The sequence below is a fragment of the Thiomonas sp. genome, from assembly GCF_034007205.1.
In the GTDB taxonomy this organism is placed as follows: domain Bacteria; phylum Pseudomonadota; class Gammaproteobacteria; order Burkholderiales; family Burkholderiaceae_C; genus Thiomonas.
Genome location: NZ_JAVERI010000004.1, coordinates 167,869 through 210,699 on the forward strand (window position 1 = coordinate 167,869; position 42,831 = coordinate 210,699).

At 66.0% G+C, this 42,831-nt stretch carries 45 protein-coding genes and 1 riboswitch (1 of these 46 only partly in view); of the genes, 25 read left to right on the forward strand and 20 right to left on the reverse strand.

Annotated features, from left to right (window positions below):
• Both RBR52_RS05135 and RBR52_RS05140 read left to right on the forward strand, forming a co-directional pair.
• Nucleotides 1-738 carry the 3' portion of an adenosine deaminase gene (locus RBR52_RS05135; protein ID WP_320376113.1) on the forward strand. It extends 318 nt beyond the left edge of the window, so 738 of the gene's 1,056 nt are visible here — the last part of the coding sequence; the start codon falls outside the window, past its left edge; its stop codon occupies nucleotides 736-738.
• A gap of 263 nt (nucleotides 739-1,001) precedes the next feature.
• Nucleotides 1,002-1,919: a dienelactone hydrolase family protein gene (locus RBR52_RS05140; protein WP_320376114.1), complete on the forward strand. Its 918-nt coding sequence runs from the start codon at nucleotides 1,002-1,004 to the stop codon at nucleotides 1,917-1,919.
• A gap of 143 nt (nucleotides 1,920-2,062) precedes the next feature.
• Here RBR52_RS05140 and RBR52_RS05145 read toward each other — a convergent pair whose 3' ends face one another.
• The 4 genes from RBR52_RS05145 to RBR52_RS05160 form a co-directional block, all read right to left on the reverse strand.
• Entirely contained in the window at nucleotides 2,063-2,497 is a 435-nt protein-coding gene (locus RBR52_RS05145; RefSeq protein ID WP_320376115.1) for a universal stress protein, read from the reverse strand.
• A gap of 75 nt (nucleotides 2,498-2,572) precedes the next feature.
• Nucleotides 2,573-3,007 carry a universal stress protein gene (locus tag RBR52_RS05150; RefSeq protein WP_320376116.1) on the reverse strand — a complete coding sequence of 145 codons (435 nt, stop codon included), beginning with the start codon at nucleotides 3,005-3,007 and terminating at the stop codon, nucleotides 2,573-2,575.
• Nucleotides 3,008-3,121: 114 nt separating this feature from the next.
• A complete protein-coding gene (locus RBR52_RS05155; protein WP_320376117.1) occupies nucleotides 3,122-3,985 on the reverse strand; it encodes a sulfurtransferase in 864 nt (287 codons plus the stop codon).
• A 99-nt stretch (nucleotides 3,986-4,084) separates the two neighbouring features.
• Nucleotides 4,085-5,191: an aromatic ring-hydroxylating dioxygenase subunit alpha gene (locus RBR52_RS05160; protein ID WP_320376118.1), complete on the reverse strand. Its 1,107-nt coding sequence runs from the start codon at nucleotides 5,189-5,191 to the stop codon at nucleotides 4,085-4,087.
• Nucleotides 5,192-5,326: 135 nt separating this feature from the next.
• On the opposite strand from RBR52_RS05160, the gene RBR52_RS05165 reads away from it, so the two are divergent.
• From RBR52_RS05165 to dxs, 4 genes are read left to right on the forward strand one after another with little or no spacing between them, the layout of a single operon-like run.
• Entirely contained in the window at nucleotides 5,327-5,593 is a 267-nt protein-coding gene (locus RBR52_RS05165) for an exodeoxyribonuclease VII small subunit (RefSeq protein WP_320376164.1), read from the forward strand.
• A complete protein-coding gene (locus RBR52_RS05170) occupies nucleotides 5,580-6,551 on the forward strand; it encodes a farnesyl diphosphate synthase (RefSeq protein ID WP_320376119.1) in 972 nt (323 codons plus the stop codon). Before RBR52_RS05165 ends, RBR52_RS05170 begins: the two co-directional genes overlap by 14 nt.
• A 56-nt stretch (nucleotides 6,552-6,607) precedes the next feature.
• The gene (locus RBR52_RS05175; protein WP_320376120.1) at nucleotides 6,608-7,120 is read left to right on the forward strand and encodes a disulfide bond formation protein B; all 513 of its coding nucleotides are present in this window, start codon (nucleotides 6,608-6,610) and stop codon (nucleotides 7,118-7,120) included.
• 15 nt (nucleotides 7,121-7,135) lie between these two features.
• Complete coding sequence (gene dxs, locus RBR52_RS05180; RefSeq protein ID WP_320376165.1) at nucleotides 7,136-9,052, forward strand: 1-deoxy-D-xylulose-5-phosphate synthase; 1,917 nt, start codon at nucleotides 7,136-7,138, stop codon at nucleotides 9,050-9,052.
• A gap of 4 nt (nucleotides 9,053-9,056) precedes the next feature.
• Here dxs and RBR52_RS05185 read toward each other — a convergent pair whose 3' ends face one another.
• Entirely contained in the window at nucleotides 9,057-10,022 is a 966-nt protein-coding gene (locus tag RBR52_RS05185; RefSeq protein WP_320376121.1) for a zinc ABC transporter substrate-binding protein, read from the reverse strand.
• A gap of 43 nt (nucleotides 10,023-10,065) precedes the next feature.
• Between RBR52_RS05185 and RBR52_RS05190 the strand changes: the two genes are divergently transcribed.
• The 3 genes from RBR52_RS05190 to folE2 all read left to right on the forward strand — a co-directional run bounded on the left by RBR52_RS05190 (nucleotide 10,066) and on the right by folE2 (nucleotide 12,557).
• Nucleotides 10,066-10,848, forward strand: coding sequence for an ATP-binding cassette domain-containing protein (locus RBR52_RS05190; protein ID WP_320376122.1), 783 nt, complete (start codon nucleotides 10,066-10,068; stop codon nucleotides 10,846-10,848).
• Complete coding sequence (locus RBR52_RS05195; protein WP_320376123.1) at nucleotides 10,845-11,645, forward strand: metal ABC transporter permease; 801 nt, start codon at nucleotides 10,845-10,847, stop codon at nucleotides 11,643-11,645. The genes RBR52_RS05190 and RBR52_RS05195 overlap by 4 nt, the downstream gene beginning before the upstream one ends.
• A 123-nt stretch (nucleotides 11,646-11,768) precedes the next feature.
• Nucleotides 11,769-12,557 (forward strand): GTP cyclohydrolase FolE2, encoded by a 789-nt coding sequence (gene folE2 / locus RBR52_RS05200; RefSeq protein WP_320376124.1) that lies wholly within the window; start codon nucleotides 11,769-11,771, stop codon nucleotides 12,555-12,557.
• A gap of 6 nt (nucleotides 12,558-12,563) precedes the next feature.
• Here folE2 and mutS read toward each other — a convergent pair whose 3' ends face one another.
• Complete coding sequence (gene mutS, locus RBR52_RS05205) at nucleotides 12,564-15,185, reverse strand: DNA mismatch repair protein MutS (RefSeq protein WP_413818292.1); 2,622 nt, start codon at nucleotides 15,183-15,185, stop codon at nucleotides 12,564-12,566.
• Between the two features lie 95 nt (nucleotides 15,186-15,280).
• On the reverse strand, nucleotides 15,281-15,472 hold the full coding sequence (locus tag RBR52_RS05210) for a hypothetical protein (RefSeq protein ID WP_320376126.1): 192 nt from the start codon (nucleotides 15,470-15,472) through the stop codon (nucleotides 15,281-15,283).
• Between RBR52_RS05210 and RBR52_RS05215 the strand changes: the two genes are divergently transcribed.
• From RBR52_RS05215 to RBR52_RS05230, 4 genes are read left to right on the forward strand one after another with little or no spacing between them, the layout of a single operon-like run.
• Nucleotides 15,471-16,325: a DUF6662 family protein gene (locus tag RBR52_RS05215; protein WP_320376127.1), complete on the forward strand. Its 855-nt coding sequence runs from the start codon at nucleotides 15,471-15,473 to the stop codon at nucleotides 16,323-16,325. The genes RBR52_RS05210 and RBR52_RS05215 overlap by 2 nt on opposite strands.
• A gap of 10 nt (nucleotides 16,326-16,335) precedes the next feature.
• Nucleotides 16,336-16,878, forward strand: a complete 543-nt coding sequence (locus RBR52_RS05220; RefSeq protein WP_320376128.1) for an FMN-binding protein — start codon at nucleotides 16,336-16,338, stop codon at nucleotides 16,876-16,878.
• Nucleotides 16,879-16,913: 35 nt separating this feature from the next.
• On the forward strand, nucleotides 16,914-17,762 hold the full coding sequence (locus RBR52_RS05225) for an FAD:protein FMN transferase (RefSeq protein ID WP_320376129.1): 849 nt from the start codon (nucleotides 16,914-16,916) through the stop codon (nucleotides 17,760-17,762).
• Nucleotides 17,759-18,289, forward strand: a complete 531-nt coding sequence (locus RBR52_RS05230) for a hypothetical protein (protein WP_320376130.1) — start codon at nucleotides 17,759-17,761, stop codon at nucleotides 18,287-18,289. Before RBR52_RS05225 ends, RBR52_RS05230 begins: the two co-directional genes overlap by 4 nt.
• Here RBR52_RS05230 and prmC read toward each other — a convergent pair.
• Genes prmC through RBR52_RS05250 form a run of 4 tightly spaced genes read right to left on the reverse strand, consistent with a single transcriptional unit; the run spans nucleotide 18,214 to nucleotide 22,020 of the window.
• The gene (prmC, locus tag RBR52_RS05235; protein ID WP_320376131.1) at nucleotides 18,214-19,179 is read right to left on the reverse strand and encodes a peptide chain release factor N(5)-glutamine methyltransferase; all 966 of its coding nucleotides are present in this window, start codon (nucleotides 19,177-19,179) and stop codon (nucleotides 18,214-18,216) included. The genes RBR52_RS05230 and prmC overlap by 76 nt on opposite strands.
• Complete coding sequence (gene nadE, locus RBR52_RS05240) at nucleotides 19,176-20,174, reverse strand: NAD(+) synthase (protein ID WP_320376132.1); 999 nt, start codon at nucleotides 20,172-20,174, stop codon at nucleotides 19,176-19,178. The genes prmC and nadE overlap by 4 nt, the downstream gene beginning before the upstream one ends.
• Nucleotides 20,175-20,177: 3 nt before the next feature.
• Nucleotides 20,178-20,429 (reverse strand): acyl carrier protein, encoded by a 252-nt coding sequence (locus RBR52_RS05245; RefSeq protein WP_320376133.1) that lies wholly within the window; start codon nucleotides 20,427-20,429, stop codon nucleotides 20,178-20,180.
• 43 nt (nucleotides 20,430-20,472) lie between these two features.
• On the reverse strand, nucleotides 20,473-22,020 hold the full coding sequence (locus RBR52_RS05250; protein WP_320376134.1) for a class I adenylate-forming enzyme family protein: 1,548 nt from the start codon (nucleotides 22,018-22,020) through the stop codon (nucleotides 20,473-20,475).
• A gap of 165 nt (nucleotides 22,021-22,185) precedes the next feature.
• On the opposite strand from RBR52_RS05250, the gene RBR52_RS05255 reads away from it, so the two are divergent.
• The 5 genes from RBR52_RS05255 (at nucleotide 22,186) to ntrC (ending at nucleotide 27,916) form a co-directional block, all read left to right on the forward strand.
• Nucleotides 22,186-22,956 (forward strand): competence/damage-inducible protein A, encoded by a 771-nt coding sequence (locus RBR52_RS05255; protein ID WP_320376135.1) that lies wholly within the window; start codon nucleotides 22,186-22,188, stop codon nucleotides 22,954-22,956.
• Nucleotides 22,957-23,191: 235 nt separating this feature from the next.
• A complete protein-coding gene (glnA, locus tag RBR52_RS05260; RefSeq protein ID WP_320376136.1) occupies nucleotides 23,192-24,607 on the forward strand; it encodes a type I glutamate--ammonia ligase in 1,416 nt (471 codons plus the stop codon).
• Between the two features lie 201 nt (nucleotides 24,608-24,808).
• Nucleotides 24,809-25,318 (forward strand): hypothetical protein, encoded by a 510-nt coding sequence (locus tag RBR52_RS05265; RefSeq protein ID WP_320376137.1) that lies wholly within the window; start codon nucleotides 24,809-24,811, stop codon nucleotides 25,316-25,318.
• Nucleotides 25,315-26,397, forward strand: coding sequence for a nitrogen regulation protein NR(II) (glnL, locus tag RBR52_RS05270; RefSeq protein WP_320376138.1), 1,083 nt, complete (start codon nucleotides 25,315-25,317; stop codon nucleotides 26,395-26,397). The genes RBR52_RS05265 and glnL overlap by 4 nt, the downstream gene beginning before the upstream one ends.
• A gap of 31 nt (nucleotides 26,398-26,428) precedes the next feature.
• Nucleotides 26,429-27,916 (forward strand): nitrogen regulation protein NR(I), encoded by a 1,488-nt coding sequence (gene ntrC / locus RBR52_RS05275; protein WP_320376139.1) that lies wholly within the window; start codon nucleotides 26,429-26,431, stop codon nucleotides 27,914-27,916.
• Between the two features lie 7 nt (nucleotides 27,917-27,923).
• On the opposite strand, the gene xth is transcribed toward ntrC, so the two are convergent.
• Nucleotides 27,924-28,691, reverse strand: a complete 768-nt coding sequence (gene xth / locus RBR52_RS05280; RefSeq protein ID WP_320376140.1) for an exodeoxyribonuclease III — start codon at nucleotides 28,689-28,691, stop codon at nucleotides 27,924-27,926.
• A gap of 122 nt (nucleotides 28,692-28,813) precedes the next feature.
• Here xth and RBR52_RS05285 point away from each other — a divergent pair, with 122 nt between their 5' ends.
• From RBR52_RS05285 to lgt, 4 genes are read left to right on the forward strand one after another with little or no spacing between them, the layout of a single operon-like run.
• On the forward strand, nucleotides 28,814-29,695 hold the full coding sequence (locus RBR52_RS05285) for a metal ABC transporter solute-binding protein, Zn/Mn family (RefSeq protein ID WP_320376141.1): 882 nt from the start codon (nucleotides 28,814-28,816) through the stop codon (nucleotides 29,693-29,695).
• Nucleotides 29,696-29,697: 2 nt separating this feature from the next.
• Nucleotides 29,698-30,564: a metal ABC transporter ATP-binding protein gene (locus tag RBR52_RS05290; RefSeq protein ID WP_320376142.1), complete on the forward strand. Its 867-nt coding sequence runs from the start codon at nucleotides 29,698-29,700 to the stop codon at nucleotides 30,562-30,564.
• Nucleotides 30,561-31,373, forward strand: a complete 813-nt coding sequence (locus tag RBR52_RS05295; protein ID WP_320376143.1) for a metal ABC transporter permease — start codon at nucleotides 30,561-30,563, stop codon at nucleotides 31,371-31,373. The genes RBR52_RS05290 and RBR52_RS05295 overlap by 4 nt, the downstream gene beginning before the upstream one ends.
• A gap of 57 nt (nucleotides 31,374-31,430) precedes the next feature.
• Nucleotides 31,431-32,258 (forward strand): prolipoprotein diacylglyceryl transferase, encoded by an 828-nt coding sequence (lgt, locus tag RBR52_RS05300; protein WP_320376144.1) that lies wholly within the window; start codon nucleotides 31,431-31,433, stop codon nucleotides 32,256-32,258.
• 8 nt (nucleotides 32,259-32,266) lie between these two features.
• Here the strand turns inward: lgt and RBR52_RS05305 are convergent, their stop codons facing one another.
• From RBR52_RS05305 to RBR52_RS05315, 3 genes are all read right to left on the reverse strand, one after another.
• Nucleotides 32,267-32,710 (reverse strand): PIN domain-containing protein, encoded by a 444-nt coding sequence (locus tag RBR52_RS05305; protein ID WP_320376145.1) that lies wholly within the window; start codon nucleotides 32,708-32,710, stop codon nucleotides 32,267-32,269.
• Nucleotides 32,711-32,936: 226 nt separating this feature from the next.
• A complete protein-coding gene (locus RBR52_RS05310) occupies nucleotides 32,937-33,269 on the reverse strand; it encodes a cell division protein ZapA (RefSeq protein WP_320376146.1) in 333 nt (110 codons plus the stop codon).
• A complete protein-coding gene (locus RBR52_RS05315) occupies nucleotides 33,266-33,508 on the reverse strand; it encodes a hypothetical protein (RefSeq protein ID WP_320376147.1) in 243 nt (80 codons plus the stop codon). Before RBR52_RS05315 ends, RBR52_RS05310 begins: the two co-directional genes overlap by 4 nt.
• Nucleotides 33,509-33,762: 254 nt before the next feature.
• Nucleotides 33,763-33,996, forward strand: a riboswitch (cobalamin riboswitch).
• 165 nt (nucleotides 33,997-34,161) lie between these two features.
• On the opposite strand from RBR52_RS05315, the gene RBR52_RS05320 reads away from it, so the two are divergent.
• From RBR52_RS05320 to RBR52_RS05330, 3 genes are read left to right on the forward strand one after another with little or no spacing between them, the layout of a single operon-like run.
• A complete protein-coding gene (locus tag RBR52_RS05320) occupies nucleotides 34,162-36,096 on the forward strand; it encodes a TonB-dependent receptor domain-containing protein (protein ID WP_320376148.1) in 1,935 nt (644 codons plus the stop codon).
• Nucleotides 36,097-36,120: 24 nt separating this feature from the next.
• Complete coding sequence (locus tag RBR52_RS05325; RefSeq protein ID WP_320376149.1) at nucleotides 36,121-37,074, forward strand: iron ABC transporter permease; 954 nt, start codon at nucleotides 36,121-36,123, stop codon at nucleotides 37,072-37,074.
• Entirely contained in the window at nucleotides 37,071-37,832 is a 762-nt protein-coding gene (locus RBR52_RS05330) for an ABC transporter ATP-binding protein (protein WP_320376150.1), read from the forward strand. Before RBR52_RS05325 ends, RBR52_RS05330 begins: the two co-directional genes overlap by 4 nt.
• Nucleotides 37,833-38,159: 327 nt before the next feature.
• Here RBR52_RS05330 and RBR52_RS05335 read toward each other — a convergent pair whose 3' ends face one another.
• The 5 genes from RBR52_RS05335 to RBR52_RS05355 are packed head-to-tail and all read right to left on the reverse strand — an operon-like array spanning nucleotide 38,160 to nucleotide 42,450.
• Entirely contained in the window at nucleotides 38,160-38,870 is a 711-nt protein-coding gene (locus RBR52_RS05335) for an ABC transporter ATP-binding protein (protein WP_320376166.1), read from the reverse strand.
• Between the two features lie 2 nt (nucleotides 38,871-38,872).
• The gene (locus RBR52_RS05340; protein WP_320376151.1) at nucleotides 38,873-39,694 is read right to left on the reverse strand and encodes an ABC transporter ATP-binding protein; all 822 of its coding nucleotides are present in this window, start codon (nucleotides 39,692-39,694) and stop codon (nucleotides 38,873-38,875) included.
• Complete coding sequence (locus tag RBR52_RS05345) at nucleotides 39,691-40,641, reverse strand: branched-chain amino acid ABC transporter permease (RefSeq protein WP_320376152.1); 951 nt, start codon at nucleotides 40,639-40,641, stop codon at nucleotides 39,691-39,693. Before RBR52_RS05345 ends, RBR52_RS05340 begins: the two co-directional genes overlap by 4 nt.
• The gene (locus tag RBR52_RS05350) at nucleotides 40,638-41,543 is read right to left on the reverse strand and encodes a branched-chain amino acid ABC transporter permease (protein ID WP_320376153.1); all 906 of its coding nucleotides are present in this window, start codon (nucleotides 41,541-41,543) and stop codon (nucleotides 40,638-40,640) included. Before RBR52_RS05350 ends, RBR52_RS05345 begins: the two co-directional genes overlap by 4 nt.
• 55 nt (nucleotides 41,544-41,598) lie before the next feature.
• The gene (locus RBR52_RS05355; protein ID WP_320376154.1) at nucleotides 41,599-42,450 is read right to left on the reverse strand and encodes a branched-chain amino acid ABC transporter substrate-binding protein; all 852 of its coding nucleotides are present in this window, start codon (nucleotides 42,448-42,450) and stop codon (nucleotides 41,599-41,601) included.
• Between the last annotated feature and the right edge of the window lie 381 nt (nucleotides 42,451-42,831).

A 42,831-nucleotide genomic window follows, 5' to 3' on the forward strand; every position in this document is an offset into this window, starting at 1 on the left:
CGCGTGGAGCCGTTTTTCGATCCGCAGAGCCACACGGCGCGCGGCGTCGGTTTCGAGGTGTTCATGCCGGCCTTCATCCAGGCGGCGCGGCGGGCACAGGAGGAACTCGGGCTGAGCGTCGGCTGGATTTTGAGCGTGCTGCGCCATCTGTCCGAAGAGGACGCCTTGCAGACGCTTGATGCTGCGCAGCCCTGGCTCGATCATCTGATCGGCATCGGGCTCGATTCATCCGAGCGCGGCAATCCGCCGGAGAAGTTTGCGCGGGTGTTCGCCAGCGCCCGCCAGCTCGGGCTGCACGCGGTGGCGCATGCGGGCGAGGAGGGGCCGCCCGCCTACATAGAGGGCGCGCTCGATGTGCTGAAGGTCGAACGCATCGACCACGGCGTGCGCGCCAGCGAAGATCCGGCCCTGATGCGGCGCCTGGCGCGCGAGCAGGTGCCGCTCACGGTCTGCCCGCTGTCGAATGTGCGGCTGTGCGTCATGCCAGATCTGGCGCAGCACAACCTGCCGCAATTGCTCGATGCCGGATTGAGGGTCACGGTCAACTCAGACGACCCGGCGTATTTCGGCGGCTATGTGAACGACAACCTCACCCGGTTGTTTGCCGCCCAGCCCGCGCTGGGGGCGCCGCAGGCTTACACCCTGTTGCGCAACAGCCTGGAGGCCAGCTTCGCCGCCGACGGCGACAAGGCGCTGTGGATCGCCCGGCTCGATGCGCAGTGGAGACAAGCCGCATGATGGACGGGATGAACCGCTTGCAGCGACTGGAGGAAGCCGTCAGCCGTGGCGCAGATCCGCTCCTGCGCTCCTGTACGGAACGCAGGAGGATGGGCTTGAATCCGCGTTCTTTCCGCGCCCCAAGCCCGACAGTCTCCTAAGCAAGCAGGAAGGCGCCTGGGCTGCCCATGCCGGGCAGCCCGACTGTGCAATATCCCCCACGCCAATCGAAAAATTGTGCCGCGCTGTAGCATCTGCTCACATTTTCCAGCAGGGAGACGGCGATGTGGAATGAGAATCTGAAAGCGCAATTCCAGAGTCTTGCCCCGGGTTGTCCGGAAGGCGAGCTGTCCAGGCGTGATTTCGTGCGCACCGCCCTTGGGGTGGGTTTCGCCGTCGCCGCGGGGCCGGTGACGGCACAGACCGTGGTGCAGACCCCGGCAGACGGCCTGCACGCGGCCGAGGTGCAGATCGACTCCGGCGGCCAGAAGATCCCGGTCTATCGTGCGCAGCCCAAGGGCAGGAGCGACCTGCCTGTGGTACTGGTGGTGTCGGAGATTTTCGGCGTGCACGAATACATCGCGGATGTCGCGCGGCGCTTCGCGCATCAGGGCTATCTCGCCTTGGCGCCCGATCTGTTCGTGCGGCAGGGCGATCCGATGGCCTATGGCAGCATTGCCGAAGTGATGAGCAAGGTCATCTCCAAGGTGCCCGACGCCCAGGTGCTGCAGGACCTGGACGCCTGCCGCAACTGGGCGCTGGCGAACGGCGGCAGGGTGGGGCATGTGGGCATCACCGGATTCTGCTGGGGCGGGCGCTTCGTCTGGCTTTACTGCGCTCACGCCCCGGTGCAGGCGGGCGTGGCCTGGTATGGCCGACTGGTCGGCACGCCATCGGAGCTGTCGCCCAGGAACCCGGTGGACATCGCCAAGGAACTCAAGGCTCCAGTACTCGGACTTTACGGTGGCAAGGACCAGGGCATCACGCAGGAATCGGTGCAGCAGATGCGCAAGGCGCTTGCCATCGGCAGCGCCGCGGCCAGGGCATCCGAAATCGTGGTATATCCCGATGCCGGCCACGGCTTTCACGCCGACTACCGGCCCAGCTACAACGCCAAGGACGCCCAAGACGGCTGGAACCGTGCACTGGCCTGGCTGCATCGCCACCAGGTGGCCGCCGCCGACGCGCCGCCACGGACCTGACAGGGAAGGGTCTTGCGCAGCTCTTCCCGTTGGGCGATCTGCTCAGGGGTTGAGCCGCTTCGTTCCTGCGAGCCGGCAAAAACGCCGTAATGGCGCAGGCGCCCTTGCCGGCGTTTTACGCTCTCGTTTGCGCTCGCGCCTTTTCAGCGCACCACCAGCACCGGCAGTTTGGAATGCGACAGCACGCGGGCGGTCTGGCTGCCGAGCATGGCCGAACTCACCCCGCCACGGCCGTGCGATGCCATCACGATGGTGTCGCAACCCTGTTTCTGCGCGGCGGCAAGCAGGCCGCGCCAGGCCTGGGCGTCTTCTTCCACCACGGTGTCGCAGCTCAGTCCGGCAGCGTTGATGCGCTCGCTCAAGTGTTGCAGCGCATCATTGGCTTGTTTGCGCACCTCCTCCTGCCATTGATCCATGCCCACGGGCATGACTTCGATCGCGCCGATATAGGGGTAAAGATCGATGACCGAGCAGACGGTGATCTTGGAGCCGAATTTTTTCGCCAGCTCGACGGTATAGGGCAGGGCCTTGTCAGCGAGATCCGAGCCGTCTGTGGACAACAGGAGATGATTGAACATGGGAGTGATCCGGTTGGAAAAGTGGAAGGCGCCGGGGCTGCGGCTTTCACAGGTTCACAACCCCGGCGGAGTCGGTCAGCGCAGAACCAGCACCGGGATGGTGGAATGGGTCAACAGCTTTTGCGTTTCACTGCCCAGCAGCAGGGCCTGCATGCCGCGGCGTCCGTGCGAGGCGATGACGACCACGTCGCAGCCCCGATCCTTGGCCACATCGAGCATGGCCTTCCAGGGGTGGATGTCTTCGGCGATGACGGGCTCGAACGGGACTCCCGCGGCCTTGCAGGCGTCCTGCAGCGGCTTGAGGGCGTCTTCCGCCTGTTGCGTGACATGCACGCGGTACTGCTCAGCGGTAATCGGCACGGTCTCGGCGAGACCGGAATAAGGATAAGGATCGGTGACGTTCAGGCCGATCACTTCGGCGCCGCAGCTTTTGGCCAGCGCAACCGCGTGGGGAATCACTTTGCCGCCGGTATCGGAACCGTCGGTGGGGACGAGTATCTTTTTATACATGTCGATCTCCATTTTGATTGTAAGAAACAGCCCTCGATGAAAACTCAGGCACTTGCCATATGCTGCTCCCCGAATGTATCGCCTGACTTGTTGCAGATCAAACCGACAAGACTGTCAGGCCTTGGCAGGCGGATGGCCGGTGGCGACAGGGTTCGACGGATCGGCACACCATTCGCTCCACGAGCCGGGATAGAGCAGGCTGCCGTCCATGCCGGCGTGGGTCATCGCCAGCAGATTGTGGCAGCCCGTCACGCCCGAGCCGCAGTGATGGATCACGTCGCGCGGGTCCCAGTCTTCGAGTAGCGCGGTGAACTCTTCACGCAATTGCTCGCGCGACTTGAAGGTGCCGTCGGGTTGCAGATTGGTCTGGAAGAAGCGGTTTTTCGCGCCCGGAATATGCCCGCCGACCGGGTCGATCGGCTCGATCTCGCCGGCATAGCGCTCCGGCGCGCGCGCGTCCAGAATGAGATGTTTGCCGCTGCGCAGATTGTCGAGCACATCACGGGCAGGCACTGCGCCCACCCGTGCGGGGCGGCGGCCGAAGTCGCCCGGCGCACGAGCCGCCGGTACCGCACTCTCGCTGACGCCGCCTGCGGCCATCCAGGCCTGCCAGCCGCCGTCGAGTACGGCCGCCGCGTCGTGGCCGAGCCAGCGCAGCATCCACCACAGGCGCCCGGCGAAGCTGCCGCCCGCACGGTCGTAGGCGACGACCTGCTGGTCTCGACACAGGCCGAGCTGGGCGAGCCGGGCGGCGAAAGCATCGGGATCGGGCAGAGGGTGACGGCCGTTGCGGCCGGTCTTGGGGGCCGACAGATCGCGGTCGAGATGGAGAAAAATCGCGCCGGGGATGTGCGCCTGCTCGTAGGCGAACTGGCCGGCTTCGGGCTGGGCGAGATCGTGGCTGCAGTCGACGATGAAAGCGCCCTTCAACGCGGCCAGATCAGACGCGGAAATCAGGGTGGTGTAGGGGGCAGACATGATGCGAAGCCTTCGTCAAAAGGTGAGAGCCGAACCATAAAGCAAAAACCCCGCAGCGGCATGCCACCGATGCGGGGCGGGAATGAGGCGGACAGCAACTCAGGCCGGAACCTGCAGCTTGTCGCGATACCAGGCGTGGAAGTGGCGCATGCCGTCTTCCATCGGCGACTGATAGGGGCCATGCTGGTCGTCGCCGCGTTCGAACAGCGCCTTGCGACCGGCATCCATGCGCTCGGCGATTTCGTCGTCTTCCGCGCAGGTTTCCATATAGGCCGCGCGCTCGGCCATGATGAATTCACGCTCGAACGCCGCGATTTCCTCGGGGTAGAAAAACTCCACCATGTTCAGGGTTTTCTGCGGCGCGAGCGGGAACAGGGTGGAAATGACCAGCACATGCGGATACCACTCCAGCATGATGTTGGGATAGAGCGTGAGCCAGATGGCGCCGTGCTCGGGCAGCTTTTTGTCGGAGCGGAAGTTGAGCACCGCCTGATGCCACTTGCTGTAGACCGCGCTGCCCGGGTGCTGCAGACCCTCATGCACGCCGACGGTCTGCACGCTCCACTCCGGCGCGAACTGCCATTGCAGCACGCTGCAGTCGACGAACTTGCCCAGCCCCGGATGGAAGGGCACGACGTGGTAGTCCTCCAGGTAGACCTCGATGAAGGTCTTCCAGTTGTAGTTGCACACGTGCATTTCGGTGTGGTCGTGCACGAATCCGGTGAAATCGAACTCCTTGAGCACGGCCAGTTGTTCCATGGTCTGCGCCACGGGGTAGCCGTTGTCCTCGAACAGCATGCCGTTCCAGCGCTGCAGCGGGTAGGCCTGCAGATGCAGGCAGGGGTCTTGCTCGAAGTGCGGGGCGCCGACGAGCTGACCGTCGAGTCCGTAAGTCCAGCGATGCAGCGGGCAGACGATGTTCTTGCCCGTGCTGCCCATGCCGCGCAGCATCACGGCCTGGCGGTGACGGCAGACGTTGGAGAGCAATTCGATGCCCTCGGGGCCGTGAATCAGCGCGCGGCCTTCGCCCTCCTGGGCGAGCGCGGCGTAGTCGCCGATCTTGGGCACCGTGAGCTCATGTCCGAGATAGCGCGGGCCGGAGCGGAAAATCTGTTCCAGCTCCAGCTTGAACAGGTCGTCATCGAAATAGGTCGAAACCGGCAATTGCAAATGATCCTGCGACAGACGAATGCTCAGATCGGACATGATGGCGATGCACCTCCACAATTCGTTGAAAAATACCCACACGTAACACGCGGCCGATTGTAGAGCCCATGTTTGCCGCCGAGCCATGATGCGGCGCCTAAAATGCCAGCCTTGCCTCCCTCTCCCACACACAAGATGCCCGTCGCCAAGTCCGTCCGCCCTGCCGATCAGGCCCCAGCTAGCTATGAACAGGCTCTGGCCGAACTCGAACAGATCGTTCAGGCCATGGAAGGCGGGCAGCTCAGCCTCGACGACACCTTGTCGTCCTACAAGCGCGGCAATCTGCTGCTGCAGTATTGCCGCGGCAAGCTGCAGGCGGTGGAACAGCAGGTTCAGGTGCTCGATGGCGAGCAGCTCAAACCCTTGAGCCCGGAACCCGAAGAGGAGGATGACCGTGTCTGAGGCTTTGCAACTCGAGAGCGTGTCGCCGGGTTCCGCCGCGATGAATGGCGCGCAGCCCTTCGATCTGTGGCTGCACCAGCACCAGGCCCGGGCGCAGCGCCTGATCGAGCGCTTCGTGCCGCAGCAACATCCGCTGGTGCCGCGCTTGCATGAGGCCATGCACTATGCCGCAGCGCTGGGCGGCAAGCGCGTGCGTCCTCTTCTGGTGTGGGCCGCGGGCGAGTGCGTGCAGGCCGATGAGCGGGCATTGGACCGTGCCGCCTGCGCGGTGGAACTGGTGCATGCCTATTCGCTGGTGCACGACGATCTGCCCTGCATGGACGATGACGTGCTGCGGCGCGGTCAACCCACGACCCATGTGCGATTCGGTGAAGCGCTGGCCTTGCTCGCGGGCGACGCCTTGCAGGCCCTGGCCTATGAAGTGCTGACGCCAGAGGAAGATATCGCCCCGGCGCTGCAGGCGCGCCTGTGTGCGCTGCTGTCGCGCGCCTCCGGCGCCGAAGGCATGGCGGGAGGGCAGACGCTGGACATCCTGGCCACCGGCGGGGCGCTCAGCAGTGACGATTTGATGAACATGCACAGCCGCAAGACGGGCGCCTTGCTCAAGGCCAGCGTGCTGATGGGCGCGGCGTGCGGAGGGTTCGATTCGGCCCATGCAGCGCAAACGCATGCCGCCTTGTCAACCTATGGCGATGCGGTGGGTCTGGCTTTTCAGGTGGTGGATGACATTCTGGATGTGACCGCCGATTCCCGTACGCTCGGAAAGACCGCGGGCAAGGACGCGCAGCAAAACAAGTTCACCTACGTTTCCGCGCTGGGTCTGGATGCGGCCCGCACCCTGGCACAGGAGCTGCGCGACAAGGCGCAGGCCGCGCTCGACACCCTGCCGCCGTCGCAACGCGCTGCTAGCCGGCGCTTGCGCGACCTGGCGGATCTGATCGTGCTGCGCGGATATTGATCGCACATGGCTTCACTCCTGTCCCGGACCGTTCAAATGGCTCAACGACTGCCATCATGACGATTCGCCACACCTGCGCGCTCCCCTGTGTCGCTGCGGCCACTGCGCTGGGCGCCTTGGGTGGGGCACTGTGGTTGCAGCGCAGGGGATTCGCCCCCTGTCCGCTGTGCATCCTGCAGCGCATGGCCTATCTGGGCGTGCTGGTTTTCGCTCTTTCGGCCATCGGTCTGATGCGCCCGCAGATGCAATCGAATAGGCAGCTTGCCGCGCGCGTCGTGCTGGGTTTCGGGGTGCTCAGCGGCCTTGCCGGTCTGGGCCTTGCTGCCCGGCACATCTGGCTCGTCCTCCACCCAGGGCAGCTCTGCGGCCTGGACCCGCTGGCCGCGGTCATCAACCACTGGGCGGTGACGCAGTGGGCGCCATGGATGTTCCGTGCGGACGGTCTGTGCGCCGACACGCCTTCGGTGTTCGGTCTGGCGCTGCCGTTCTGGTCGGCCGCCGGATTCATCCTGACCTCGGCGCTGCTGCTGGCCGCATTGCTGCGCCGCGCCCCCTCATCGACACGCTGACCCTGGCGTTATCCCATCGTGACTGCTTCGTTTCCCTTGCTGAACCGTATTGCCACCCCCGCCGATCTGCGCGCACTCGACCGCGCGCACCTGCGGCAACTGGCCGTTGAACTGCGCGAATTCATCCTGCAATCGGTGTCGCGCACCGGCGGGCATCTGTCGTCGAACCTCGGCACCGTGGAATTGACCATCGCGCTGCACGCCGTGTTCGACACGCCTTACGACCGGCTGGTGTGGGACGTGGGGCACCAGACCTATGCGCACAAGATTCTGACCGGCCGGCGCGAGGCCATGCGCGGTTTGCGGCAGATGGGCGGCATCTCCGGTTTTCCGCGCCGCGAGGAGTCGCCGTTCGACACCTTCGGCACGGCGCATTCGTCCACCTCCATTTCGGCTGCGCTGGGCATGGCGCTGGCGGCGCAGCGCAAGGGCGAATCACGCCGCGTGGTGGCCGTCATCGGCGACGGCGCGCTCACCGGCGGCATGGCCTTCGAGGCGCTCAACAACGCTGGGGTACACCCCGAGGCCGATCTGCTCATCGTGCTCAACGACAACGACATGTCGATCTCGCCGCCGGTGGGCGCGCTCAATCGCCACCTCACCAGCCTGCTGTCGGGCGGCTTGTTCACCGCCGCGCGCAGCACCGCCAAGCAAGTGCTCAGCGCCGCGCCGCCGTTGCTCGGCCTGGCGCGCCGCCTGGAGGAATATGCCAAAGGGCTGGTGGCGCCTTCGCCCTTGTTCGAGGAACTCGGAGTGAAGTATTTCGGGCCGATCGATGGCCACGACCTCGATGCGCTCATTCCCACCCTGCACAACCTGCGCGACATGCACGGCCCGATTCTGCTGCACGTCGTGACCAGGAAGGGTCAGGGCTACAAGCTGGCCGAAGCCGATCCGGTGGCGTATCACGGACCCGGGCGGTTCGATCCCGCCGTGGGCCTGGCGCCGGGCAAGCCGGGCAAGCCGCCCACCTTCACCCAGGTGTTCGGTCAGTGGCTGTGCGATATGGCGCAGGCCGATGCGCGGCTGGTGGGCATCACCCCGGCCATGCGCGAGGGCTCTGGCCTGGTCGAGTTCGCCGAGCGCTTTCCGCAGCGCTATTTCGATGTCGGCATCGCCGAGCAACACGCGGTGACCTTTGCCGCGGGTCTGGCCTGCGAGGGGCTCAAACCCGTGGTGGCGATCTATTCCACCTTCCTGCAGCGCGGATACGACCAGGTGATCCACGACGTCGCCATTCAGAACCTGCCGGTGCTGTTCGCGGTGGACCGAGCCGGCGTGGTGGGCGCGGATGGAGCGACGCACACCGGCGCCTACGACATTCCCTTCCTGCGCTGCGTGCCCGGCGTGAGCGTCCTGACTCCGGCGGACGAAAACGAGTGCAGGCAACTGCTCACCTCCGCCTACCGTCACGAGGGTCCGGCGGCGGTGCGCTATCCGCGCGGCAGCGGCGCGGGCATTGCCGTGCAGTCCTCACTCACCGAATTGCCCTGGGGACGGGCGCAGCCGCGGCGCGCCAGCGGCGCCAAACCGGGACGGCGCATCGCCATTCTGGCCTTCGGCCCGGTGCTTTATGCGGCGCTGCAGGCGGCCGAAGCGTTCGACGCCAGCGTGATCAATATGCGTTTCGTCAAGCCGCTCGATACCGCCGCGCTGCTGGCCGCGGCAAGCAGCCACGATGCCTTGGTCACGGTGGAAGAAGGGGTGATCCGCGGCGGCGCCGGATCGGCCTGCCTGGAGGCCTTGCAGCAGGCCGACGTGCAGATTCCCGTGCTCAATCTCGGTCTGCCCGATGACTGGATCGAGCACGGCGACCCGGCGGCGATCATGGCCGATCTCGGCCTGGATGCAGCGGGCATCGCCGCGAGTGTGCGCAAGCGTTTCGGCGCCCTGCTCGGGCAGGCCGAGCGTCAGCGCGCCGCCAACGAGTAAACGATCAATGCCCGGCGAGGCATCGGTCGAGGTTGTTGGCCAGATTGCGCATGAGCTGCGTGTAGCCCTCCAGACCCAGCGGCCCTTTGCCGCCCAGCGGATCGAGCGTGCCGACCCGCGCAGAGGTTCCCTCGACCAGGGTCTGCACCAGCCGGGGCTCGAACTGCGGCTCGGCAAACACACAGACCACGCCCAGCGACTTGATCTTGTCGCGCATCTGGCTCACGCGCCGGGCATTGGCCATGGCGTCGGGACTGACCAGAATCGAGCCGACCGCGCGCAGCCCGAAGGCATGCTCGAAGTATTGATAGGCATCGTGAAACACGATGAAGGGCTTGTTTTTGACCGGAGCGAGCTGCGCCGTGAGTTCGGCCGTCATGACATCGATGCGCTGCACCGCCTGCTCGGCATTGGCCTGGTATTGCGCCGCATGCTGCGGGTCTTTCGCCGCCAGTGCGCGCGCGGCGCTGCGCAAGATGACCTTGGCGTTGGTGGGCGACAGCCAGACATGGCCGTCGAAGCTGCCGGTGTGTGCGTGATCCTGCGCATCTCCTTGAACCTGAGCCGACGGCAGGGCCGGGGCAGGGCGCTTGCGCTCCCAGTCGCCGCCGGTACGTGCAGGGAGCAAATCCATGCCAGGCTGGGTGGAGAGGGTGATCACCTGCGCCGAGGGCGGCAGCGCCCTGATGATCTTGGTCAGCGCCGGTTCGACGTCGGGGCCGATCCAGAACAGAAGCTGCGACTGCTCGGCGCTGGCGCGCTCGGAAGGCTTGAAGGCATAAGTATGAGGCGAATTCCCCGGCGGGATCAGCACCGTCGGCCGGCCCACCCCGTCCATGACGGCGGCCACCAGATCGCCCACGGGTTTGATGCTCGCAGCCACCCGCGGCGTTTGCGCCTGGGCGCAAAGCGGGGCCAGCGCAGCGATGAGCAAGGTCGATAGAAAAAGTATGCGGCGCAGGAAGAACATTTCGAGCCAGAGAGAAAAACAAGATTGTTACAATATAACATCCATGAACAGCGCGACCTTGTCTTTCACCGAGCCGCTCGTCGCCCTGGAGGGCATCCAGGTACAGCGCAACGGCAACACGTTGCTTGCCGACGTGAGCCTGCGCGTGCTGCCGCGCCAGATCGTGACCCTGGTCGGCCCGAACGGGGCGGGCAAGACCACGCTGGTGCGCGTGCTGCTCGGCCTGATCGCGCCGGACCGCGGCACCGTGCAGCGCCGCAGCGGGTTGCGCGTGGGTTATGTGCCGCAGCGCTTCACGCCGCCGCCGAGCCTGCCGATGGATGTGGACGGCTTTCTTCGCCTTGCGGGGCCAAGCACCGAGCGGCAGCGCCAGCAGACGCTGGCCGACAACGGCGCCGGCGACCTGCTGCGGCGGCCGCTGCGGGCACTCTCCGGCGGGGAAATGCAGCGGGTACTGCTCGCCCGGGCGCTGCTCAGGCAGCCCGATCTGCTGGTGCTCGACGAGCCGGCGCAAGGGCTCGATGTGCAGGGGCAGCAGGAGTTCTATGCGCTCATCGCCCGCCTGCGCGACACCACGGGCTGCGGCGTGCTGCTGATCTCGCACGATCTGCATCTGGTCATGGCCGCCACCGACGAGGTGGTCTGTCTGGAACGCCATGTGTGCTGCGTCGGCCGGCCGGAAGACATCGGCGAGCACCCCGAATATCAGCGCCTGTTCGGGCGCGATCTGGCCGGGCTGGCGGTCTACCGGCATCGGCACGATCATCATCACGATCTGCACGGCAATATCGTGGCCGATGCGACAGATGAAGGAGATACGCCATGACGGAATTGCTGCTGCCCGATTTCGTCTGGCGCGCCTTGCTCGGCGGCGTGGGCGTGGCCCTGCTGGCCGGGCCGCTGGGCTGCTTCGTGGTGTGGCGCCGCATGGCCTATTTCGGTGAAACCCTGGCGCACTCGGCCTTTCTCGGCGTGGCGCTGGGGCTGTTGCTGCATCTCGATCCCGTCATCGGCGTGCTCGCGGTAAGCGTGGTCATCGCCCTCGTTCTGGCGCGGCGCAAACCAGCCGAAGGCATCGCCGAGGACACGCTGCTGGGCCTTCTGGCGCACGCCAGCCTGGCGCTGGGGCTGGTGGTGCTGGCTTTCATGGAAGATGTGCGCGTCGATCTGTTTTCCTACCTGTTCGGCGACATCCTGGCGCTGCGGGCAGCCGACCTGGGCTGGATCGTGCTGATCGACGTCGTCGGCCTGTCGCTGCTGGCATGGCTGTGGCAAGGGCTGCTGGCGCTGACGGTGCATGAGGAACTCGCCGCCGTGGAGGGCCGCCGCGTCAAAGCGCTGCAACTGGCGTTCATGCTGGTGCTGGCCGTATTCGTCGCCCTGGCGATGAAGCTCGTGGGCATTCTGCTCACGGTGGCCATGCTCATCATCCCGGCGGCGGCGGCGCGGCGGCTGGCGCGCACGCCGGTGCAGATGGCGCTGGGCGCGGCCTTCGTCGGGGCTGTGGCCGTGCTGCTGGGCCTGCTCGCCTCGCTGCATTCCGATCTGCCCACAGGCCCGGCCATCGTGGTCGCGGCGGCGCTGCTGTTCCTGATGCTGCGGGTGTTGCCGCAGCGCGGTTGAGCGCCCCCATTTCCGCAGACCGGGCAAGGATGTGCGCAGTCCGGGATAATCCGAGAACTCTTCTCAACTATGCCCCGGGCGGGCGGAGCCGAGCGGTTTCGGCGCAGCCCCACCCGTCACCCCATGAACAAACCCTTCGAAGCCATTCCAGACATTCAAAGCACTGTGGACGAGCGCCATATCGCGATCCAGCGGGTCGGGGTCAAGGGTTTGCGCTATCCCGTGGGTGTGCTGCTGCGCGATGGCAGCACGCACCCGAGCATCGCCCAGGTGACGGCCGATGTGGCGCTGCCCGCCGAGAAGAAGGGCACGCATATGTCGCGTTTCGTCGAATTGCTCGAGGCCATGCCCGCGGCGATGGACGCGCAGGCGTTTGCCGCGCTCACCCGGCAGATGCTGCCCAAGCTGGGCGCCGCGGCAGGACGGCTGGAATTCGCCTTCACGCTGTTTTTGCGCAAGACCGCGCCGGTCTCGGGGGTGCAAAGCCTGCTCGATTACGAGGCGGGGTGGGTCGCCGAAGCGCGCGGCGACCAGGTCAAGCTCACGGCCAGGGTCATGGTGCCGGTGAAATCGCTGTGCCCGTGCTCGAAGGAAATCTCGGATTACGGCGCGCACAACCAGCGCTCTCATGTCACCATCACGGCGGAGTTGCTGCGGCCGGTGGCGCTGGAAGAACTCATCCGCATCGCCGAGGAAGAAGCCTCTTGCGAGATCTGGGGCCTGCTCAAGCGCCCGGACGAGAAATACGTCACCGAGCACGCCTACGACAACCCCAAATTCGTCGAGGATCTGGTGCGCGATGTCGCCGCGCGCCTCAACGCCGATCCGCGCATCGGGCATTACGTGGCCGAGGCGGAGAACTTCGAGTCCATCCACAACCATTCGGCCTACGCGCTGATCGAGCGGGTCTGAGGCGGATCACTGCGCTTGACGCAAAGCCTTGAGCCGATAGAGGGTTTCAAGCGCCTGGCGCGGCGTCAGGGCGTCGGGGTCGAGCGCATCGAGTGCCTCGATCAGCGCCTGGTGCGCGGGGGCTGCCAGCGACTGCGGCTCGTCGGACTGTGAAGCTGCGGCAAACAGATCGAGCTGCGCCTCCTGCTGTTGATGCTGGCGTTCCAGCGCATCGAGCCGCCTGCGTGCATCGCGGATGACGGCGGGGGGCACCCCGGCGAGCTGGGCCACCTGCACGCCGTAGCTGCGGCTGGCCGGTCCCTCGCGCACTTCGTGCAGAAACACGATGCCCTGCGGCGTTTCCGTCGCGTCCACATGCACATTGGCCGCCTGCGGATGGCGCAGAGGCAGTTCCGTCAGTTCGAAATAATGCGTGGCGAACAGCGTGAGGCTGCGGTTGCGGTCATGCAACTGGGCGGCGATGGCTGCGGCCAGCGCCAGGCCGTCGAAGGTCGAGGTGCCGCGCCCCACCTCGTCCATCAGCACCAGGCTGCAGGAAGTCGCCTGCCGCAGAATCGCCGCGGTTTCGGCCATTTCGACCATGAAGGTCGATTGCCCGCCCGCCAGATCGTCCGAGGCGCCGATGCGGGTGAAAATCGCGTCCAGCGGGCCGATGCGCGCGCTGCGCGCCGGGACATGGCTGCCGAGGTAGGCGAGCAGGGCGATCAGCGCGGTCTGCCGCATATAGGTGGACTTGCCGCCCATGTTCGGCCCGGTGAGGATGAGCAGACGGCGCTGGTCGTCGAGCTGGCAGTCGTTGGGAATGAAGCGGTCGACGCGGCTTTCGATGACCGGGTGGCGGCCGCCCACGATGTCGATGCCCGGTGTGTCCGTGAGTTCCGGGCAGACCCAGCCGAAGGTGGTGGCACGTTCGGCCAGGGCCGCCAGGACGTCGAGCAGGGCGACGGCCTGCGCCGCGCGCCGAATGGGTGTCAGCGCCGGCTGCAGCGCCTCGATGACGCCCTCGAACAAAACCCTCTCTCGCGCCAGCGCGCGCTCCTGCGCCGAAAGCGCCTTGTCCTCGAAGGCCTTGAGTTCCGGGGTGATGTAGCGCTCGGCGCCTTTGAGCGTCTGCCTGCGGCGGTAGTCGTCGGGCACCTTGTCGGTCTGGCCGTGGGTGACTTCGATGAAAAACCCGTGCACCTTGTTGTATTGCACCCGCAGATTGGCGATGCCGGTGCGCGCGCGCTCGCGCTGCTCCAGCTCCATGAGATAGCTGCCGCAGTCGGTGTCGATGGCACGGAGTTCGTCGAGATCGGCATCGAAACCGGCGGCGATGACGCCGCCGTCGCGCAGGTTCAGCGCGGGCTCGGCGGCGATGGCGCGTTGCAGCAAGGCAGCCGGTTCGGGCGACAGATCGAGCTGGGCATCGATGGACTGCAGCAAGGCGCAGCGTTCGAACGCGGCGGCCTGGCTTCGCAGCGCAGGCAGGCGCAGCAGGCCGTCGCGCAACGCCGACAGCTCGCGCGGCCTGGCCTGCCTGAGCGCGATGCGCGCGGCGATGCGCTCCAGGTCGGCGATGCCGCGCAGGCTGGCGCGCAACGCGTTCAAGGGGCCGTCGATCAGTGCTTGCAGCGCGGCGTGGCGGGCGCGGGCGATGTCGGCGTCGCGCGGCGGGGCCTGCAGCCAGTCGCGCAGCAAGCGGCTGCCTGCGGCCGTCTGGCAGGTGTCCAGATGCGAATACAGCGTGGGGCTGTCGTCGCCGCGCAGGGGCTGGAGGATTTCGAGATTGCGGCGCGCCACGGCGTCCAGCCGCAGGCTCTGTTCGGCGCGCTCGACCTGCAGATCGGCCAACAGGGGCAAGGCGCCGCCCTGGGTCTGCTCGGCATAGGTCAACAGCGCGGCGGCGGCGGCGTGCGCGGCACCGAGGTGCTGTGCGCCGAAGCCGTCGAGATGCGCCACCTGCAACTGCGTGCAGAGTTTGCGCAGACCCAGCGCCGCATCGAAATGCCATTGCGGGCGCTCGGTCGTGCAGGGCCACGCCGCATCCTGGGGCAGGGCCTGACCTTGCGGCCACAGGATTTCGGCCGGGCCGATGCGCTCCAGCCAGTCGGACAGGGCGGCGGCATCGCACTGCGCCAGGGTGATGCCACCCCCGGTGAGCGCCATCCAGGCCAGCCCCCATTCGCCCCGGGCCGGCTTTGGCGGCGCGATGGCCAGCAGAATGGCGTCGCGCTTGTCGTCGAGCAGCGCCTGTTCGGTGAGTGTGCCGGGCGTGACCACGCGCACCACGCGGCGCTCGACCAATCCCTTGGCCTGCGCCGGATCGCCGATCTGCTCGCAGATCGCCGCCGATACCCCCAGCTTGACCAGCCGGGCCAGATAGCCGTCGAGCGCCTGCGCCGGCACCCCGGCCATGATGACCGGCTCGCCCGCCGACTGCCCGCGCCGCGTCAGCGTGATGTCGAGCAGGCGCGCGGCCTTTTCGGCATCTTCATAGAACAGCTCATAGAAATCGCCCATGCGACACAGCAGCAGCGTGCCGGGATGCTCCGCCTTCATGCGCAGGTATTGCTGCATCAAGGGGGTGTGCGAGGACAGGTCGGGGGAGGCGGGCATCGGGTGGCAGGGGCTCTGTGAGCCGGACATTTTGCCTGCAAGTGCTGCGTCTGGACAGGCACTCCCATTGCCTGGACATCGTTGCCTGTTTATCCAGGGTCGATCAGTCCCTGCGACCTTGAGGGTCAGCGAGCGCGCCGATGGTCGCTGGCAAAAAACGAAATGGCACGCTTGACACATTTTGAAATAAAAAAGAAAAATGCGAATCGTTCGTAAATGCTGTTCGCAACCGAAAGGACAAAGACGATGTGCAGAGGGAAGGGTTTTGAGAGCAGCAAAGGGTTTGGACGGACTGTAGCCCTGTCCGCCTTGCTCATGACGTGCCAGGCTCCGGTATTTGCCGACGAGCAACTGTTCGGCCATATCAAGGGCGCCGAGCCAATGCCCAGGGGCGCGATGGAAGTCGTGGGCTATGCCACGCACCGCTGGGACAAGGGTGCAGGCAGCTACGCCGCGACCGACTACAAGCTCGAGGTCGAACGCGGGTTGACCGACCGGCTGACCGGAGCGCTCTATCTGAAGGGCATGGGAATCGACACCTCGGGGCTGCGCATCGACGGCTATATGCCGGCCGACGAGAAGTATGCGTTCAAACTCTCCGGCGTCGAGGCGTCGCTCAAGTACGCCTTTCTCACCCCGGCCAAGGACGACATCGGCATCGCCGCCTACCTGTCGTTCAGCCGCGACTGGATCGATGCCCACTCAGGCCAGGACAAGGACAAGTACAACCTCGAGCTCAAGCTGCTCGCGCAGAAGTATTTCCTCGATGGTCAGGTCGTCTGGGCGGCCAATACCGGAATCGGTTCGACCTACGCCAAGCGCGGCGCGGTGACCCTGCCCTACCCGGATTTCGAATGGACCACCGATCCCGAAATGGAAATCGAGTACATGGTCGGCACCGGGCTGTCGTACCGCTTCGCTCCCAACTGGTACATCGGCGCCGAGGTGTTCTATGAAACCGAGTTCGAGACCGAGGTCGGGCAGGAGCGCTGGTCGGTCCAGGCAGGTCCCAGCCTGCATTACGGCGCGCGCGACTGGTGGTTCACGCTGAGCTGGCTACCGCAGATCAGCGGCGGCGGCGAGAAGTTCGCCGCGCAAAACGACCAGAACCTGCATCTGATCGAAAAGACCAAGCAGGAAGTCCGCCTCAAGGTCGGCTTCAACTTCTGAGGAGCGAGCGATGCGCAACATCCATCCGCTGCTTCTGCTGCCACTCGCGGCCGTGGTCGCTCCGGCCCACGCCAACGAATACCTGACCGTGCCGCAGGCGCAGAAGGCGCTGTTTCCCGAGGCCGACCGCTTCGTCGACGCCTCGGTGCTGCTGACCCGCGAGCAGCGCGCGGCGATCGAGAGCAAGTCCGGTCTCAAGCAGCGCTGGGACAAGCAGGACATCTGGCGCGCCGAAAAGGACGGCCGGCTGCTCGGCTGGTTCATCGTCGACAAGGTTGTCGGCAAGCACGAGTTCATCACCTACGCCGCGGCGCTGGAGCCCGAGGGACGGGTGCGCGGCGTCGAGGTGATGATTTTCAAGGAGACCTATGGCGACCAGATCCGGCAGGCGAGCTGGCGCAAGACCCTGCAGGGCAAGACCCTGGCCGATCCGTTCAAGCTCGACGAGGACGTGCCCAACATCAGCGGCGCGACGCTGTCCTGCCGCAATGTGATGAACGGCGTGAAGCGCCTGCTGGTGCTGCAGCAGGTGGTGCTGCAGGGGGCGCGCTGATGCGCTGCCGGCCGGACCTCGTGGCGATGCGGCGCATGCGTCCGGTGCTCGGCACCTGGGTCGAGATGCGGGTCGAAGGGCCGGCCGACCGGGTGGAGGCGGCGGTCGACGCCGCGTTCGCGCAGATCGCCGGAGTGCAGCAGCGGATGAGCTTTCACGATCCGCACAGCGCGCTCAGCCGGGTCAATCTGCAGGCGCATCGCAGAGTGCAGCAGGTCGATGCCTGGACCTGGCGGGTGCTGCGGCTGGCGCTGGCGCTGGCGCGCGCCAGCGGCGGGCTGTTCGACGTCACGGTCGGCGGCGAACTCGTGCGCCGCGGCGTGCTCCCCGACCACGGCTTCGGCGCCGTCGAGCCGCGGGGTGCGAGCGACGCCGTCGAACTCCTTCCGGGGCGCCGGGTCCGGCTTCGCCGGCCGGTGGTGCTGACCCTGGACGGAATCGCCAAGGGCTACGCCGTCGACCGGGCGGTGCGGGCGCTGCGCGCCGGCGGGATGACGCAGGGGGTGGTCAACGCCGGCGGCGACCTGCGCGCCTTCGGTAGCGCGGCGGTGCCGCTGGCGCTGCGCGACGCGCGCGGTAGGGTGCATACCGCCGGACAGGTGGTCAATGCCGCGGTCGCGAGTTCGATCATCGGCCAATCGGCGGCGCAGCGCGAACGCTACCCGGCCTGCCTGGTGCTGCCGGAAGCCGCCGGCGGTTCGCCTGATCCGGAGCATCGCGGCCCGGCGGTCTGGGCGGTGCAGGCGCGCCATTGCTGGAAGGCCGATGCGCTGACCAAGGTCGCGGCGCTGGCCGCGCCGGATCGGCGCGCAGCCTGTGTCGACCGGCTGGGCGGGCGGCTGCTCGGCGGGCAGGCACCGGACCGCGAGCGGAGCGCGGCGTGAGAACCTATCCACCGGGGTTCGCCACGGTGTTGCACTTCGCCCTGGCCGGATTGCTCGCCAGCGGCCTGCTGCTCGTTCCCGGCGCGCTGCAGATGCGGCTGGAGTGGAACTTGCCCTGGGCGCTGGGCGACGGCGCCAGGGTCTGGGTCGCGGCGACGCATGCGGCGTGCTTTTTCACCCTGCTGGCGCTGCTCGGCGCGGTGTGGACGGTGCATATGCGCGCAGGCTGGCTGCGCCGCGAAAACCGGCTCTCAGGTGCGGCGCTGCTGGCCGCCTTCGGCGTGCTGGCAGTCAGCGGACTCGGGCTGTATTACGCCGGCGGCGAAACCTTGCCGCGCTGGAGTGTCATCGCCCACCTTTTGGCTGGCAGTGCGGTTCCCGCGCTCTATGTCGCGCATCGGCTGGGGGCACGCGCGGCGGCGGCGCGGGCCTGGCCGGAGCGTGTGCGCAATCAGTCCGCAGCAGCGCGGGCGAGCACGGCGCGGATCGCGCCGTCGGCGTCGCACACGGTCTCGACCCGGTCGTAGGCCGGGTGCCTTTCCAGCAATTGCACCATGGCCGGGCCCTGGCCGAGGCCGACTTCCATGCCCAGCCAGCCCCCGGGGCGCAGCAGCGGCGGGGATTCGTGGATCAGCCGCATGAGAATGCGCACGCCGAACGGACCACCATCGAACGCCAGATGCGGTTCGTGCCCCACGATTTCATGCGGCATGGCGTCCATCCTGGCGGTGGAGATATAGGGCGGCAGCGAAACCACCATATCCACCTTGCCGTGGAATTCCGCGCCGAAGGGGGCGAGCAGATCGCCGGCATGCAGGCTGACGCGCTGGCTCAGCCCAAGGGTTTCCGTATTGGCGCGAGCCAGGTCGAGGGCGGTTTCGGAAATGTCGGCGCCATGCACCTGCGCCTGCGGCACGGCGTGCGCCAGCGCCAGAGCCAGATTGCCCGAGCCGCAGCACACGTCGATCACCACCGGGGGCGTTGCGGCTGCAGCGGCCATCTCACGCAGTTTTTGTGCAGCGATCTGGGCGAGCAATTCGCTCTCGGCGCGAGGAATGAGCGCTGCGGGCGAGGCGCGCAGTTCGATCTCCATGAAACGCTGCCAACCCGTGAGGTAGGCGACAGGTTCTCCGGCCATGCGGCGCGCGATCAGGCCGTCGAGCGCGGCAAGTCGCGCGGCGTCCAGCGCGACCAGTGGCGTTTCTGTCGCTGCGTGGATCGACATCGGGCGTCCGGCAGCGAGCAACCAGAGCGCGCGCAGGGCGGATATCGGCGTCTCTTCCGGTTTGTCGGGCAGGATGTCGAGGGCCTGGGTGAGCCGACTCAGGCGTTGTTCGAACGCGGCCTGCGCGTCCGGCCCGAGGGCTTGCAGATCGGGCGCGGGGTGGGCGGTCGATGCGGTGGCGTCGAGTTTCAAGAAGCGCTCTCCTGAGAAGGGTGAAAAACGGGCTCGACCAGCGCGGGACGGGCGTGCAGATAGCGGGTGGTGCGGCGCTTGGTGTCGATGTCGTTCAGCACGGCGGCGGCGCGTGGCTCTGAAATGCCCAGGGCCTCGGCCAGCTCCGCCGCGCCATGGCCGTGGTTGCGGGCCCACAGCGCCAGATCCATCTGATGCCAGGGCAGGGCGAAATAGAACTCGTCCTGACCCTGCGGCAGGCTGTAGGTGTCGGTGGTCGGGGCGGCGTTGCACACCGCTTCGGGCAGGCCGAGGTGCCGGGCCAGGGCGTAGACCTGGGTCTTGTAGAGGTGGGCGATGGGTTTGAGGTCGGCGGAGCCGTCGCCGTTTTTCACAAAAAAACCCTGGTCGTACTCCAGCCGGTTCGGGGTGCCGATGACCGCATGGTTCAGACGGTCGGCGTGGAAGTATTCGAGGGTTTTGCGCAGGCGCTGCTTGTGGTTGGTCGCGGCGACGATCTGCAGATACTCGCGCAGCGGCAGCCGCGCCTCATGCATCTGTCCGTCGGGCGACTGGGCGATGATCCTGAAATGGTTGATGCCGCCGTCCAGCCCGCCGGAGATGGCGAGTTTGATTTTCCATTGCGGGGTGTAGTCGGGCAGCACCGCGCGTACCGCTTCGTCGCGCCAGCGGTAGCAGCCGATGGCTTCCAGCGCGGGTGCGATGTTTTCCACCGCGTACGCGATGCCGAGTTGCTGCGCGACCTGTGCGCCCAGGCTGGCGCTGCTGTCCGACGAATCGCGCTCGGGCATCAGCAGGCCGAACACCCGCTTCGGCCCCAGGGCGCGCACGGCCAGCGCCGCGCACACCGAGCTGTCCACCCCGCCGGACAGACCCAGCACCACGCCGCGCTTGTTGAAGCCGCGCAGGGTGTGGACAAAAAAGTCAGCGATGCGCTGGATTTCCGCCTCACAGTCGATAGCGAGGACGGCGGCATTCAGCGCGGGGCGGGTCATGTTTCAAGCTGCCTGTTTGCGTTGCACATAGGCGGCGATGGCGGCCACGCTGTCGAGGTTGTCGGGCACCATTTCGATGTCGGCCACCTGAATGCCCCAGTTCTCTTCGAGGAAGAGGATGAGTTCGAGCACGCCGGTGGAGTCGAGGATGTGCAGGTCGAGCAGCGAGTCGGTGTCGCTGTAGTTCGTGTCGCGCGCGCCGAGCAGAAAGTTGCTGTCGATGTAGTCGCGGATTTTTTTCTGGATGTCGGACATGGGAATGAGGTCTCGATGAGAGCGGGAATGGAGAAATGGGGGGTCAGCGCAGATCGGTTTTTTTGATCTTTCCGGTATCGGTGCGGGGCAGCGCATCGACGAATTCGACGTATTTGGGCGCCATGAAGTTTTCGATGTGCGCCAGACAGTGCTTGATGACTTCGCGCTCGGTGAGCGCAGCGCCGGGTTTGCACACCACGAAGGCCTTGACCGCCTGGCCCAGCAGCGGGTCGTCCACGCCGATGACGGCGGCCTCGAACACGCCCTCCAGCGCATGCAGCACGTTTTCGACTTCGCGCGGGCTGACTTTCTCGCCCCGGCTTTTGATGATGTCGTCGCGCCGGGCGACGAAATACAGCCAGCCCTCTTCATCGGTGCGAAACAGATCGCCCGAATACAGCACCGTCTCGCCGGGAATCGGCCCGGGCCGCAGGCGCTGCGCGGTCTGCTCGGGCTTGCGCCAGTAGCCGCGCATCACATGGCTGCCGCGGATGACCAGCTCGCCCATGCTGCCGTTGGGCAGGCGGCGGCCCTCGTCATCGACCAGCCAGACTTCCTCATTGGGCATGCCCCGCCCGACGCTGCCGGGGCGCACATCGAGCTGCTCCGGCGGCAGGTAGCTCACCCGCTTGCACTCGGTCAGCCCGTACATGGAAAACAGCTTGGCCTGCGGAAACAGCGCACGGATTTGCGCGATCTGGGTTTGCGGCAGGGCCGCGGCGGTATTGGTGATCAGCCGCAGCGCCGACAGATCGAACTCATGCAGCGACTTGAGGTTGGTCAGCAGGGTGAACAGGGTCGGCACACCCGGGAACACCGTGACCCGCTCCCGCGCCATGTTGGCCAGCACCTGGACCGGAAAGGTGAACGAGCGTTCCAGCAGCACGGTGGCACCCAGGCTGAAGGCCATGAGCACCTGATACAGCCCATAGTCGAAGGCCAGCGGCAGGGCGCAGACGATGATGTCGCTCTGCCGCAGTCCGAGATAAGCGCGCACCGAACGCAGCGCGGTGAGCATGTTCAGGTGCGTGAGCATCACGCCTTTGGCATCCCCGGTGGAGCCCGAGGTGTAGATGATGGCGGCCAGATCCTGGTCGATCAGATCGGGCGGCGTGGGCGAGCAGGGTGCCTTGGGCAAGGCCGCCGGGAACGGGCGCTCGCGCGCATCGGGCGTGCCGACATCCGGCTTGCCCTGCGCATAGGTCGTGAGCAGGTAGCAGTGGCGCACGCTGCGGTTCTGCGCGAGCGCCGCGCGGCTGGTTTCGGCCAGTTCCTGCTGCGTGAGCAGGGCGCAGGCCTCGGCATCGTTGAGGATGTAGGCCAGCTTGTCGGCCTTGGTGAGGGTGTTGACCGGCATGAACACCGCGCCGATCTTGAGCACGGCGTAGATCGCCGCAACCATTTCCACGCAGTTGTCGAGAAACAGCGCCACCCGCTCGCCACGCTGCACGCCGTCGGCGCGCAGCGCCGCCGCAATGCCCTCCACCAGGTCCGCCAGATCGCCATAGCGGGTGGACACTCCCTCGCGCACGATGGCGCGATGTTCGGCAAGGACGGCGGCAGTCGTTTCGAAAGTGTGATGAAGCAGCATGGATGTCGATGAAAAACGGGATGGGCCAGCATACGGGTGAATGCGGTGGATACGGCACCCCGCAACCGGACGGGAAATGCCGGAATGTGATTTTTTTGGTGCCGACCGCAGGCGCGAGCGCAACGCCGTCCCGCTATGCTTGAACTTTGCATTCAAAGCGCGAGCATGGGACTGGGTCTTTACATCATCGGCGACGAAATCCTGTCGGGTAAACGGCAGGACAAACACTTCCCGCAGATTCTGGCGCTGCTCAAGGCGCGCGGGATGCGGCTGGACTGGGTGAGCTATCTGGGCGACGACCCAGCCCTGCTGACCGAGGCGTTTGCCGCGAGTTTTCGGCGCGGCGATGTGGCGCTGAGCTGCGGCGGCATTGGCGCCACGCCGGACGACCACACCCGGCAAAGCGCCGCAGCCGCGCTGGGTCTGCCGCTGGAACTGCATCCTGAAGCCAGGGCGCTGATTCAGCAGGTGGTCGTCGATGCCGGTCTGGGCGAGGTGGACTCCGCAGCCAACCGACAGCGTTTGCAGATGGGCATGTTCCCTCGTGGCAGCAGCATCATTCCCAACCCGTACAACCGCATTCCCGGCTTTTCCATCCGGCAGCATTACTTCGTGCCGGGTTTTCCGGTCATGGCATGGCCGATGCTGGAATGGGTGCTGAACGGGCCGCTGGCGCATCTGCATGGGCTGGGCCACCAGGCCGAGCGCGCGGTGATCGTGCGGCATGCGATGGAATCCGATCTCACGCCGCTGATGGAAGACATCGAACGGCGCTTTCCCGGCGTCAAGGTGTTCAGCCTTCCCAGTGTGGATCACCCGGTCTGGGGGCGGCACATCGAGCTTGGCGTCAAGGGCGGCCGGTCCGGTGTGGAACAAGCCTTCGAGTACCTCAAGGCGCACTTGCCGCAAGGAAGTTGGGAAGATGCACCAAAATGATTTCATGCGTACCAAAACAGTGCGAACGGCGCGAATGCACGGATATGGTGCCATCGTCCCAGGTTCAAATTCCTGCCGTTTCCTCACGACGGGCGCAATCGGTTTCAAACGATTCGGGCATGCTTTCTGCTAGATTGCCTGCACTGCGCAGAGCATCGCAGCAAACGATGTCGAGTGCCATCTTCAGATGCAAAGATGACCACTTGCACGCATTTCAACCTGACAGGAGATTTTCATGAGCAAAACAGTCGCCGACGTGATGGGCATGGTGAAAGAGCACGACGTCAAATTCGTGGATTTCCGCTTCACCGACACCCGCGGCAAGGAACAGCATGTCACTGTGCCGGTGTCGGCGTTCAATGAGGACAAGTTCACCGACGGCCATGCCTTCGACGGTTCCTCCATCGCCGGCTGGAAGGGCATCGAAGCCTCGGACATGCTGCTGATGCCCGACCCCAACACCGCCAATATCGATCCGTTCTACGAAGAAACCACGCTGCTGCTGAGCTGCGACGTGCTCGAACCCGGTGATGGCAAGCCCTACGACCGCGATCCGCGCTCCGTCGCCAAGAAGGCCGAGGCCTACCTCAAGGCTTCGGGTCTGGGCGACACGGCCTACTTCGGCCCGGAACCCGAGTTTTTCATCTTCGATCAAGTGCGCTGGAACGTGGACATGTCCGGCAGTTTCGTCAAGATCGACTCCGGCGAAGCCGCCTGGGCGTCCGGCGACAAGCTCGAAGGCGGCAATATGGGCCACCGCCCGGCGGTCAAGGGAGGCTACTTTCCGGTTCCCCCGGTCGACAGTCTGCAGGACATCCGCTCGGAAATGTGCCTGCTGCTCGAACAAATGGGCGTGCCCGTCGAAGTGCACCACCACGAGGTGGCCAACGCCGGCCAATGCGAAATCGGCACCAAGTTCTCCACCCTGGTGCAGCGTGCCGACTGGACGCAGATGCTCAAGTATGTGGCGCACAACGTGGCGCATGCCTACGGCAAGACCGCGACTTTCATGCCCAAGCCCGTCGTCGGCGACAACGGCTCGGGCATGCATGTGCACCAGTCGATCTGGAAGGACGGCAAGAATCTGTTCGCCGGCAACGGCTACGCCGGCCTCTCCGAGTTCGCGCTGTACTACATCGGCGGCATCATCAAGCATGCGCGCGCGCTCAACGCCATCACCAACCCCGGCACCAACTCCTACAAGCGTCTGGTTCCGGGCTTCGAGGCCCCGGTGATGCTGGCCTATTCCGCGCGCAACCGTTCGGCGTCCATCCGCGTGCCCTTCGTGCACAGCGACAAGGCGCGCCGCATCGAAGTGCGTTTCCCCGACCCGACGGCCAACCCGTATCTCGCCTTCTCCGCCATGATGATGGCCGGTCTGGACGGCGTGGAAAACAAGATTCACCCGGGCGAAGCCGCGAGCAAGAACCTCTACGACCTGCCGCCGGAAGAAGAGGCCAAGATCCCGACCGTGTGCTCCAGCCTCGACCAGGCGCTGGACTACCTCGACAAGGATCGCGCCTTCCTCACCAAGGGCGGTGTGTTCAGCGACGACTTCATCAGCGCCTACATCGAGCTGAAGATGGAAGAAGTCACCCGTTTTCGCATGACCACGCACCCGGTCGAGTTCGACATGTACTACTCGCTGTAAGGCGATCCATCGGTGCAGGAGCGGCCTTCGGGCCGCTTTTTTTTCCGCTTTTCAAGGCATTTCCGCCACGCCCTGTCGGCCGGGTGTGCGGCCCGCGCGTTGCCAGACTTACACTGCCTTCTCTTCTCCTGTCCGCGCACCATCATGACCCCGTTTGTCCGATTGCCCAACCGCTTGACCGTGCGATATGCAGCCTTCATCTTGTTCGCGTCCCTGGCGGGCGCCTCTGCCGCTGTGGCACAGACCGATCCACAGCGCGTTTACCGCTGCCCCGACAATTCCTACACCAACGATCTTTCCGAGGTGAAGGCGAAGAACTGCAAGCTGATCGACAACGCCAATGTGAGCATCCTCTCCAGCCCGGGGATGGCACCCAAGATCATCGGCCCGGCCAGTCGGGCCAGCGGGGAAAAAGCTGCACCGAGCGGCAACCGGGCCGTGCGAGTCGCTCCCGCCACGCAGAAAGAGCGCGACGCCGAGGCGCGGCGCATTCTGGAGCAGGAGCTGCAGCAACAGCAGGCGCTGCTGGAGCAGCAGCTCAAGGCGTACAACAACGGTCACCCCGATTACCTGCCCAGCGAACGCATCGTGGGAGGTGGGGTCAAGGGCGGTGAATATGCGCAACGTGTGGCAGCGATGAAAGAACAGATCGCCATGACGCAGGCCAATATCGCAGCCTTGCAACGCGAGTTGCAAAAGTATCCGCAATGAATGACGACGCGGCCGAACGCCTTGGTCTGGAATACCCCGGCCTCGATTGGCTGGCCTCGATGGCGGCCCTGGTGGACGCCGAGGGCGCCATTCGATACGCCAATCCCGCGCTGGAGAATGGTCTGGGCGTCTCCCGCCGCCTGTTGAACGGACAGAACCTGAGCCACTGGATGGACTGCCAGGCGCTGTGGCAGATGTCCTTGCAACAGGTCGGCAGCAATGAATTCAGCAGCAAGCGTTTCGACTGCATGATCCGGCTGCGCGATTTGCGCGAGCCGGTGCAGGTGCAAGTGATCGTCGCGCGCACCGATCACCCCCAGGGCCTGCTGCTCGCCGAAGTCGTGGAGATCAGCCAGCAATCGCGTCTGGAACGTGAGGAACAGTGGCACAACCAGGCGCAGGCGAACAAGGAGCTGATCCGCAATCTGGCGCACGAAATCAAGAATCCGCTGGGGGGCATACGCGGCGCGGCGCAATTGCTGCATGCCGAGCTGCCCTCCGTGGAACTGCAGGAATATACCCAGGTCATCATCGCCGAGGCGGATCGGCTGCAAACCCTGGTGGATCGGCTGCTGGCGCCGCATCGCAAGCCGCATGTTGTGGGCGATGTGAACATCCACGAGGTCTGCGAGCACGTGCGCACCTTGCTGCAGGCCGAGTTTCCGCAAGGGCTGACCATCGAGCAGGACTACGACGCCAGCCTGCCCGAGTTTCGCGGCGACCGGGAACAACTCATCCAGGCGGTGCTCAATATCGCCCACAACGCCGCGCAGGCGTTGCAAGCGCAGATTGCACAGGGTGACGCGCGCATCGTGTTCCGTACCCGCGTGGCACGGCAGGTGACGGTGGCTCGCCAGCGCCACAGGCTGGCACTGGTCTTGCATATCGTGGACAACGGCCCTGGGGTGCCTGCGGAACTGAAAGATCGCATCTTTTTTCCACTGATCTCGGGCCGGGAAGGAGGAAGCGGGCTGGGGCTCACCCTGGCGCAGACCTTCGTTCAGCAACATCAGGGAACCATCGAATGCGACAGCCAGCCCGGCCACACCGAATTCCGCATCACGCTACCGCTGCCTTGAGGTCACGGCGTTCGCTCCAGGGGAGCGCGCGATGAAGCCGATCTGGGTGGTCGATGACGATGCCTCGATCCGCTTCGTGCTGGAAAAGGCGCTGCACAAGGCGGGCATGGAGGTGCGCAGCTTTTCCAATCCGCGCGACGTGCTGAACGCTTTCACCGAGTCGTGTCCGCAGGTGCTCATCAGCGACATTCGCATGCCGGGCGGCAACGGCATCGAATTGCTGCAGCAAATCCGCCAGTCGCATCCCGGCCTGCCCGTCATCATCATGACGGCATATTCCGATCTCGACAGCGCGGTCGCCTCGCTCCAGGGCGGCGCGTTCGATTACTTGAGCAAGCCCTTCGACGTGGACAAGGCGGTCGAGTTGATCCAGCGGGCCGTCGATGAAAGCCTGCGTGAAGAGCAGGCCGACGAGGCGCAGCAGGAGTCTCCCGAACTGCTCGGCCAGGCCCCGGCGATGCAGGATGTGTTTCGCGCCATCGGGCGGCTGGCGCATTCGCAGGTCACGGTGCTGATCACGGGAGAGTCAGGCACGGGCAAAGAGCTCGTCGCCCGCGCCCTGCACAAGCACAGCCCGCGCTCGGGCGGCCCGTTCGTCGCCATCAACACCGCCGCGATTCCGAAGGATCTGCTGGAAAGCGAGCTGTTCGGCCACGAGCGCGGCGCCTTCACCGGGGCGCAGACCATGCGGCGCGGCCGCTTCGAGCAGGCCGAAGGCGGCACGCTGTTCCTCGACGAAATCGGCGACATGCCGCTGGAGCTTCAGACCCGGCTGCTGCGCGTGCTCTCCGATGGGCACTATTACCGCGTGGGCGGGCACAGTGCCATCAAGTCGCATGTGCGGGTGATTGCCGCCACGCACCAGAACCTGGAACAGCGTGTGGCGCAGGGCCAGTTCCGCGAGGATCTGTTTCACCGCCTCAACGTCATCCGCCTGCGCCTTCCGCCCCTTCGCGAGCGCAATGAAGACATCGCGCCGCTCACCCGGCATTTCCTGCAGCGCAGCGCGCAGGAACTGGGCGTCGAGGCCAAGCGCATCTCCGCCGATGCCTTGCAGGTCTTGCAACGATTTCCGTTTCCCGGCAATGTGCGGCAATTGGAGAACCTCTGCCAATGGCTCACCGTCATGGCGCCGGCGCAGACCATCCAGGTCAAGGACCTGCCAGAGGATCTGCGCGACCATCTGCTCACGGAACTGCGTTCAGCAGATGCGCAGATGCCCGTCGCGGCGGCTTTGACGCCTGCCGAAGTGTCCCCCCCTGCTGCGCCGAACCTCACCTCGACACCCACTGAAGCCTCGAACGAGGACTGGGAGCACCGCGTCGAACAGGTGGCCCTGGGCCTGATTCGCAGCGGCGAGCCCGACGTCATGCACCTGCTCACTCAACGTTTCGAACGCGCCGTCATTACCGCCGCGCTGGCGCAAACGCACGGTCGGCGCATCGAAGCCGCGCAAAAACTGGGCATCGGGCGCAACACCATCACCCGCAAAATCCAGGAACTGGGGATGGAGGATTGAACTCCGCTCACAGAACCAACTTGGCAATCACCGGCGCGTGATCGCTGGGGCGCTCGTTCTTGCGCGGCGCCTTGTCGATGACGCAGCTTTGCAGCGCACCGCGCAGGCCCTCGCTCACCAGGATGTGGTCGATGCGCAGGCCCTGGTTCCTGCGGAAGGCCAGATTGCGGTAATCCCACCAGCTCCAGCTCTTCGGGGGTTGCTCGAAGGCGCGGAAGGCGTCGATCAGGCCGAGCCCGAGCAGCGCCTGGAAATGACTCCGCTCCTCGGGCGTGCAGTGAATCTGGCCGGCCCAAGCCACCGGGTCGTACACATCGCGATCCTCCGGGGCGATGTTGAAATCGCCCATCAAAACCAGTTTGGGATGGCTTTGAAGCTCCGCGCGCAACCAGGCTTCCAGGGCATCGAGCCAGCGCATCTTGTAGGCGAACTTGTCGCTGTCGGGCGCCTGCCCGTTCGGAAAGTAGGCGTCGATGATCCGCAGATCGCCGTAGGTCGCCGCGATCACGCGCGCCTGATCGTCTTCGAATCCGGGAATGCCACGCTGCACATTCTCAGCTTGCTGTCGACTGAGCAGGGCCACGCCGTTGTAGGTCGGCTGGCCGAGGCACACGCCGTGATAGCCCGCATCGAGCAGGTCGGCATGCGGAAACCGCTCATCGGTCAGCTTGGTTTCCTGCAGCGCCAGCACGTCAGGCGACTGGGTCTGCAGCCAGGCGAGCACCTGGGGCAGGCGCACCGAGAGGGAATTGATGTTCCAGGTCGCTATTTTCATGATCGAAGCGGGTCATAAACCTGCCATTCTGCCTGCGATGAGCGAGTGCGCTGATTTGCATGCGGATACATTCGTTTTGAATGAGACGTTATACAGTAACGAAACTCTGATGGAGAGGACTCATGAACTTGCGCTCATTCTTGTTTTGCCTTGCGCTACCGCTTTCGCTGCTGTGGGCCCGCGAGGTGCAGGCCGCACCGATTGCCATCGTGGCGGCGGAAAGCACCTACGGCGTCATCGCCCAGGCCATCGGCGGCGACCAGGTGAAGGTGGACAGCATCATCAACAATCCGAATGTCGATCCGCACAGTTTCGAGGCCACGCCCGCCGTGGCGCGCAAGGTGGCGCAGGCGCAGATCGTCCTGCTCAACGGCATCGGCTATGACGACTGGATGCGCAAGATGCTGGCGGCGAATCCCACGCCGCACCGGCAGGTGATCGTGGCAGCGGAACTCGATCCGGCGCGCATCATGGCCGATCGCAACCCGCATGTGTTCTACGATCCGCTGATCGCGCTCAAGGTGGCGGAAAAACTCACGCAACTGCTGCAGCAAGCCGATCCGGCGCATCGCCAGCAATTTGCCAGCAATCTGCGGCGATTCAAGGCAGAACTGGCCCGCTTGAACCAGGCGCAGGCGGCATTGGCACATCAATATCCCCGGCTCCAAGTCACGGCAACCGAGCCGGTCGTGGGCTATTTGCTGCGGCAACTGGGCTGGACCAGTCTGGGCGAGAAATTTCAGTTCGACGTGATGAACGACACTGAACCGTCACCTGCCGAAGTCGCGCGCTATGAAGACCATCTGCGGCAGCACAAGGTCGCTCTGCTGTTCTACAACCGTCAGGTGACCGATCCGCTGACCGATCGTCTGCGCAACATCGCGCTGGATTCCGGCGTGCCCGTGGTGGGCGTCGATGAATTCGTGCCGCCCAGGACCGGCTATGTGCAGTGGCAATTGCAAACCCTCGCCGCGATCGATCGCGCTCTGGGCAAATCGCATTGATCGTGCCGACTGAACCTGCCATGCTGAACGCCACGCCCGGCTGGGCCATACAGGCGCAAGGTTTGCGCTGCGTGCTCGGCGGGCACACCGTGCTCGATGGACTGGATTTGGCCATCCGCCCCGGACAGTTCGTCGGCGTGTTCGGTGCCAATGGTGCGGGCAAAACCACCTTGCTGCGCGCCTTGCTGGGTTTGCAGCCGCTGCAGTCGGGCCGCTTGCGATTGCTGGGGCGGGAGAACTTGTCCGCACGCGCGCAGATCGGCTATGTCTCGCAGCGCGACCCGATTGGCGCGGACAGTTTTCTGCGGGTGCGCAGTTTTGTCGGCACGGCCTGGCAGGGCGAACGCTGGGGGTTGGGGCTCAGCGGTGCACGGCAGCGCGCGCAGGCCGTCGATGCGGCGCTGCAGGCGCTGGAAATCGAGTCTCTCGCCGAGCGCGGCATGGATGCGCTCTCCGGCGGGCAGCGGCAACGAGCGCGCATTGCCCAGGCGCTGGTCAACCCGGTGCGCATCCTGCTGCTCGACGAGCCGCTGTCCAACCTCGATCCGCAGGCGCAGCAGCGCATCCTGCTGACCGCCCGCAGGCTGTGCACCGAGCAGGGACTGACGGTGCTGATGACCGCGCACGACATCAATCCGCTGCTGCCGCACATGGACCAGGTGCTCTACCTCGCGGGCGGCAGAGGGCGCCTGGGCACGGTCGATGAAGTGGTCAACGCCGCGGCGCTCTCGGCGCTGTACGGTCTGCCGATGGCCGTGGCGCGCGACGGGGGCTATCGGTTCATCCATCCCGCAGACGGCTTCATGCCCGAAGACGCCGCGCATTGCGGACACGATCACGGTCATGCCGAAGAAGGAGAGGGTGGGTGATCCTCGGTCTGGAATATGGCTTCATGCGGCATGCGCTGCTGGCGGGCAGCGCCATTGCTGTGTTGAGCGCTGCAGTGGGCTATTTCATCACCTTGCGGCGGCAGGCTTTTGCCGCGCATGCGCTCTCGCATGTCGGGTTCACCGGGGCGGCGGGCGCCATTCTGCTGGGTTTGAGCCCCTATCTCGGGCTGTTCGTCTTTACGCTGAGCAGCGGCGTGGTGCTGGCGTTGACGGGCGGTCGCATCCGTCAGAGAGACATCGGCATCGGCATGGTGCTGATGTTCGCGCTGGGGCTGGGGGTGCTGTTTCTCAATCTCTACACCGCCAACGCACAGTCGGCGATGAGCATTCTGTTTGGCAGCATCGTGGGCATCACGGCAGAGCAGGCGGGCTTGTCGCTGCTGGTCTGCGTGGCGGGGCTGACCGGGCTGGCGCTGCTGTACCGCCCGCTGTGCTTTGCCAGTTTCAATCCCGAAGGCGCGCAGGCGCGCGGGGTGAACACGCGGCAGCTCGATGTGCTGTTCATCCTGCTGGTCGCAGCCACCGTGGCGATTGCCGTGCCGGTGATCGGCGCCCTGCTGATTTTCGCCTTGCTCGTCGGCCCCGCTGCGACGGCGCAGACCGTGAGCCGCAGCTTGGCCGGGGGCATCGGCCTTTCGGTGGCGCTCGGCTTGGCGGTGACTTGGGGCGGGCTGGCGGCGGCGTATTACATCGGCTATCCAGCCAGTACCTGGATCGCTTCACTGAGCTTTGGCCTGTATCTGCTCGGCCACGCTTGGGCAGCAGCGGTATCCAAAGGTAAATCTTGACCTGCATCCGCGCGGCTTGAAAGGAATGCTCGGGACGACCCCGTACACTTCACGCCCATGCTCATTCACCCCGACTTCAACCCCATCGCCCTGCAGCTTGGCCCGATCAAGGTGCATTGGTACGGCATCATGTACCTGCTGGGCTTCATCACCTTCTGGCTGCTGGCGCAAAGGCGCCTGAAGGACCAGCCCTACGCCCGCCAGGGTTGGACTTCGCGCGACATCGAGGATTTGCTGTTCGCCGGGGTGTTGGGAGTGATCCTCGGGGGGCGCACCGGCTATGTGCTGTTCTACCAGCCAGACTATTACTTCTCGCACCCGGCGCAGATCGTCGCAGTGTGGGACGGCGGCATGTCGTTTCATGGCGGGCTGCTCGGCGTCATGGCGGCGGCGTACTGGTTTGCGCGCAGCCGGCGGTATTCGTGGCTGCAGATCATGGACTTTGTCGCCCCTCTCATTCCTCCAGGGCTGGCGTTCGGTCGCATCGGCAATTTCATCAACGGTGAACTGTGGGGACGGCCCGCACCCACATGGTGGCCCGGTGCGATGATCTATCCCGAGTCCGGCAGCATGGTGCCGCGCTTTCCTTCCGAGTTGTATGAAATGTTTCTCGAAGGCATCTTGCTGTTCGCGGTGCTGTGGTGGTTGTCGCGCAAGGAGCGTCCGCGTGGCTTCATCGCCGGTTGCTTCGCCCTGGGCTATGGCCTGGCGCGTTTCACCGCCGAGTTCTTCCGCCAGCCCGATGCCTTTCTCGGGTATCTGTGGCTTCATCTCACCATGGGGCAGTTGCTGTCGATCCCGCTGATCATCCTGGGCAGCGGCATGATCGGGTGGGCCCTGCGGCGGAAAAACCGCCTGCTGGCGCTGGGGCAGTCGGCCTCCTGAGCCTGGCTTCAGTCTGGCGGCGGCGCGCTTTCGGACGGGCTGATGCGCAGGCCCAAGCGACTGGCCTGCCGCGCCAGTCGCAAGACCGCCTGGTCGCGGCTCAGCAGGGTGGCCGCATTCTGGGCAAGAGCCAGGTCGAGAAAGACCTGGTCGTCCGGGTCGGTGCAGATCAAGCGGCGCTGGCCCGGTGGATCGGCGCAGCATTGCCCCCAGCGCGCAAAACAGGCATTCACTTTCTCGGCGGAGAGCGCGGGGTCGAAGCGCTTGCTCAGCGCCGGGTAGTGCACGACGCGCAAGGCTTCGGTCTGCATGGCGGCGCAGTAGATCCAGTGCACGCTGCAGCGCTCGATGGCCTGCGCCCAAAGGCAGGTGCGCGGATCATCGAACAGGACCCAGTCGAGCAGCACCTGGGTGTCGAGCACACAGCGGGGCGTCGAATCGGAGGGGGGCATGCGGGAGAGGTGTCTGCCGGAACCTGATTGAGCGTTGATCCCTGAACCCTACTGGGACAGGTGGGCAAGGTCACTGTGCTTTGGGGACGTCTGCGCGAGACGTCACGCGCACACACAGAATTTCCAAGCCCGAGGCACAAATTTATCGGTTCAGGAAATGCCGACTCAACCAAGCCCGGCAGACACGTCCATTGTAAGGGGTGGCAGGCTGCCCTGCGTGAAAATTTCAGAGCAGCTTGCCCTCGGCGCCCAGCGCTTCGTCGAGCTGTCGGGTGAGTTGCGCAATGACTTTCGCATCTTCCCCGGAGGTCAACGGCGCCTGTATCGCCTCGCCTGCAGCTTCCGACGCCTTGCGCGCCTCGATCAGGCTGTGCGCCAGATTGAGTGCGGCCAGCACGGCGATGCGCTCACGGGCGCGCACCTTGCCCATGTCGCGGATGGCGCACATTTCGGTGTCCACTTCCCGCACGGCGGCCAGCAGCGCCGCTTGTTCGTCGGCGGGGCAGGCCAGGGTGTAGATCTGGCCCATGATGTTCACATCCAGCGTGGTCATGCTCATGCTTGAGAGTCGGGCTCGCCCGAAATGGAAGAGGTCTGATCCAGCCGTGCCAGCAAACGGTCGATGCGCTGGGTGGCATCGTGCAGGCGCTGGCGCATCTGGTCGCGCTCGGCTTCGAGCGCCTGCACCCGCTCGGACAGCAGGGCGTTGGTGCGCAACAACTCATGGTGACGCAGCAGCAGTCGCTCCACGCGCGATTGCAGCTGGGCGATGGCGGGGGAGGGCTGTCGTTCGTCCATGCGCGGCATTCTAGGGCCTGTTCACCCCATTTCTGCACCCGCGCCGGGGGTCTGGGCGGAGGCAATGCGAGGCGCAGGCCGCGCCGTGGTGGTCTCCACCACAAGCGGACTGCAACGTGGCAGTGCGCCGCCCAGACCCCCGGCCCGCAGGGTTGCCCCCAGACGCCCCGCTGGGGGCAACGCGGGTGCAGAAATGGGGTGAACAGGCCCTAAAGTCGACCACCCGGATATCGGCAAAACGGCGCCGGCGCCCAGCTAACATGGCGTCTGTTGGTGCTCGCGCGGCGGTTCACGCTGCGCAGTCAAACGGGAAACAGGAAGAGCCATGCCCCCGGCAGATGCTCCGGCCTGTGCTGCCCCCGCAACGGTCAGCGACCGAAGGCGCATGCCTTCCGTTCGGACACGCTCTCCACTGAATCCACGGGTTTGGGAAGGAGGTCCGGATCGCGTCGCCAGCCCGGATACCGGCCAACGACGAGAAGACGCGCAGCTTCGGGTGGATGGGGCGCATCAAGACCACGCGGGCTGCTGTGCATTGCACCCCTACGCCGCCGTGTCGTTGCGATGTGTTCTGGGATCTGAGGAGGCGCGTTTGCAGCCGCGCCAGCCGTGCGGGGGAGCACGGCAGCGCTCATTCATCCGGAAACTCTGTCATGTCCCAGCAGTTCACTCCTATCGGCTCTGCCCAGCAGAGCGAATGCCGCGCACGTCTTTCAACAACCATCACGCCCTGGACGAAAACAGCCCTGGCTGTCGCCCTGAGCCTGATGGCTCTGGACGCAAGCGCCCAGACCTCATTGCCTGCGGCCACTTCGCTGCCGCCGGTCGTGGTGTCGGCCACGGGCTATCCACAGCCGCTGTCTCAGGCCTTGCCCAGTGTGAGCGTCATCACGCGCGAGCAGATCGAGCAGAGCGGCGCGCAGAACCTCACCACGCTGCTCCAGCAGGTGGCCGGGGTGCAGGTGACGAGCAATGGCGGGCCGGGGCAGAGTGGCAATGTCTATCTGCGCGGTTTCGGCGGCCCCGACGTGCTGGTGTTGCTCGACGGCGTGCCGATGAACGCGCAGGACGCCACGGGCGTGGCCTATCTCAACAACTTCACCACCGATCAAATCCAGCGCATCGAGATCATCCGCGGCAACGTCTCGGCCATTTACGGCTCGGGCGCCATCGGCGGGGTGGTGCTCATCACCACGCGCGCGGGCAGCAAAAAACCTCAGGCTTCGGTTTCGGTGACCGCGGGCAGCCGCAATACCGCCACCGTGTCGGCCAACGCCAGCGGGCAGGTGGGCAATACCGCCCTACAGGCGGGGATCAGCCGCTACACCACGCAGGGCCTCAGCGCCATCAATTCAACCCAGCTCGCCAATGCCAACCCGAACAGCAACGGCTATGGCAACACGACGATGAACGGCTCGATCGTGCAGACGCTCTCGCCAGGGCAGTCGCTGGGCCTGCGCGCATTCAGCAGCAAGGGTCGCGCCAGCTATGACAGCTATGGCGCCTACGCCAGCCCGACCGACACCAATCTGAGCCGCACCACGCAAGACCTCTACCAACTCTTCAGCGACAACCAACTGACAGCGCGTTGGAAGTCCCATCTGAGCGTGTCGCAACAGAGCACGACCCAGACCAACCAGAATTTCAGCGCCTTTCCCTATGGTGCGACCTACCGTACCCGCGTGCAGCAACTGCTGTGGCGCAATGGGGTGCAACTGGGCGGCGGCTGGACGGCCACGGGCGGACTGGATTGGCAACGACAGCGCATTGCCTCCATCACGGGATCGATCCCCTCCAGGGAACGCCAGGCCAAGGCGGTTTTCGTCGGCCTCGACGGCAGCGTCGGCGGCAATGAGCTGCAGTTCAATCTGCGCCATGACGCCATCGACGGGTATTCTGGCCAGAACACCGGCTTCTTCGGCTATGGACGCGAACTCGGCGCGGGTTTCAAGGCGATTGCCAGCTATTCCACCGCATTCAATGCGGCGCCGCTGGGCTATCTGTACGCGCCGTACTATGGCAACCCGAACCTCAGACCGGAAAAGGCGCATTCCGTCGAGGCCGCTCTGCAATGGTCGCAAGGGGTGAATGTGCTGCGCGCCACGCTGTTTCAGACCAAGGCGACGGATCAGTGGCAGTATGACTTCACCACCAGCACCTTCCAGAACATTGCCAGCAGCCGCACGCGCGGGCTGGAGCTGAGCGGTCGTGGCGCCTGGAAGGGCTGGGCGTATGACGCCAACCTCACGCTGCAGCAACCCGTGGACACCGGCAAGCCGGGCGACCCCACGCTGCAGCGCCGCGCCCGCAGTCTGGCCAATGTCACGGTCAACCACGAGTTCGCTTCGGTGCTCTACGGCGCCACGCTGCATTACAGCGGCCCGCGCTGGGATAACGGTTCGACCGGCCGCGTCACCCTGGGCAGCTACACCACGGTCGATCTCACCGCCAGCGGCGCGCTGGCCAAAGACTGGAGCTGGCATGCCCGCGTGCAGAACCTGTTCGACAAGAAATACCAGACGGTCTACGGCTACAACCGCGAGCCGCTGGGCGTGTTCGTCGGCGTGACCTGGCGGCCTGAGCTCTGAGTTGCTTCGCCCGCCCTGCCTGACATGCCCCCTGAACTCGTGGTGAATCGCAACGCTGGCCGCTTGACGCTGTGGCGCTGGAGCCTGCCGCTGTTGCTCGCCGCGGTCATCGCAGTGGCGCTGTCGGTGGGGGAGGGCGGCTGGAATGCCGACATCGTCTGGCAGCTTCGCCTGCCGCGGGTGCTGGCGGGCGTGGGCGTGGGCGCGCTGCTGGCGCAGGCGGGACTGGCCATGCAGATTCTGCTGCGCAATCCGCTGGCCGATCCTTACGTGCTCGGCGCCTCCGGCGGCGCCGGGCTCGGCGCCATCATTGCGCTGCTGCTGGGCGCGGCCATGTGGCTGGGCAGCGTGATGGGGGCGGGCGCGGCGCTGTTTGCGCTGCTGCTCATGGGGCGGCGGATCATGGCCAGCCGCGACGACGAAGCCTCGGCGCAGCTCATCCTGATCGGCGCGATGCTCGCGGCGATGGCCGGGGCGCTGTCCACCCTGCTGTTGACGCTCGTGCCCGACCAGCAATTGCGCGGCGCCATGTTCTGGCTGGTGGGCAATCTCTCCGGCGCCACGCATGGCCCAGAGCTGTGTGCGCTGGCCGTGCTGGGCAGCGTGTGGCTGCTCTGGCGCCAGCGCCGCTACGACCGCCTGCTGCTGGGCAGCGAAGCCGCCTGGCTGCTGGGCGAACCCGTGGCGCGGGCGCGACTGGAACTCGTGCTGCTGGCCGCGCTGGCCACGGGCGCTTCGGTGGCGGTGGCGGGCGCGGTGGGGTTTGTCGGCCTGGTCGTGCCGCAGGCTCTGCGGCTGCTCGGGCTGCAACGCATGCACGATCAGGCCTGGGCCGCGCCTCTGGCCGGAGCCGCCCTGGTCGTGGCCGCCGATACGCTGGCGCGCGGCGTGATCATGCCCTACGAGCTGCCGGTCGGCGCGGTCACGGCGCTGGTGGGCGCGCCGGTGTTCATTCTCATGCTGCGGCGGGCGCGATGAAAACCGACGCCTGGCTGCAGGTCGAGGCGCTGGACGTGGTGGCTGCCGCGCATCAGCCGGCCTTGGCCCGCAAGCTGTCGTTGCGCCTGCTGCCGGGCGATCGGCTGGGGGTCATCGGCCGCAATGGAACGGGCAAGTCCACCCTGCTGCGCCAACTGGCCGGACTGCTGCCTTTGGCCGGCCAGTCCGCAGCGGTCAGCCTGGCCGGGCAGTCCTTGCGCGAGCTGGCGCCGGAAAAGCTGGCGGTGCTGCGCACCCTCATGCCCGCTCAGCCGCGCGACCGCTTCAATCTGTCGGCGCTCGCGCTGCTCGAACTCTCGCAGCCCGAGCCAGACCTGCCTGCTGCCATGGAGGCGCTGCGCCGGGTCGACGCCTGGGTGCTGCGCGATCGCCCTGTGCTCGCCCTGTCGGCCGGAGAGCGCCAGCGCGTGGCGCTGGCGCAGGCGCTGGTGCAGAACGCCAGCCTGCTGCTGCTCGACGAACCGGTTGCGTTCCAGGACCCAGGGCATCAGTCTCTGGTGGGTGATTTGCTCGCCGGCCTGACCGAGCGCGTGGTGGTGTTCTGTGCGCACGACGTGAACTGGGTCGCGCGCTTTGGCACCCACGTGCTGGGTCTCGGTTCAAAGGAAAATGCGCAAGGCTGGTTCTTCGACACCTGCGAGGCGGCGCTTGAACCCGAGCGCCTGCAACACCTGTACGGCTGTCGCTGGACGCATCTGCGCGATGCCAGTGGACACCGCGCCTGGATGGCGTTGTAGCGCTTTGCCGTGCTGAGAGCGCCCCCAGACCTGCCGCTACGCATCAGCCCCCGAGGGGGATGAGGCCCGCGGCTCCAGACTGCCCTGCGGCAGTCTGGACGGAGCCGAATCCGAGCGGCCTGCAAACCGCGAGGTGGGCTGAGAAAACTTGGGGCGGCCCTGCGTTTCCTCATGAGCGCCCCCAGGGTCGGCTCGCCGACCCGCCCCCCGTGGGGGTCAAGGAAACTTGGGGCGGCCCTGCGTTTCCTTGAGAGACTACGACTGTTGGGATTGACTTGGCAAAAGCCGTGTTCCAGAACCGGCCGTGACGACGCCAGAACCGCCGCCTCAGGCCGCGTTCTTGCCGAGGTAGGTGGCGTGGACCTCGGGGGATGCCATCAGTTCCTGCGCCGTGCCCTCGAGTGCAATGCGCCCGGTTTCGAGCACATAGCCGCGGTCGGCGAGCCTGAGCGCCATGCGCGCGTTCTGCTCGACCAGCAGCACGGTCATTCCCTGCTCGCGGATGTCGCGCAGGGTGCGGAAAATGTCGCGCACGATGATCGGCGCCAGCCCCAGGCTGGGCTCGTCGAGCAGCAGCAGCTTCGGCCTGGCCATCAGCGCGCGGCCGATCGCCAGCATCTGCTGCTCGCCACCGGACAGCGTTCCGGCCAGTTGCGCGCTGCGCTCCTCCAGCCGGGGGAACATCCGCAACACATCGCGCATACTGGCCTGCGCCTCCGATGCCGGGCGGGTATAGCCGCCAAGCGCCAGGTTTTCCGCGACGGTCAGGGTCGGAAACACCCGCCGACCTTCCGGTACCTGCGAAACACCAAGGCGGACGATGGCGTCGGCGCCCATCCGGGCGATCGACCTGCCGCGCAGCCGCACATCGCCGGAATGCGGCCGCAGCAGCCCGCTGATGGTGCGCATCAGCGTGGTCTTGCCGGCGCCGTTGGCTCCGAGCAGGGTCACGATCTCGCCTTCGTTGACCGTCAGGCTCACCCCCTTGAGAGCCTGGATATGGCCGTAGCGCACGTCGAGGTCGTCGATCTCGATCAGGTTCATGCGCCCACCCCCGCCGCCGCGGGCTGCGGCGGTTCGTCGTCCTCGTCCTTGCCGAGATAGGCCTCGATCACCCCGGGGTGGCTGCGAACCTGGTCCGGCCCGCCCTCGGCGATCTTGCGGCCGAAGTTGATGCATACGATGCGATCGGCCACGTTCATCACCACATTCATGTCGTGCTCGACCAGCAGCACGCTGATCCCCTGGTCGCGCACCCCGAGGATGGTGCGGTTGAGCGCCGCCGACTCGCGGTCATTGAGCCCGGCGGCCGGCTCGTCGAGGATCAGCAGCTTGGGGCGCGCGATCAGCGCCCGCGCCAGTTCGACGCGGCGCTGCACCCCGTAGGGCAGCGCGGCGACGTCCTCTTGCGCGAGGCGGTCGAGATCGAGCCGCGCCAGCAGCTCCATCGCCTTGGCGCGCAGCGCGGTTTCCTCGCGACGCTGCGCCGGGGTGCGCAGCAGCCCCTGCCACCAGTGTTGCCGCGTCTGCAGGTGCAGCCCGGCGAGCACGTTGACCAGCACGCTCTGGCCGTGGAACAGCCGGATGGTCTGGAATGTACGGAATATGACGGCGCGCGCGACGCGGTACGGCGCCCAGCCGGTGATGTCGCGGCCGTCGAAGCGGATCCGCCCCTCCGTCGGCCGGTAGACCCCGGTGATCAGGTTGAACGCCGTGGTCTTGCCCGCGCCGTTGGGGCCGATCAGCCCGACCACCTGGCCGCGGCCGACCGCAAAGCTCAGGTCGGCGACCGCCTGCAGCCCGCCAAAGCGCATTCCCACGCCTTCCAGCCGCAGCAGTTCGCCGCCGGACGATGCCGTCATGCTTCGTCCTCCCGCAGCCGCCGCGCGCGCGGCCAGATGCCCTGCGGGCGCAGCACCATCACCAGCACCATCGCGATGCCGAAAACGAAATAGCGGTACTGGGCGAAACCGCGGAATGCCTGCGGCACGACGAACATCAGCGCCGTGCCGAGCAGCACCCCGGGAATCGATCCCTGCCCGCCGACCAGCACGATGGCGAACAGCGTCACCGACTCGGTGAACACGAAGGCGCCGGGGCTGACCGCTGCCATCAGGGTGGCGAACAGCGTGCCGCCGAACCCCGCCAGCGCCGCGCCGAGCGCGAACGCCAGCACCCGGTAGGCGCGGGTGTCGATCCCCATGGTCGTCGCCGCGAGCGGGTCATGCTTGATGTAGTACAGCGTGCGACCGAGGTGCGAGCGGTCGAGGTTGCGGATGAGCAGCAGCGCGACGGCGAACGCCGCCCAGTTCAGCCAGAACTGCGCCGAGGCGCTGCCGAGCTGCCAGCCGAACACGCGGGGCACGCCGATGCCGAAGATGCCGTCGGCGCCTCCTGTGACATGGCCGACGTCGTTGTTCAGCGCCAGGACGAAAATGGCGTTGAAACCGATGGTCGCCACCAGCAGGTAGTCGCCGCGCAGCCTGACGATCGGCGCGGCCAGCACCGCCCCGACGGCCGCCGCGGCAAGCACCGCCAGCGGCCAGGTGGCGAACACCGGCCAGCCGAACCGGGTGTTCAAGATCGCGGTGACGTAGGCGCCGATGCCGAAATACACCGCATGCCCCATGTCGAACATTCCCGCGCGCCCGAGCACCACGTCCTGGCTGAGCGCGACAATGGCATACACCGCGAACAGCGAGGCGATGAACACCCAGGTCGGGTCGAGAACGAAGGGCACGGCCAGCCCGGCGACCCACAGCGCCGGCCCGACCCAGCGGTGGCGCAACCATCCGAGCAGGGTGTTCATACCTTCTCCGCGACGCGTTCGCCCAGCAGCCCGGTGGGCCGCACCAGCAGGATGCCGATCAGTAGCGCGAAAGTGATCGCCTCCTGCCACGAACTCGAAATGAAACCCGCGGCGAAGGCGTTGAACAGCCCGAGCAGCACGCCGCCGAGCATCGCTCCAGGAATGTTGCCGATGCCGCCGATGATCGCTGCGATGAAGGCGTTGAGCCCGTAGGTCCAACCCATCGTGAAATAGACCTGACGGTAGTACAGCCCGACGAACAGCCCGCCGATGGCGCCGACCGCAGGCCCGATGAGAAACACGCTGACGATCACCCGGTTGACGTTGATTCCCATCAGCCGCGCGGCGTCCTGGTCGCTCGCCGTCGCCCGGATCGCGGTGCCGTAGCGGGTATGGTGGACGAACCAGTACAGCAGCGCCATCAGCAGCGCGCTGCCGGCGATGATCAGCACCTGCACCAGGTCGATGCGCGCGCCGCCCGCGGTCCAGTGCATCGACGGCAGCAGATTGCCCGGGAACACGCGAAGTTGCGGTCCCCAGATCAGCATGATGCCGTTTTCGATGAACAGCGACGCACCCAGCGCCGACACCACCGCCGACAGCCGGTCGGCGCGGCGCAGCGGGCGGTAGGCGGTGAACTCGAGCACCATTCCGGCCAGTCCCACGACCACCGCCGCGGCGATGAACGCCGCGCCGAGCAGCAGCAGTTGCGGCTGGGCGCTGCCCGCCCCCGAACCGAGGGCGACCAGTCCGATGTACGCGCCCAGGATGCACAGGTCCCCGTGGGCGAAGTTGATCAGCCGCAACACCCCGTAGACCATGGTGTAGCCCAGCGCGATCAGCGCGTAGATGCCACCGACGGTCAGGCCGTTGACCAGCTGCTGCAGCACCGTGCTCAGCATGTCGTCTCCCTGCGGCGCGGCGGTGGCCGCCGCCGCGCGCAATGTCCACGCCCAATCAGCGGCTGACCGCCGAAGCCGGATAGGTGATCTTGTAGCTGCCGTCGGCAGTCACCTCGAACGCGACATACGGGCTGCCGGTGCGCTCGCCGACCGCGTTCCACGAGAACGTCCCGGTCAGCCCCTCGAAGTTCTTCAGCTCATGCAGCGCCGGGATGAGCCTGGCCGGCTCGACGCTTTTGATTTTCTCGGCGGTGGCGATGATCGCACGCAGGCCGTCGGCGTTGGTCAGGGTGAAAATGCTCGGCGGCATGTGACCGTAGGCGGCCTTGAACTGCGCCAGGAATTCCTTCGCCGCCGGGTAGGGCAGATCCTGCGGCGCCGGCACATTGATGATCACCGCGCCCGCTGCCGACTTGCCGGCGATTTGGGCAAAGGCGACGTTCTGGTTGGCGTCGCCGCCGATGAACCTGGCCTTCATCCCGAGCTGCGCCATCTGCGCCTTGATCAGCCCGCCGTCGGTGTAGTAGCCCGAAAAGTACACCGCCTGCGGGTTGAGTGCGTTCAGCTTGGTCAGCACCGGGGTGTAGTTCTGCGAACCGGCGGTGATGAACGCCTTGTCGACCACGTCGATGCCCTGCTTCTTCGCGCTGGCGATGACCGCGTCGGCCAGTCCGGTGGCAAAGCTCGAATGGTCGGTGACCACGGCGATTTTGTTCAGCCCCTGCGCCTTGAAGTAGCCAGCGGTGAACAGCGCCTCGGCGCTGTTGGGCGGAGCGTTGCGGAAAAAGGTCTTGTAGCCGCGCGCGGTCAGCTCGTCGCTGGTGCCATCGGAGGTCTGGATCACATTGGCGCGGGCGTAGATCGGCTCGGCCGCCAGCGCCGCGCCGCTGGTGTAGGGCCTGTTCACGCTATTTCTGCACCCGCGCCGGGGGTCTGGGCGGATGCAATGCGAGGCGCAGGCCGCGCCGTGGTGGTCTCCACCACAAGCGGACTGCAACGTGGCAGTGCGCCGCCCAGACCCCCGGCCCGAAGGGTTGCCCCCAGACGGGGCGCCTGCGGCGTTGTCGGGCAGGGGCAAGGCGACCAGCCTTGCCCCTGCCCTCCGCCTTGCATCCATCCCCGTCTGGGGGCAACGCGGGTGCAGAAATAGCGTGAACAGGCCCTAGGAGCCTGTCGGACTTGGGGCGTCGATAGCGAAAAACGGCCCCGGCGAGGACAGTTTTTGCCGATTTCGCCGGGCAATAGTCGAACTATTGCCCAAGAAAACGGTGAAAAATGGACCGGCGAG

Excerpts from the sequence above, each read along its gene's own strand:
- RBR52_RS05140 (WP_320376114.1), top strand. The coding sequence starts at position 1,002 with ATGTGGAATGAGAATCTGAAAGCGCAATTCCAGAGTCTTGCCCCGGGT.
- RBR52_RS05145 (WP_320376115.1), bottom strand. The coding sequence starts at position 2,497 with ATGTTCAATCATCTCCTGTTGTCCACAGACGGCTCGGATCTCGCTGAC.
- RBR52_RS05150 (WP_320376116.1), bottom strand. The coding sequence starts at position 3,007 with ATGTATAAAAAGATACTCGTCCCCACCGACGGTTCCGATACCGGCGGC.
- RBR52_RS05155 (WP_320376117.1), bottom strand. The coding sequence starts at position 3,985 with ATGTCTGCCCCCTACACCACCCTGATTTCCGCGTCTGATCTGGCCGCG.
- RBR52_RS05160 (WP_320376118.1), bottom strand. The coding sequence starts at position 5,191 with ATGTCCGATCTGAGCATTCGTCTGTCGCAGGATCATTTGCAATTGCCG.
- RBR52_RS05165 (WP_320376164.1), top strand. The coding sequence starts at position 5,327 with ATGCCCGTCGCCAAGTCCGTCCGCCCTGCCGATCAGGCCCCAGCTAGC.
- RBR52_RS05170 (WP_320376119.1), top strand. The coding sequence starts at position 5,580 with ATGACCGTGTCTGAGGCTTTGCAACTCGAGAGCGTGTCGCCGGGTTCC.
- RBR52_RS05175 (WP_320376120.1), top strand. The coding sequence starts at position 6,608 with ATGACGATTCGCCACACCTGCGCGCTCCCCTGTGTCGCTGCGGCCACT.
- RBR52_RS05185 (WP_320376121.1), bottom strand. The coding sequence starts at position 10,022 with ATGTTCTTCCTGCGCCGCATACTTTTTCTATCGACCTTGCTCATCGCT.
- RBR52_RS05190 (WP_320376122.1), top strand. The coding sequence starts at position 10,066 with ATGAACAGCGCGACCTTGTCTTTCACCGAGCCGCTCGTCGCCCTGGAG.
- RBR52_RS05195 (WP_320376123.1), top strand. The coding sequence starts at position 10,845 with ATGACGGAATTGCTGCTGCCCGATTTCGTCTGGCGCGCCTTGCTCGGC.
- folE2 (WP_320376124.1), top strand. The coding sequence starts at position 11,769 with ATGAACAAACCCTTCGAAGCCATTCCAGACATTCAAAGCACTGTGGAC.
- mutS (WP_413818292.1), bottom strand. The coding sequence starts at position 15,185 with ATGTCCGGCTCACAGAGCCCCTGCCACCCGATGCCCGCCTCCCCCGAC.
- RBR52_RS05215 (WP_320376127.1), top strand. The coding sequence starts at position 15,471 with ATGACGTGCCAGGCTCCGGTATTTGCCGACGAGCAACTGTTCGGCCAT.
- RBR52_RS05210 (WP_320376126.1), bottom strand. The coding sequence starts at position 15,472 with ATGAGCAAGGCGGACAGGGCTACAGTCCGTCCAAACCCTTTGCTGCTC.
- RBR52_RS05220 (WP_320376128.1), top strand. The coding sequence starts at position 16,336 with ATGCGCAACATCCATCCGCTGCTTCTGCTGCCACTCGCGGCCGTGGTC.
- RBR52_RS05225 (WP_320376129.1), top strand. The coding sequence starts at position 16,914 with ATGCGTCCGGTGCTCGGCACCTGGGTCGAGATGCGGGTCGAAGGGCCG.
- nadE (WP_320376132.1), bottom strand. The coding sequence starts at position 20,174 with ATGACCCGCCCCGCGCTGAATGCCGCCGTCCTCGCTATCGACTGTGAG.
- RBR52_RS05245 (WP_320376133.1), bottom strand. The coding sequence starts at position 20,429 with ATGTCCGACATCCAGAAAAAAATCCGCGACTACATCGACAGCAACTTT.
- RBR52_RS05250 (WP_320376134.1), bottom strand. The coding sequence starts at position 22,020 with ATGCTGCTTCATCACACTTTCGAAACGACTGCCGCCGTCCTTGCCGAA.
- RBR52_RS05255 (WP_320376135.1), top strand. The coding sequence starts at position 22,186 with ATGGGACTGGGTCTTTACATCATCGGCGACGAAATCCTGTCGGGTAAA.
- glnA (WP_320376136.1), top strand. The coding sequence starts at position 23,192 with ATGAGCAAAACAGTCGCCGACGTGATGGGCATGGTGAAAGAGCACGAC.
- glnL (WP_320376138.1), top strand. The coding sequence starts at position 25,315 with ATGAATGACGACGCGGCCGAACGCCTTGGTCTGGAATACCCCGGCCTC.
- ntrC (WP_320376139.1), top strand. The coding sequence starts at position 26,429 with ATGAAGCCGATCTGGGTGGTCGATGACGATGCCTCGATCCGCTTCGTG.
- xth (WP_320376140.1), bottom strand. The coding sequence starts at position 28,691 with ATGAAAATAGCGACCTGGAACATCAATTCCCTCTCGGTGCGCCTGCCC.
- RBR52_RS05285 (WP_320376141.1), top strand. The coding sequence starts at position 28,814 with ATGAACTTGCGCTCATTCTTGTTTTGCCTTGCGCTACCGCTTTCGCTG.
- lgt (WP_320376144.1), top strand. The coding sequence starts at position 31,431 with ATGCTCATTCACCCCGACTTCAACCCCATCGCCCTGCAGCTTGGCCCG.
- RBR52_RS05305 (WP_320376145.1), bottom strand. The coding sequence starts at position 32,710 with ATGCCCCCCTCCGATTCGACGCCCCGCTGTGTGCTCGACACCCAGGTG.
- RBR52_RS05310 (WP_320376146.1), bottom strand. The coding sequence starts at position 33,269 with ATGAGCATGACCACGCTGGATGTGAACATCATGGGCCAGATCTACACC.
- RBR52_RS05315 (WP_320376147.1), bottom strand. The coding sequence starts at position 33,508 with ATGGACGAACGACAGCCCTCCCCCGCCATCGCCCAGCTGCAATCGCGC.
- RBR52_RS05320 (WP_320376148.1), top strand. The coding sequence starts at position 34,162 with ATGTCCCAGCAGTTCACTCCTATCGGCTCTGCCCAGCAGAGCGAATGC.
- RBR52_RS05325 (WP_320376149.1), top strand. The coding sequence starts at position 36,121 with ATGCCCCCTGAACTCGTGGTGAATCGCAACGCTGGCCGCTTGACGCTG.
- RBR52_RS05330 (WP_320376150.1), top strand. The coding sequence starts at position 37,071 with ATGAAAACCGACGCCTGGCTGCAGGTCGAGGCGCTGGACGTGGTGGCT.
- RBR52_RS05340 (WP_320376151.1), bottom strand. The coding sequence starts at position 39,694 with ATGACGGCATCGTCCGGCGGCGAACTGCTGCGGCTGGAAGGCGTGGGA.
- RBR52_RS05345 (WP_320376152.1), bottom strand. The coding sequence starts at position 40,641 with ATGAACACCCTGCTCGGATGGTTGCGCCACCGCTGGGTCGGGCCGGCG.
- RBR52_RS05350 (WP_320376153.1), bottom strand. The coding sequence starts at position 41,543 with ATGCTGAGCACGGTGCTGCAGCAGCTGGTCAACGGCCTGACCGTCGGT.